The 57,671-nt window shown below is 62.1% G+C and carries 44 protein-coding genes (1 of these 44 running past the window's edge); 27 read left to right on the plus strand and 17 right to left on the minus strand.

All coding sequences use genetic code 11. The features are described from left to right. Nucleotides 1-511 precede the first annotated feature (511 nt). The gene (rhtA, locus tag LIX93_RS28015) at nt 512-1,399 is read left to right on the plus strand and encodes a threonine/homoserine exporter RhtA (protein WP_226507275.1); all 888 of its coding nucleotides are present in this window, start codon (nt 512-514) and stop codon (nt 1,397-1,399) included. A 14-nt stretch (nt 1,400-1,413) separates the two neighbouring features. Here the strand turns inward: rhtA and LIX93_RS28020 are convergent, their stop codons facing one another. Both LIX93_RS28020 and LIX93_RS28025 read right to left on the minus strand, forming a co-directional pair. Beyond that, nucleotides 1,414-3,222 (minus strand): aminopeptidase P family protein, encoded by a 1,809-nt coding sequence (locus LIX93_RS28020; protein ID WP_226507276.1) that lies wholly within the window; start codon nt 3,220-3,222, stop codon nt 1,414-1,416. Between the two features lie 283 nt (nt 3,223-3,505). Continuing rightward, complete coding sequence (locus tag LIX93_RS28025) at nt 3,506-4,072, minus strand: XRE family transcriptional regulator (protein WP_226507347.1); 567 nt, start codon at nt 4,070-4,072, stop codon at nt 3,506-3,508. A gap of 276 nt (nt 4,073-4,348) precedes the next feature. Here LIX93_RS28025 and LIX93_RS28030 point away from each other — a divergent pair, with 276 nt between their 5' ends. From LIX93_RS28030 to LIX93_RS28055, 6 genes are read left to right on the plus strand one after another with little or no spacing between them, the layout of a single operon-like run. Then, entirely contained in the window at nt 4,349-7,267 is a 2,919-nt protein-coding gene (locus LIX93_RS28030) for a monovalent cation/H+ antiporter subunit A (protein WP_226507277.1), read from the plus strand. After that, a complete protein-coding gene (locus LIX93_RS28035) occupies nt 7,267-7,611 on the plus strand; it encodes a Na+/H+ antiporter subunit C (RefSeq protein ID WP_226507278.1) in 345 nt (114 codons plus the stop codon). Before LIX93_RS28030 ends, LIX93_RS28035 begins: the two co-directional genes overlap by 1 nt. Further along, nucleotides 7,608-9,302 (plus strand): monovalent cation/H+ antiporter subunit D, encoded by a 1,695-nt coding sequence (locus tag LIX93_RS28040; protein ID WP_226507279.1) that lies wholly within the window; start codon nt 7,608-7,610, stop codon nt 9,300-9,302. The genes LIX93_RS28035 and LIX93_RS28040 overlap by 4 nt, the downstream gene beginning before the upstream one ends. Next, nucleotides 9,299-9,787, plus strand: a complete 489-nt coding sequence (locus LIX93_RS28045) for a Na+/H+ antiporter subunit E (protein WP_226507280.1) — start codon at nt 9,299-9,301, stop codon at nt 9,785-9,787. Before LIX93_RS28040 ends, LIX93_RS28045 begins: the two co-directional genes overlap by 4 nt. Next, entirely contained in the window at nt 9,784-10,062 is a 279-nt protein-coding gene (locus tag LIX93_RS28050) for a K+/H+ antiporter subunit F (protein WP_226507281.1), read from the plus strand. Before LIX93_RS28045 ends, LIX93_RS28050 begins: the two co-directional genes overlap by 4 nt. After that, complete coding sequence (locus tag LIX93_RS28055) at nt 10,059-10,427, plus strand: Na+/H+ antiporter subunit G (protein ID WP_226507282.1); 369 nt, start codon at nt 10,059-10,061, stop codon at nt 10,425-10,427. Before LIX93_RS28050 ends, LIX93_RS28055 begins: the two co-directional genes overlap by 4 nt. Nucleotides 10,428-10,430: 3 nt before the next feature. Here the strand turns inward: LIX93_RS28055 and LIX93_RS28060 are convergent, their stop codons facing one another. Both LIX93_RS28060 and LIX93_RS28065 read right to left on the minus strand, forming a co-directional pair. Next, nucleotides 10,431-11,438: an ABC transporter substrate-binding protein gene (locus tag LIX93_RS28060; RefSeq protein ID WP_226507283.1), complete on the minus strand. Its 1,008-nt coding sequence runs from the start codon at nt 11,436-11,438 to the stop codon at nt 10,431-10,433. A gap of 109 nt (nt 11,439-11,547) precedes the next feature. Further along, nucleotides 11,548-12,015 carry a hypothetical protein gene (locus tag LIX93_RS28065; RefSeq protein ID WP_226507284.1) on the minus strand — a complete coding sequence of 156 codons (468 nt, stop codon included), beginning with the start codon at nt 12,013-12,015 and terminating at the stop codon, nt 11,548-11,550. Between the two features lie 349 nt (nt 12,016-12,364). Here LIX93_RS28065 and LIX93_RS28070 point away from each other — a divergent pair, with 349 nt between their 5' ends. Beyond that, entirely contained in the window at nt 12,365-12,643 is a 279-nt protein-coding gene (locus tag LIX93_RS28070; protein ID WP_226507285.1) for a hypothetical protein, read from the plus strand. A 66-nt stretch (nt 12,644-12,709) separates the two neighbouring features. Beyond that, complete coding sequence (locus LIX93_RS28075; protein WP_226507286.1) at nt 12,710-12,952, plus strand: DUF2789 domain-containing protein; 243 nt, start codon at nt 12,710-12,712, stop codon at nt 12,950-12,952. 42 nt (nt 12,953-12,994) lie between these two features. On the opposite strand, the gene LIX93_RS28080 is transcribed toward LIX93_RS28075, so the two are convergent. Further along, nucleotides 12,995-13,252: a hypothetical protein gene (locus LIX93_RS28080; protein ID WP_226507287.1), complete on the minus strand. Its 258-nt coding sequence runs from the start codon at nt 13,250-13,252 to the stop codon at nt 12,995-12,997. 335 nt (nt 13,253-13,587) lie between these two features. Continuing rightward, nucleotides 13,588-13,992 (minus strand): TraR/DksA C4-type zinc finger protein, encoded by a 405-nt coding sequence (locus LIX93_RS28085; protein ID WP_226507288.1) that lies wholly within the window; start codon nt 13,990-13,992, stop codon nt 13,588-13,590. 287 nt (nt 13,993-14,279) lie between these two features. On the opposite strand from LIX93_RS28085, the gene efeU reads away from it, so the two are divergent. The 7 genes from efeU to LIX93_RS28120 all read left to right on the plus strand — a co-directional run bounded on the left by efeU (nt 14,280) and on the right by LIX93_RS28120 (nt 21,539). Beyond that, the gene (gene efeU / locus LIX93_RS28090; protein ID WP_226507348.1) at nt 14,280-15,128 is read left to right on the plus strand and encodes an iron uptake transporter permease EfeU; all 849 of its coding nucleotides are present in this window, start codon (nt 14,280-14,282) and stop codon (nt 15,126-15,128) included. Nucleotides 15,129-15,136: 8 nt separating this feature from the next. Continuing rightward, complete coding sequence (gene efeO, locus LIX93_RS28095; RefSeq protein WP_226507289.1) at nt 15,137-16,330, plus strand: iron uptake system protein EfeO; 1,194 nt, start codon at nt 15,137-15,139, stop codon at nt 16,328-16,330. Nucleotides 16,331-16,348: 18 nt separating this feature from the next. Then, complete coding sequence (gene efeB, locus LIX93_RS28100; RefSeq protein WP_226507290.1) at nt 16,349-17,650, plus strand: iron uptake transporter deferrochelatase/peroxidase subunit; 1,302 nt, start codon at nt 16,349-16,351, stop codon at nt 17,648-17,650. A 27-nt stretch (nt 17,651-17,677) separates the two neighbouring features. Then, the gene (gene efeO / locus LIX93_RS28105; RefSeq protein WP_226507291.1) at nt 17,678-18,505 is read left to right on the plus strand and encodes an iron uptake system protein EfeO; all 828 of its coding nucleotides are present in this window, start codon (nt 17,678-17,680) and stop codon (nt 18,503-18,505) included. A 204-nt stretch (nt 18,506-18,709) separates the two neighbouring features. Beyond that, the gene (locus tag LIX93_RS28110) at nt 18,710-19,777 is read left to right on the plus strand and encodes a phosphotransferase family protein (RefSeq protein WP_226507292.1); all 1,068 of its coding nucleotides are present in this window, start codon (nt 18,710-18,712) and stop codon (nt 19,775-19,777) included. An 86-nt stretch (nt 19,778-19,863) separates the two neighbouring features. Then, nucleotides 19,864-20,631, plus strand: a complete 768-nt coding sequence (locus tag LIX93_RS28115) for an SDR family oxidoreductase (RefSeq protein ID WP_226507293.1) — start codon at nt 19,864-19,866, stop codon at nt 20,629-20,631. A 128-nt stretch (nt 20,632-20,759) separates the two neighbouring features. Then, complete coding sequence (locus LIX93_RS28120; protein WP_226507294.1) at nt 20,760-21,539, plus strand: TSUP family transporter; 780 nt, start codon at nt 20,760-20,762, stop codon at nt 21,537-21,539. Nucleotides 21,540-21,587: 48 nt separating this feature from the next. Here LIX93_RS28120 and LIX93_RS28125 read toward each other — a convergent pair whose 3' ends face one another. Continuing rightward, complete coding sequence (locus LIX93_RS28125) at nt 21,588-22,997, minus strand: MFS transporter (RefSeq protein ID WP_226507295.1); 1,410 nt, start codon at nt 22,995-22,997, stop codon at nt 21,588-21,590. A 120-nt stretch (nt 22,998-23,117) separates the two neighbouring features. Here LIX93_RS28125 and LIX93_RS28130 point away from each other — a divergent pair, with 120 nt between their 5' ends. Further along, complete coding sequence (locus LIX93_RS28130; protein ID WP_226507296.1) at nt 23,118-23,747, plus strand: metalloregulator ArsR/SmtB family transcription factor; 630 nt, start codon at nt 23,118-23,120, stop codon at nt 23,745-23,747. Between the two features lie 65 nt (nt 23,748-23,812). Here the strand turns inward: LIX93_RS28130 and nudC are convergent, their stop codons facing one another. The 6 genes from nudC to gnd all read right to left on the minus strand — a co-directional run bounded on the left by nudC (nt 23,813) and on the right by gnd (nt 30,832). After that, nucleotides 23,813-24,643 (minus strand): NAD(+) diphosphatase, encoded by an 831-nt coding sequence (gene nudC / locus LIX93_RS28135; RefSeq protein WP_226507297.1) that lies wholly within the window; start codon nt 24,641-24,643, stop codon nt 23,813-23,815. Between the two features lie 37 nt (nt 24,644-24,680). Next, nucleotides 24,681-25,493 carry a crotonase/enoyl-CoA hydratase family protein gene (locus LIX93_RS28140; protein WP_226507298.1) on the minus strand — a complete coding sequence of 271 codons (813 nt, stop codon included), beginning with the start codon at nt 25,491-25,493 and terminating at the stop codon, nt 24,681-24,683. 183 nt (nt 25,494-25,676) lie between these two features. Next, nucleotides 25,677-27,467 (minus strand): glycoside hydrolase family 15 protein, encoded by a 1,791-nt coding sequence (locus LIX93_RS28145; protein WP_226507299.1) that lies wholly within the window; start codon nt 27,465-27,467, stop codon nt 25,677-25,679. 58 nt (nt 27,468-27,525) lie between these two features. Continuing rightward, complete coding sequence (locus LIX93_RS28150) at nt 27,526-28,314, minus strand: HAD family hydrolase (RefSeq protein ID WP_260524955.1); 789 nt, start codon at nt 28,312-28,314, stop codon at nt 27,526-27,528. Nucleotides 28,315-28,349: 35 nt separating this feature from the next. Next, nucleotides 28,350-29,855, minus strand: coding sequence for a glucose-6-phosphate dehydrogenase (zwf, locus tag LIX93_RS28155; RefSeq protein ID WP_226507301.1), 1,506 nt, complete (start codon nt 29,853-29,855; stop codon nt 28,350-28,352). Next, on the minus strand, nt 29,855-30,832 hold the full coding sequence (gene gnd, locus LIX93_RS28160) for a phosphogluconate dehydrogenase (NAD(+)-dependent, decarboxylating) (protein ID WP_226507302.1): 978 nt from the start codon (nt 30,830-30,832) through the stop codon (nt 29,855-29,857). The genes zwf and gnd overlap by 1 nt, the downstream gene beginning before the upstream one ends. A 331-nt stretch (nt 30,833-31,163) precedes the next feature. On the opposite strand from gnd, the gene LIX93_RS28165 reads away from it, so the two are divergent. Beyond that, the gene (locus tag LIX93_RS28165) at nt 31,164-31,346 is read left to right on the plus strand and encodes a DUF6026 family protein (RefSeq protein WP_226507303.1); all 183 of its coding nucleotides are present in this window, start codon (nt 31,164-31,166) and stop codon (nt 31,344-31,346) included. Between the two features lie 96 nt (nt 31,347-31,442). Here the strand turns inward: LIX93_RS28165 and LIX93_RS28170 are convergent, their stop codons facing one another. Continuing rightward, nucleotides 31,443-36,074, minus strand: a complete 4,632-nt coding sequence (locus LIX93_RS28170; RefSeq protein WP_226507304.1) for a DUF6543 domain-containing protein — start codon at nt 36,072-36,074, stop codon at nt 31,443-31,445. A 397-nt stretch (nt 36,075-36,471) separates the two neighbouring features. Between LIX93_RS28170 and glgA the strand changes: the two genes are divergently transcribed. The 7 genes from glgA (at nt 36,472) to LIX93_RS28205 (ending at nt 48,653) form a co-directional block, all read left to right on the plus strand. After that, entirely contained in the window at nt 36,472-38,040 is a 1,569-nt protein-coding gene (gene glgA / locus LIX93_RS28175) for a glycogen synthase GlgA (protein WP_226507305.1), read from the plus strand. 18 nt (nt 38,041-38,058) lie between these two features. Continuing rightward, the gene (gene treZ, locus LIX93_RS28180) at nt 38,059-39,873 is read left to right on the plus strand and encodes a malto-oligosyltrehalose trehalohydrolase (protein ID WP_275948762.1); all 1,815 of its coding nucleotides are present in this window, start codon (nt 38,059-38,061) and stop codon (nt 39,871-39,873) included. After that, complete coding sequence (gene malQ, locus LIX93_RS28185; protein WP_226507307.1) at nt 39,870-41,948, plus strand: 4-alpha-glucanotransferase; 2,079 nt, start codon at nt 39,870-39,872, stop codon at nt 41,946-41,948. Before treZ ends, malQ begins: the two co-directional genes overlap by 4 nt. Next, nucleotides 41,945-44,734 (plus strand): malto-oligosyltrehalose synthase, encoded by a 2,790-nt coding sequence (locus tag LIX93_RS28190; RefSeq protein ID WP_226507308.1) that lies wholly within the window; start codon nt 41,945-41,947, stop codon nt 44,732-44,734. Before malQ ends, LIX93_RS28190 begins: the two co-directional genes overlap by 4 nt. A 14-nt stretch (nt 44,735-44,748) precedes the next feature. Then, nucleotides 44,749-45,228, plus strand: coding sequence for a DUF2934 domain-containing protein (locus LIX93_RS28195; protein ID WP_226507309.1), 480 nt, complete (start codon nt 44,749-44,751; stop codon nt 45,226-45,228). A 296-nt stretch (nt 45,229-45,524) separates the two neighbouring features. Next, entirely contained in the window at nt 45,525-47,684 is a 2,160-nt protein-coding gene (gene glgX, locus LIX93_RS28200; protein WP_226507310.1) for a glycogen debranching protein GlgX, read from the plus strand. A gap of 228 nt (nt 47,685-47,912) precedes the next feature. Then, nucleotides 47,913-48,653 (plus strand): endonuclease/exonuclease/phosphatase family protein, encoded by a 741-nt coding sequence (locus tag LIX93_RS28205; RefSeq protein WP_226507349.1) that lies wholly within the window; start codon nt 47,913-47,915, stop codon nt 48,651-48,653. A gap of 64 nt (nt 48,654-48,717) precedes the next feature. Here the strand turns inward: LIX93_RS28205 and glgB are convergent, their stop codons facing one another. From glgB to LIX93_RS28220, 3 genes are all read right to left on the minus strand, one after another. Then, complete coding sequence (glgB, locus tag LIX93_RS28210; protein ID WP_226507311.1) at nt 48,718-50,943, minus strand: 1,4-alpha-glucan branching protein GlgB; 2,226 nt, start codon at nt 50,941-50,943, stop codon at nt 48,718-48,720. Beyond that, the gene (treS, locus tag LIX93_RS28215) at nt 50,940-54,263 is read right to left on the minus strand and encodes a maltose alpha-D-glucosyltransferase (RefSeq protein ID WP_226507312.1); all 3,324 of its coding nucleotides are present in this window, start codon (nt 54,261-54,263) and stop codon (nt 50,940-50,942) included. The genes glgB and treS overlap by 4 nt, the downstream gene beginning before the upstream one ends. 72 nt (nt 54,264-54,335) lie before the next feature. Next, nucleotides 54,336-56,360, minus strand: coding sequence for an alpha-1,4-glucan--maltose-1-phosphate maltosyltransferase (locus LIX93_RS28220; RefSeq protein WP_226507313.1), 2,025 nt, complete (start codon nt 56,358-56,360; stop codon nt 54,336-54,338). Between the two features lie 236 nt (nt 56,361-56,596). On the opposite strand from LIX93_RS28220, the gene LIX93_RS28225 reads away from it, so the two are divergent. Further along, on the plus strand, nt 56,597-56,773 hold the full coding sequence (locus LIX93_RS28225; protein WP_226507314.1) for a hypothetical protein: 177 nt from the start codon (nt 56,597-56,599) through the stop codon (nt 56,771-56,773). Nucleotides 56,774-57,165: 392 nt separating this feature from the next. Further along, nucleotides 57,166-57,671, plus strand: partial view of an MFS transporter gene (locus LIX93_RS28230; RefSeq protein WP_226507315.1) — the start only. The gene runs 880 nt beyond the window's last position; 506 of the gene's 1,386 nt are visible here — the first part of the coding sequence; the start codon lies at nt 57,166-57,168; the stop codon falls past the right edge of the window.

Consider the following 57,671-nt stretch of genomic DNA (forward strand, 5'->3'; position numbering starts at 1 on the left):
AGAGCGGTGGGTTGATTCTTTCGTCTCAACCGAGGCGCGCATTCTACGCTAGCCTCACATCCTGTCAAGCGTTTATTTTGAAGTGTTTCGCTAGAAACCTGAACAACTTCAAACACTTGACTCGCTTCGATCTCTCGTTAGCGGGAGGCGAATTCTACAGCGTTTCAAACCGCTGTCAACCACCTTTTTCACCGCTTTCGAATCGTTCATTTAAGAACTGATCGAAACCTTACCTCGCCACCCTGAACCTGTAACTCGTTGATTAAAAAGGAGTTTCAAGTTCCGACTGCGCCGGAAGTGGGGCGAATTATAGACAGATTGAAACCCCCGTCAACCACTTTCTTAAAGAGTTGAACGCAGCAAGCTTCAAGCCACAAGAAAAGCACACCGGGGCCGCCTTTAGTTGCGGCTTGCATCTCTCCAGTGCGCACTATATTGCCCATCCAGCAAAGCTTGAGCATTATAGTCGGCTCAAGCCTGCCCAATGCCTCCTATATAAGCACCAGTCCCCATGACAACAACAAGTCGTAACCTCACCTCCACGCTCTACCCCATAGGCTTGCTGCTGATCGCCATGGCCACTATTCAATCCGGTGCTTCCCTGGCCAAAGAGTTGTTCCCGGTGGTAGGCGCCCAAGGGGCCACGGCCTTGCGGCTGATCTTTTCCAGCATCATCCTGGTGGCGATCTTCAAACCATGGCGCAGTAACTGGACACCGCAAAGCCTGCGCAACATCCTGTTCTACGGAATGGCGCTCGGCTTCATGAACCTTCTTTATTACCTGGCCATCCGCACCGTACCGCTAGGAATTGCAGTGGCGCTCGAGTTTACCGGGCCGCTGGCAGTGGCATTATTCGCCTCACGCCGCGCCATCGATTTCGTCTGGATTGCCCTGGCGGTCATCGGCCTAGTCCTGCTGATGCCGGCAATGGACTCGCCCACTAGCCTCGATCCGGTGGGCATGATCTATGCTCTGGGCGCTGGCGCCTGCTGGGCGGCCTATATCATCTTCGGAAAAAAAGCCGGGGATGACCACGGCGTGCAAGGCGCCGTACTCGGCGTAGTAGTTGCAGCCGTCTTCGTGGTGCCGGTAGGCATTGCCCATGCCGGTTCCGCACTGCTCAACCTGTCGTTGCTACCCATCGCCATTGGCGTCGCGATCCTGTCGACCGCCGTTCCCTATACCCTGGAGATGATTGCCCTGACCCGAATGCCGGCTCGCACCTTCAGCATTCTTATGAGTATCGAACCGGTGGCGGGCGCGCTGGCAGGTTTCCTGTTCCTCAGTGAGGTGCTGACACTGACCCAATGGCTGGCGATCATCGCCATCATCGTGGCCTCGGCAGGCACTACCCTTACCTCGCAAAAAGAGCCGGCCGCCACGCTGGCAGCCGACTGACCAGCACCCTGCCCTTAAAAGCGCTCGGTCCGCGCCTTCATCCACTCCAGCGCTGGCCCGGACAACAAAGGCGCCAGACGCTGGCGGACTTCGGCATGATAGTCATCGAGCCACAGTCGCTCTTCCCTGGACAACTCGTCACGCAAGAGGCAACGCGTGTCGATCGGGCACAGGGTCAGGGTTTCAAACCGCAGAAAATCACCGAACTCACTTTTCCCGGCTTCCTGGGTCAACACCAGATTCTCGATACGCACGCCCCATTGGCCGGGTCGATAGGTGCCCGGCTCCACCGAGGTGATCATGCCCTGCTGCATGGCGGTCTGCGGCCCAGGCGCAGCCTGATAGGCGATAACCTGCGGCCCCTCATGAACATTGAGGAAATACCCGACGCCATGACCCGTGCCGTGGCCGTAATCGACATTGTCGGCCCATAGCGGCGCGCGAGCGATGGCATCCAGTAATGGCGAAGCGATGCCCCGCGGAAACCGCGCCCGTGATAACGCGATCATGCCTTTTAGCACGCGCGTGCAATCGCGGCGTTGTGCCTCAGTGGGTGAGCCGATCGGCACCATCCGCGTAATATCGGTAGTGCCCCCTAGATACTGGCCACCGGAATCGATCAGCAATAAACCGTCGCCTTCAAGCGTGGCATGGGATGCCGCCGTGGCGCGGTAGTGCGGCATCGCGCCATTGGCATTGAAGGCCGCAATAGTGGCGAAGCTCGCACAGACATAGTCAGGACGACGAGTACGTGCAGCTGTCAGCTGTTCATCGATGGTGACTTCAGTGATGGTCTGCTGCCCCAATGCCGATTCCAGCCAGCTGAAAAACTCGCAAAGGGCCGCGCCGTCCTGCTCCATTGCCTGGCGCACGTGGGCAGCATCCGCTTCGTTTTTGCGCGACTTGAACAGGGTGGTCGGGTTGATGCCTTCGATCAACCGCACACTGGCTTGCAAGTGGCGGGTCAGGCCCACCGTGACCTTGGCCGGATCGAGCAGGACACTGGCCTGGGCAGGGACCGCCTCCAGGTCGGCACTGATCTGGGCGTAATCGCGAACCTCCACGCCCTGCTCCAGCAATCTGGCCCGCAGCGGCTCGGCGATTTTCCCGGCAGCCACATACAACCGTGCCACCCCCTCCCCCACCAGCGCGAACGCCAGGAACACCGGGTTGTAGGAAACGTCGGCGCCACGCAGATTGAACAGCCAGGCGATGTCATCCAGGGTGGCAAGGAAGTGCCAGTCGGCACCTTTATCTCGCAGTGCCTCACGCAAGCGCGACAGACGCAGCTGACGATCTTCACTGGCGAAGGGTGGCGCGTGCTCGAAAACGTCGGCGACTGGCAATGCGGGCCGATCGATCCATACCTCGCTCAGCAGATCGAGATCGGTACGCAACGAAGCGCCACGCGCGGCCAGTTTGTCGTTGAGACTGCGTGCCGACGCCAGGGCCATGACCGCACCATCGACTGCCACCGTCGCACCTTGCGCCACGTTTTCAGGCAGCCACTCCAGTGCGCCAGGTTGACCACTCATGAGCTTCATCAAGGCGATACCGGTACCGGCGAGTTCCTTTTCGGCCTGCTCCCAGTAACGGCTGTCGACCCAGAGCCCGGCAAAATCAGCGGTGACGACCAAGGTGCCGACTGAGCCATGAAAGCCGGACAGCCAGCGTCGCCCCTGCCAGTAGCGCGGCAGGTATTCGGAAAGATGAGGGTCTGCCGATGGTACCAGCAGGGCGCTGACGCCTTGGCCCGCCATGACTTCACGGACCTGGGCCAGGCGCGCGGGCACCTGGGCGTCGTTTGCAGAGGTTGTGCTCATAAAGATCTCCTGCGACCACGGCGTGCCGCCGTTATAAAGGGCCAGGCCGTCGATCATGAAGCAGGCTCGATGCTTGAGCAACCGTTGCGCCGGTGACTAGCCGGTCAGCAAAGCGATGGTGAAGAAAATGACCAATAAGAGTGAAAGCGGCATGCGGGCCTCCCTGCGCCTGGAAGTAAGATCAGAAGTCTGACGGATTGCGCACAGGCTACCGTTACGTCGGCCACTGAAAAAATCATCTGCCGTGATAGTGGTTATCGACCGCTAGTGGCACCACGCTCGGCTAAATGACCACGTTGCGGATGAAGCGCACCGCTTGGCTGCCGACATTGCGGTAGGCATGGGCGACATTGCTCGCGAACATATGGAAGTCGCCGGCCTGCAGTGCGTGAACCCGATCTGCCAGTTCGAGCTGGAGCGCGCCCTCGAACACGAACACCTGCTCGCTCCAGCCATCGGCATTGGCCTCGCTGGCGTAGCACTCGCCCGGTTCGAGGCGCCATTCCCACAATTCCACTTCGCGCCGCGCCAGGGCGCTGGCCAACAGCACACCGCGGCTGCCAGAACGCTCGCCGATCCAGGCAAGCTCTTCGATACGGCTTGGATCACGGGCCTCGAACGCTTGGATCAAGTCACTGAAGGCAACACCCAAGGCATCGGCGAGACGATCCAGGGTAGTGAGGCTGACGTTCTTTTCGCCTGCTTCGAGCGCTACCAGCATTCGCCGACTGACCCCGGATTTTTCTGCCAGCGCAGCCTGGCTGAGCCCCGCACCGTTGCGCAAACGGCGCAGATTCTGGCTGACGTGCTGGAGCACCGAGGTGCGGGGCTGGGGATCGCTGGGCACAATGTTCTCGCTGTTGGCGGCGGCTAAGGCGCATTGTGCGGTGCGCCCCACACCCAGAGCAAGGCAGCCCATGCTCGGTTTGAGCAGCGAAATCGTCATCGAACACCGCCTCGCAATCTTCACGCGCCAGCTATGGTGGTAATGAATCGTTCTTTGTAAAACCTTGTTATACAAAACCCAAGAGATGAACCGGCTCGATGCCTCGTTTACGGCCTCGACGAGTTGGTGATCAGCCCCCTGCCACGTATGATCGCTGGCATCCCTTTGCAGATGAAATCTATGTCTTTGATAGTTCTACTGCTTTTGCCCTTCCTGGGCAGCTGCGTGGCGGCCTTGCTGCCACACAACGCACGTAATGCCGAATCCTTGCTCGCCGGGCTGATTGCCTTGATCGGCACGGTGCAGGTGGCACTGTGGTATCCGCAGATTGCCAATGGCGGGGTGATCCGCGAAGAGTTCGCCTGGCTGCCGAGCCTGGGGATCAATCTGGTGCTGCGCCTGGACGGCTTCGCCTGGCTGTTCTCGCTGCTGGTGCTGGGCATCGGTACGCTGGTGTCGATCTACGCCCGCTACTACATGTCGCCGCAGGATCCGGTGCCGCGTTTTTTTGCTTTCTTCCTGGCGTTCATGGGCGCCATGCTGGGCCTGGTGATTTCCGGCAACCTGATCCAGATCGTGTTCTTCTGGGAACTGACCAGCCTGTTCTCGTTCCTGTTGATCGGCTACTGGCACCATCGCAGCGATGCCCGGCGCGGCGCCTACATGGCCTTGACCGTCACCGGCGCCGGCGGCCTTTGCCTGCTGGTGGGCGCCTTGCTGCTAGGGCACATCGTCGGCAGCTACGACCTGGATCCGGTACTTGCTGCCGGCGAGCAGATCCGCGCCAGCCACCTCTATCCCGTGATGCTGACGCTGGTGCTGCTGGGCGCCTTGAGCAAGAGCGCGCAATTCCCCTTCCATTTCTGGCTGCCCCACGCGATGGCGGCGCCAACCCCGGTTTCGGCCTACCTGCACTCGGCGACCATGGTCAAGGCCGGGGTGTTTCTGCTCGCTCGGCTGTGGCCGGCGCTGTCGGGCAGCGAGCAGTGGTTCTGGATGGTCGGCGGGGCCGGTGCCTGCACGCTGTTGCTCGGCGCTTATTGCGCGATGTTCCAGACCGACCTCAAAGGCTTGCTCGCTTACTCCACCATCAGCCATCTCGGGCTGATCACCCTGCTGCTGGGCCTCAACAGCCCACTGGCAGCCGTGGCGGCGGTGTTTCATATCCTCAACCATGCCACCTTCAAGGCCTCGCTGTTCATGGCTGCGGGCATCATCGACCACGAAAGCGGGACGCGCGATATCCGTCGCCTTAGCGGGCTGTTCCGCCTGATGCCGTTCACCGCGACCCTGGCCATGGTCGCCAGCGCCGCCATGGCCGGGGTGCCGTTGATGAACGGTTTCCTGTCCAAAGAGATGTTCTTCGCCGAAACCGTGTTCATCAGCGCCACTGCCTGGGTCGAATACGCCCTGCCGGTGATCGCCACCCTGGCGGGTACCTTCAGCGTGGTGTACTCCCTGCGCTTTACCGTCGATGTGTTTTTCGGCCCGCCGGCCACTGACCTGCCGCACACACCCCACGAACCGCCACGCTGGATGCGTGTACCGGTAGAACTGCTGGTACTGGCCTGCCTGGTGGTCGGCGTACTGCCCGCCCTGTCGGTGGGCGCGATCTTGGCAGCCGCAGCGCAACCGGTGGTGGGTGGCAGCTTGCCCGAGTACAGCCTGGCCATCTGGCATGGGCTGAATGCGCCGATGATCATGAGCCTGATCGCCATGACGACGGGTATCCTGATCTACCTGCTGTTGCACAAACCATTCAAGCACGGTCGCCTTGAAGGCGCTCCCTTGATTGGCCGACTGAGCGGCAAACGGCTCTTCGAGCGCTTGCTGGTCAGCCTGATGCGTGGCGCGCGGCGGCTGGAGCGACGCATCAGCACCCGCCGCCTGCAAACGCAACTGTTCATGCTGGTGGCCGTGGCCCTGCTCGCCGCATTCTTGCCGATGCTCGAGAGCGGACTGAGCTGGGGCGATCGGCCGAAAATCCCGGGCTCCGGCGTTTTCGTCGCCCTCTGGCTGAGCGCGATCGCCTGCGCCCTGGGCGCTGCCTGGCAAGCCAAGTATCACCGGCTGGCGGCGTTGACCATGGTCAGTGTCTGCGGCCTGATGACCTGCGTCACCTTCGTATGGTTTTCCGCCCCTGATCTGGCGCTGACTCAACTGGTGGTCGAGGTGGTCACCACCGTGCTGATCCTACTGGGCCTGCGCTGGCTGCCGCGCCGTATCGAAACCGTCCTGCCGACTCCGGCGCAACGAGGCAAGGCGCGTGTGCGCCGAGTCCGCGACCTGCTGCTGGCAGGTCTGGCGGGTGGCGGCATGGCGCTGTTGTCGTATGCCATGCTGACCCGCCCGACGCCGAATCATATCTCGTCTTTCTATCTGCGCCGGGCCCTCCCGGAAGGCGGCGGCACCAATGTGGTGAACGTCATGCTGGTGGACTTCCGCGGCCTCGACACGCTGGGGGAAATCACCGTACTGGCGGTGGTCTCGCTGGTGGTCTTCGCCCTGCTGCGACGCTTCCGCCCGCCCAGGGAGAGCATGCAGTTGCCCGCGCAACAGCGGCTGCTGGCGCCCGACGTAGTCACCGACCTGATCAACCCGCGCAGCGCCAGCGACACCGCACTGGGTTTCATGATGGTGCCGGCGCTGCTGGTGCGCCTGCTGCTGCCCGTGGCGCTGGTGATTTCCATGTACCTGTTCATGCGCGGACACAACCAGCCCGGCGGCGGGTTCGTTGCCGGGCTGGTGATGTCGGTAGCATTCATTCTGCAATACATGGTGGCAGGAACGCAGTGGGTCGAAGCGCGCATGAGCCTGCGCCCTTTGCGCTGGCTCGGCACCGGGCTGCTCTGCGCGACGGCGACGGGTGCAGGCTCGCTGTATTTCGGCTATCCGTTCCTGACCACCCACACCGCCCACCTGCATCTACCGCTGCTGGGTGACCTGCACGTGGCCAGCGCGCTGTTCTTCGACATTGGCGTGTATACCGTGGTGGTCGGCTCGACGCTGCTGATTCTTACCGCCCTGGCGCACCAGTCGGTGCGCAGTCATCGTCCGTCGAGCCTGCCGCGTTCCGTTGCACCAAAAGGAGCCGCCTGATGGAAGAAGTCATCGCAATCGCCATTGGCGTCCTGTCCGCGTCCGGCGTTTGGCTGATCCTGCGCCCACGGACCTTCCAGGTGGTCATGGGCCTGTGCCTGCTGTCCTACGGGGTCAACCTGTTCATTTTCAGCATGGGCAGCCTGTTCATCGGCCGCGAGCCGATCGTCAAGGACGGCGTCCCGCAGGACCTGCTGCACTACACCGACCCGCTGCCGCAGGCCTTGGTGCTCACCGCCATCGTCATCAGCTTCGCCATGACCGCGCTGTTCCTCGTCGTGCTGCTGGCCTCCCGGGGCCTGACCGGCACTGACCATGTCGACGGTCGGGAGCCCCAGGAATGAGCTTGATGCCAACCCTGATCATCGTGCCTGTTCTGCTGCCGTTGCTGACGGCAGCGGTGATGTTGCTGCTCGGGGAAAAACACCGCCCCCTGAAGGCGCAGATCAACCTGCTGTCGACCGTCGCAGGCCTGCTCACCGCCGTACTGTTGATGCTGCAGGTACAACAGGGCAGCAGCTCGATCGGCGTCTATCTGCCCGGCAACTGGGAAGCGCCCTTCGGCATCGTGCTGGTCGCCGACCGGCTGGCCGCGTTGATGATGGTCCTGACCGGGATCATCGCCAGCTGCGCGCTGCTCTTCGCCATGGCACGCTGGGATCGGGCGGGCGCGAGTTTTCATGCCATGTTCCAGATCCAGTTGATGGGGTTGTATGGCGCCTTCCTGACCGGTGATCTGTTCAACCTGTTCGTGTTTTTCGAAGTGCTGCTGGCAGCATCATACGGGCTGATGCTGCATGGCTCGGGGCGCGCCAGGGTGTCGGCCGGCATGCATTACATAGCGATCAACCTGCTGGCGTCGTCGTTGTTTTTGATCGGCGCGGCGATGATCTACGGTGTCACCGGCACCCTGAACATGGCAGACCTGGCGATCAAGATCCCTCAGGTGGCTGCCGCCGATCGCGGGCTACTGCACGCGGGCGCGGCGATTCTGGCCACGGCGTTTCTCGCCAAGGCTGGCATGTGGCCGCTGAATTTCTGGCTGGTGCCCGCCTATTCAAGCGCCAGTGCGCCGGTGGCCGCCTTGTTCGCAATCATGACCAAGGTCGGCCTGTACACGGTGTTGCGACTATGGACACTGCTGTTTTCCGATGAGGCCGGCGCCTCCGCGCACTTCGGTGGCGAATGGTTGATCATCGGCGGCTTGGCCACCATTGCCTGCGCAGCGCTGTCGATCCTCGCGGCACAACGCCTGGAGCGCATGGCCAGCCTGAGCATCCTGGTCTCGGCCGGCACCCTGCTCGCCGCCATAGGCTTCGGTGAGCAGAGACTCACAGGGGCGGCGCTGTTCTATCTGGTGAGCTCGACCCTGGCCCTGTGCGCACTGTTTCTGCTGGCTGAACTGATCGAGCGCTCGCGCTCGGCCAACGATATCGCGCTTGAAGACGACAGCGACGCCCTGCCCCGTGCCCTGGAATCCCTGCACCCGCCCAAGGGTATCAATCTGGACGACGAGCAAAAAGCCGTGGTCGGTCAGGTCATCCCCTGGACCATGGCGTTTCTGGGCCTGAGTTTCATTGCGTGCGTATTGCTGATCGTCGGCATGCCGCCCTTGTCCGGGTTCATCGGCAAGCTGAACCTGATCAGCGCGTTGTTCAACCCCCATGGCCTGCAAGCACCGGGTGTGGCATTGTCCAGCGAAGGCTGGATCTTCATCGCCTTGCTGGTGATATCGGGACTGGCCTCACTGATGGGCCTGACCCGGGTCGCCATCCAGCGATTCTGGACGCCCCAGGATCGCCCCTCGCCGCTGTTGCGGCGCAACGAATGCATTCCCATCGTCATCCTGCTGGCGCTATCGATTGCGATGACGTTCAAGGCCGAGCCGCTGCTGCGCTACACCCAGGACACCGCCGCCGAGCTCGCAAATTCGTCTCGCTATGTCGAAGCCGTATTGGCGCGCAAGGCCCGACCAGGCCCACTCTCAGACCAGATCTTGGCACCCATGCCGCCCCCCCTGGGAGAAACGCCATGAAGCGCCTGTTCCCCGCGCCCCTGCTGTCCGTCGCCTTGCTGCTGTTATGGCTGCTGCTGAACCTCTCGTTCAGTGCAGGCCAGGTGTTGCTGGGGGTGTTGTTCGGTGTTCTCGCCCCCCTGCTGATGGCGCCGCTGCGTCCGTCCCATCCGCATATTCGCCGACCATTGACAGTACTACGCCTGCTGGGGCGAGTGGGAATCGACCTTGTGGCCTCCAATCTGCAGGTCGGCTGGCAAGTCTGGAGCCTCGACCAACGTGCGCCGCGCTCGGCGTTCGTCAAGGTGCCCCTGGACCTGCGCGATCCCGCCGGGCTGGCAACGCTGTCGATCGTCTGCACGGTCATTCCAGGCACCGTCTGGTCCGAGCTGGCGCTGGACCGCAGCCTGCTGCTGATACATGTCTTCGATCTGGACGACGAGGCGCGTTTCATCGCCCATTTCAAGGCTACTTACGAACGCCCGCTGATGGAGATCTTCCAATGAGCCCGCTGCTCGATAATGCCATCCTGACGAGCCTGTGCATCTTCGCCCTGGCCATGCTGCTGACGCTGATCCGGCTGTTTCGCGGGCCCTCGGCACAGGATCGGGTCCTCGCCCTCGACTACCTGTACATCCTCGCCATGTTGATGATGCTGGTATTGGGGATTCGCTATGCCAGTGACACCTACTTCGAAGCTGCCCTGCTGATCGCGCTGTTCGGCTTTGTCGGCTCGTTCGCCCTGGCCAAATTCCTGCTGCGCGGAGAAGTGATCGAATGACCGACACCCACCTGTTGCCGATGTGGATCGAAGTACTCATCTGCGTCTTGCTGGTCGCCAGCAGCCTGTTCGCGCTCAGCGGCGCGCTGGGCCTGCTGCGCCTCAAGGACTTCTTTCAACGCATGCACCCTCCGGCGCTGGCCTCGACACTGGGAGTCTGGTGCGTGGCCATTGCCTCGATCCTGTATTTTTCGGCGCTCAAGCACAGCCTCGTATTGCACGCGTTGCTGATTCCGATCCTGCTGGCGATCACCATGCCGATCACTACCCTGCTGCTGGCCAGGGCCGCGCTGTTTCGCAAGCGCATGGCCAAGGACGCCGTACCAGCGGAGATCAGCAGCCGCGATTCGTCCGGCGGCGCCTGAATGCTACTTGAGCGCCGCCGCCACTTTGTCGGCGACATCGGCGGGTAACCAGGCACGCCACAACTTGGGCTGCTCACGCATGAAGCTCTCAGCTGCCTCGCGCGGCTGGCGATGATGCTCGCTCATATCTGCCAGTGCCTGGTTCAGCGGGTCGATGGGGATCTGTACCTTGGTGAACGCCGCAGCGATCTGCGGGTACTGCTGCTCGAAAGGCACCGACACGCCGATCGACAGTTTGGATGCCAATGACCGAGTCGGCTTGGGATTGGGATTGTCGGCGTCAGTGAGGGTCTTCCAAGCCTCAGCGTCGAATGCCGGCTCTTCAAGCTGAATCAGCTTGAAGCGGCCAAGCAACGGTGTCGGCGACCAATAGTAGAACAGCACCGGCTTGCCGCGCTTGATCGATGAAGCGATCTCCGCATCCAGGGCTGCACCCGAACCGCTACGGAAATTGGTGTAGCTGTCGGTCAAGCCATAGGCCTTGAGTTTCTGCGCGTTGACCACTTCCGAGGTCCAGCCGATCGGGCTGTTGAGAAACCGTCCCTTGTCGGGCGCTTCCGGGTCCTTGAACACGTCCTTGTAGCGCGGCAGATCGCTGACACTCTTAAGGTCCGGCGCTAAAGGCTTGATGCCTCGAGAAGCGTCACCCTTGACCACATACTCCGGCACCCACCAGCCTTCGGTGGCGCCGGTGACGATATCGCCCAGGCCCTTGACCTTGCCATCGGCCTCAGCTTTGACCCACACCGGGCTGCGGCCGGCCCATTCCTCGCCGATGACCTGAATGTCGTTTTTCGCCAGGGCCGTTTCCAGGGTGATGGTGGTGCCCGGCAAGGTATCGGTCGGCAGTTCGTAGCCCTTCTCGACGATGACCCGCAGGATCTCGGTGATCAGGCTGCCGCTCTCCCAATTCAGGTCAGCGAAATGCACGGGCGTGGCTGCAGCCTGCACTGGTGCTTGAGTTGTCAGGGCGATCAGCGCAGCGGCCAACAGCGTGCGTAGTCCTTTCATGCTCGTCTTCCTCGAATCTCGGGGGGCTTCATTCAGTCAACAGACTGTAGACGAGGTTCCTTCGGGCACGCGAGCTTTGCGTTCGGTAGTCCCTGTGGCCTGCGCGCAATCACTCGCTGGGCTTGAACGTCAATTCGCCCTTGCGCCACTTGGCCGCCTTGCTCGACGCCGCCTTGAGCGTCTTGGCCAGGCCGACTTGCAGCTGCTCGTGCGCGGCGAAAACCATCACCACGGTCTGCCCTTCCTTGAACACGATGCCATGGCCCTCGGCGGTATCGACGAAGGCGTATTCGCCCAGGCCATAGACGGTCAGCTTGATCTCGCGGAACTTGATCTCGAACTTGCCGCCTTCGCGGCTTGGCAGTACGGCCGCGCGGAAGTGATCGCCTACTTTGAGTTCAAGGCGCTGTTTGTCATCAACCACCAAAGCGGTTTGCGTATCGATCTCGGCCATGTAAAGGCCTTCGGCGGTCTGCTCGGTGACATAGACAAAACGCGATTGAAACTGCTTGACCAACTTAGCGCGCAAATCGCCCAGTACGAAAAGGGCGTGCATATCCAGATTACTTACTGCCAATGAAAGGTCTCCCCAGATGAAAAACCGTTGTTTGCGGACACGGCCGGATGGCCGGTTCACACGCCACGGAGCACACAACTGACCACAAGGGCCAACCCATGAAGATTAAATGAAATGACCGTTTGATAACCGCCAGTGCAACGTCTCGACATAAAACCCAATGCCGAGGATTTTTCCTACAGCGCTTCGAAGCCTCTGTCAGAATTTTCGGCAGAATACTGCAAGTAGAAAAGAATTTTCCGACATTCAGCACCTGAAAAACATGAGATAGATAGCCCCTCGGTCGCCGCCCATGCCTGGCGGCCCTACCTATCCGATTGCCCAGCGTGAATATGGAGTGCGCACAACCATGCCAGACACCAACAAAAACCCCCGTCAAGCCTCGGCCCAGAGCTCACCCAGCGCACATTACGCCCAATATCCAGTGGTGGCCAAGAGCCCTGCGGCGGTGCTGCCAATATATCGAGTGATTCCCGCCGGCAAGGCGTTCTATCACGTCGTCGAGACCGCCACCAACCGCGTCATCGGCTACCGCCGCCACCATGCGGACGCCTGCGCACTGGCCCGACAGCTAGAGACCGGTGGAACGGACGGACAGATGCGTATTCGTTCGAACTCTGGCGCCTAGCGTCGTTCCAATCTCCCAACAGCGAAACAATCAACCATCTGCGGCACAGCCTGCCGAGGAGTCGACATGGAATTGCAAAACAACGATCTGGGTACCCTGTTCGAGCAACTTGCCTTGGACAGCGACCCGGCGAGCATCGACGATTTCATTGCCACCCATCAACTGAGCGCCGATGTGAAGCTGGTCGATGCCGATTTCTGGTCACCCGCACAGGCAGCTTTTTTGAAGGAGCAACTGCGTGAAGATGCCGACTGGGCAATGACGGTCGATGAACTCAATGTACGATTGCACGAAACCCCGCAGCAGTAACGCCCATACCGCTCGGTTCGGTGGCCCAACGTATCGAAGCGACTACCGCTTCAGCGCGGTGCCCACCCCGATGTCCTCGAGTTCACCGTCGACGGCGGCCTGTTCCTCGATGCTTTCAAGCAGGCCGAACATGGTCCGCCAGGCGCCGCGGCACTCTTCTGCCTCGGCGCGGCTGCCAAACGCAGTTCCCCGCTGCTCGCCATTGACGAGCACCACCCAGCAGACCTTGTGACCTTGATTGCGCAGGGCCTGAGGGACCCCGCTGCCGATCATCACGGCAATATCGATCTTGCACTGCATGACCTCCCTCCCGAGATTTCATAGCCAGCTAACGATACGTCCATGGTAGAGAGATATTCCCTGCGCAAACAGCAACTTGCGGCACAGCAGCATTACCGCTTACGCAACAATAGCTGTGCAAGCACGTGATGCCCGGCGCATAGCCGATGGACTTGAAAGGTTATCGGCAGGATCGGTGTTGGATTGAGCGACTTTGATCAGCGCCAAGCCATCATATGGCCATTATCTACCGTTGCCTGCATCGAGGCAACGGCATTCGCAGCGCGCCGACGAGCTGGGAGAGGACAGGGGGTGTCCACTCCGCTCGACGATCTCAGCGGTGGTCAAGCGCGGCCTCAGGCCTGACGCTGGTGCCGATCGATCTGCTCGTGACGCTCTTGAGCCTCGATGCAGTACTTGGTGGTCGGGCTGATCAGCAGGCGCTTGAGGCCGATGGCCTCGCCGCTGTCGTCGCACCAGCCAAAACTGTCATCGGCAATACGGCCCAGGGCCATTTCCAGCTGCGGCAGCATACGCTGATCGCGGTCAATCGCATTGACCAGCCAGGTACGCTCTTCTTCCACCGAAGCGGCATCGGCAGGATCGGCTGGCGTGTCCAGGCTTTCGATAGCTACACGATTCTGCTCGATACGCTCGTGGGTCTCGATCTTCATGCCCTGCAACAGCTCGACGAAGAAAGCGTGCTGCTCGGCGTTCATGTAGTCATCCGCCGGCATGGCCAGCAACTTTTCCTTTGTCATTGATTTCTCTATAAAAAATACGTGCATTCAGGCGAATCGTGGTGCATGTCGGGGGCGTGCCCTCGGCATGCGGCAATCTCCAAGCGCCAGCCGGCACTCATTTATGAGGGGCGGCAGTCTAAGGCGGCTTCACCTGCGCAGCAATAGGGTTGAAGGCCCAATTGACCAATAACCCCTTCAGGAGCAGCAAAGGCGGCCGTTCGCTGATGAAAAATGCGGGCGAGTGTTCAATAATGAGTCTCATTATGTTACAAGTTAGCATCCTTATTCCTATCTGCCGGTGTTCGATGCTCGTTCCGTTCTTAATCATGCTGCGCGAAGGTATTGAAGCTGCCTTGGTCGTTGGCATCATCGCCAGCTATCTCAAGCAGACCGGTCGCGGCCAATGGATGCCCGCCGTATGGGTCGGGGTCTTTCTTGCCGTGGCCCTGTCGCTGCTGGTAGGCGGCGGCCTGGAGCTGGTCAGTGCGGAATTCCCGCAGCGCCAGCAAGAGCTTTTCGAAAGCGTGATCGGTATTGTCGCGGTGGTGTTCCTCTGCACCATGGTCACCTGGATGCGCAAGGTGTCCCGCTCGATCAAGCATTCGCTGCACGCCTCCCTCGATCAGGCGCTGGCCGGTTCGCAGAACCAGGTCTATGCGCTGATTGGCATGGTGTTCTTCTCGGTAGCCCGTGAAGGCCTCGAAACGGTGTTTTTCCTGCTCGCCGTGTTCCAGCAGAGCACCGGCGCCTCGGCGCCTCTGGGCGCGCTGTTAGGCCTTATTTGCGCGGTGATCGTCGGCCTCGCGCTATACAACGGCAGCATGCGCCTGAACCTCGGCGCGTTCTTCCGCTGGACCAGCCTGTTCATTCTATTCGTCGCGGGCGGCATTCTCTCCAACTCGGTGCGCTCGCTGCACGAGGCCGGTGTCTGGAACTCCCTGCAGGACGTAGTCTTCGACATCAGCGCCATACTGCCGATGGATGGCCCGGTGGGCTCGGTCCTGGCCGGCATGTTCGGATATCAGGATGCACCGACCGTGAGCGTGCTCGGCGCCTACTTGATTTTCATGATCGTGGCGCTGGTGCTGTTTTTCATGCCGGTGCCCAATCGTGCCGCAGCCCCAGCCAATAAACCTTCTGTTTCGCATCAATAAGGCCTTCCATGTCCAACCCAGCATCCCCTCTGCCACCGCGCCTGATTCGCGTGGCGGTGGCCGGTTCGGTAATCCTCATGATCGCTGCCGGCGGCCTGTTCTATTACGCCTCGAAGTCTGCCTCGAGCAAACGCGCGGCCAATAGCGAAGGTGAGATCACCGTTACCATCCACCCGAAGAGCTGCGAACCGAACTCGCTGACGCTGCCGGCCGGCAAGGCCCGCTTCAAGATAGTCAACGCCTCGGACCGTGCAGTGGAATGGGAGATCCTCGACGGCGTGCTGGTGGTCGAAGAGCGTGAAAACATCGTGCCCGGCCTGAGCTCGATCATCAACGCCAACCTGCAGCCTGGCGACTACGCCATCACCTGCGGCCTGCTGAGCAACCCGCGTGGCACGCTGCACGTCACCGCGACGGCAGAATCCGATGCCCAGGCCAAGGCCAAGCCATCGCTGGTCAATTTCGTCGGCCCGCTGTCCGAGTACCGCGTGTACCTGAGCATGCAGGGCAGCGCGCTGATCCAGGCCGTGGATGCCCTCAATGCCGCCATCGCGCTGGGCGACCTGGCCCAGGCACAAGCGCTGTACGTACCCGCGCGTACCATATATCAGCACATCGCCCCTGCCGCACAGCGCATGGCCGAATTGAACAACGCCATCGAAGCCCGCGCCGACTATTACGAAAAACGCGAGCAGGACCCAGGTTTTGGCGGCTTCCACCGTCTGGAGTACGGCCTGTTCGCCAAGAACAGCGTCGATGGCCTGACGCCGGTCGCGAAAAAACTGCTGGCCGACGTTACTCGCATGAAGCAGGAACTGCTGGCCCAGCAACTGCCGCCGGAGCAGTTGATCACCATCATTTCGCGCAACATTCGCAGCCTCGCCGAGACCCGCAGCAACGGCGAAGAAGAGCGTTACAGCCACAGCGACCTCAACGGTTTTGCCGCCAACCTGGAAGGCACCCGCAAGGTTGTCGACTTGCTGCGCCCACTGCTGACCAAGTCCGGCCCGCAAGTACTGGCCAGCATCGATACCGCCGCCAACGACCTCGACGTGCAACTCAACGGCTTCAAGGACCACGACGCCTATATCTCGTACGACAAGGTCGATGCCTCGCAGCGCAAGCAGATCGCCGACCGCGCCAAGGCCCTGGCTGACGCATTGGACGGAATTTCTCCTGCCCTCGGCCTGACCGGCCAGTAACCACGTAGACGATATTCGATGAAAGACTCAGACAACGCGCCACATTCGCTGCAACGCCGCAAGGTCCTCATGGGCCTCGGCGCTGCCGGTGCTGCCTTGGCCGGCAGTGCACTGACCTGCCCGGCCATGGCCGCTGAAGCCAAGGTCACCGAAGCGCCGCACAGCGACAAGACCGCCGACGCGCACGCCTATGAAGGCGTGCATCAGTCCGGCATCGTCACCCCGCGCCCGACTGCCGGCATGATGGTGTCTTTCGACGTGCTGGCCCAGGACCGCGAGGACCTGGAGCGCCTGTTCCGCACCCTCGACGAGCGTATCCGCTTCCTGATGAAAGGCGGCCCGGTTGCCGAGATCGACCCCAAGCTGCCGCCGCCGGACTCCGGCATCCTCGGCCCGGTGGTCACTCCGGACAACCTGACCATCACCGTCTCGGTAGGCAATTCGCTGTTCGACGAGCGTTTCGGCCTGGCTGCGGTCAAGCCCAAACGCCTGAGCCAGATGGTCGGTTTCCCCAACGACGGCCTCGAGGCCGCCTGCTGCCACGGCGATATCTCTCTGCAGTTCTGCTCCAACAGCGCCGACACCAACATCCACGCCCTGCGTGACGTGATCAAGAACCTGCCTGACCTGTTGTTCGTGCGCTGGAAGCAAGAAGGCACCGTGCCGGCGCAACCGCCGCTCAAACCCGGCCAACCGCCGGAGAGCGCGCGCAATTTCCTGGGTTTCCGCGACGGCTCGGCCAACCCCGACTCCAACGACGCCAAAGCCATGAACGCCCTGGTCTGGGTGCAACCGGACAGCGACGAGCCGGCCTGGGCCGCCAACGGCAGCTACCAGGTGGTGCGGATCATTCGCAACCTGGTCGAGCGCTGGGACCGCACCCCGCTGCAGGAGCAGGAAAGCATCTTCGGGCGCAAGAAGCCCACCGGCGCGCCCATGGACGGCAAGGTCGAGACCGACGTCCCCGACTACGCCAAGGACCCGGAAGGCAAGATCACCAAGCTCGACGCGCACATCCGCCTGGCCAATCCGCGCACGCCGCAATCGCAGGCCAACCTGATCCTGCGCCGCCCGTTCAACTATTCCAACGGCGTCAACAAGAATGGCCAGCTCGACATGGGGCTGCTGTTCATCTGCTACCAGGCTGACCTGGAAAAAGGATTCATCACCGTGCAGACCCGCCTTAACGGCGAGCCCCTGGAGGAGTACCTCAAGCCGACCGGTGGCGGGTACTTCTTCACTCTGCCCGGCGTGAAAGGCGACAAGGACTTCATCGGTCAGTCGCTGCTTGCTGCTTCGCATACAAAAACCGTGGCCTGACCCTTAATATTGCGTATGAGAACTTCCATGAAAAAGACACCGCTGGCGCTGTTGATGACCCTGGGTATGCTGAGCACGCCGTTCTCGGCATTCGCCGCCGCTCCGGCGACGCTGGATCTGGTCGCACCGATCTCCGACTACAAGATTTACGTGACCGAGCAAGTCGACCAACTGGTTACCCAGACTCAGGCCTTCACCGACGCCATCAACAAGGGCGACATCGCGACCGCCAAGAAACTGTACCCCACCACTCGTGTGCACTATGAATCGATCGAGCCGATTGCCGAACTGTTCAGCGACCTGGACGGTTCGATCGACTCACGCGTAGACGACCACGAAAAAGGCGTCGACGCTGAGGACTTCACCGGCTTCCACCGCCTGGAATACCTGCTCTGGGACAAGAAGACCACCGATGGCACCAAAGAGCTGACCGCCGGCCTGCTCAAGGACGTCAAGGACCTGCAGACCCGCATCGCTGGCCTGACCTTCCCGCCTGAGAAAGTCGTTGGCGGCGCTGCTGCGCTGATGGAAGAAGTCGCGGCCACCAAAGTGTCCGGCGAAGAAGACCGTTACAGCCATACCGACCTGTATGACTTCCAGGGCAACGTCGACGGCGCGAAGAAAATCGTCGATCTGTTCCGTCCACAAGTCGAGAAGACCGACAAGGCCTTCATTGCCAAGGTCGACAAGAACTTCGCCACGGTCGACAAGATCCTGGCCAAGTACAAGACCAAGGACGGCGGCTACGAGACTTATGACAAGGTCAAGGAAGCTGATCGCAAGGCCCTCATCGGTCCGGTCAACACCTTGGCTGAAGACCTGTCGACCCTGCGCGGCAAGCTGGGCCTGAACTAAGGCTGACCAACACGGTGGGAGCGGTCTCTGCCCGCGAAGTTCTTTGCGGCCAGAGCCCGCTCCCACTGGTTCATCGATGCTCCTGGGATCAAATTCACTGATCCACCCGCAACACCCTCACTGATAACAGCCCGCCCCGCTTGCCCCCTCCCTGCCCGCGCACTAGATTAGCCTTCAGCTCGACACTGAAACGAAGGTAACGCCATGGCACTCACGGACACCGCCACCGATGTACGCCCGGGCGAAGCCCTCGACGGCACGCGTATCGACCCCTGGCTCAAGGCCCACCTGCCCGACCTGCAGGGCACCCCGAACATCCGCCAGTTTCCCGGGGGCGCCTCCAACCTCACCTACCTGCTCCAGTACCCGCAGCGCGAGCTGGTGCTCAGGCGCTCCCCCTTCGGCCACAAGGCCCGCAGTGCCCATGACATGGGCCGCGAATTCCGCATCCTCAACGCGCTGCGCCCGGCGTTTGCCTATTGCCCGCAGGCCCTGCTGCATTGCACGGATGAAGCCGTCATCGGGGCCGAGTTCTATGTGATGGAGCGGGTCGAAGGCATCATCCTGCGCACCGATCTGCCCGAAGCGCTGAACTTCGATCCGTCGAGCACTCGCCGCCTGTGCGAGAGCTTTATCGATCGGCTGGTGGAGCTGCACCACGTCGACTATGTCGCCTGTGGCCTGGGCGACCTTGGCAAGCCCGTGGGATACGTGCAGCGTCAGGTGGGCGGCTGGAGCGAGCGCTACGATCAGGCCCGCACCCCGGACGCGCCGGCATGGAACACCGTCAAGTCCTGGCTGCGCGACAAACAGCCGCCAGACAGCGGCCGCGTCAGCCTGCTGCACAACGATTACCGCTTCGACAATGTCATCCTCGACCCGGCCGACCCGCTGCGCATCATCGGCGTGTTGGACTGGGAGCTGGCCACCCTGGGTGACCCGCTCATGGACCTGGGCAACTCGCTGGCCTACTGGATCGAAGCTGACGATCCCGCGCCCCTGCAAGGGATGCGGCGCCAGCCCAGCGACGCCCCGGGCATGCTCAGCCGCGAGGCATTCGTGGCGTACTACGCACAACGCGCGGGCATCGGGGTGAGTAACATGGACTTCTATCGGGTCTATGGTCTGTTCCGTCTGGCCGGGATCATCCAGCAGATCTACTTTCGTTTCTATCACGGGCAGACCGCCGATCCGCGCTTTGCTTCGTTCATCCACATGAATGGTTTGCTCGAACAGATGGGCCTGCAGGTCATCGAGCAATCGCGGCTCTGAGCACCGCAGCCTCCAGCCCGCTCGCCGCCAAGCCGATGGCTGCAGGCACGGGCCGCCCCCCCCTTCACCTTCCAAGGACAACGCCAGTGACCAAGACCACCCTGTTCGACCTCGACGGCAAGATCGCTTTCGTTTCCGGCGCCAGCCGCGGTATTGGTGAAGCCATCGCGCGCCTGCTGGCCCGGCAAGGCGCCCATGTGATCGTCTCGAGCCGCAAGCTGGAAGGCTGCCAGGCGGTCGCGGATGCGATCGTTGCCGACGGAGGCAAGGCCACGGCCATGGCCTGTCATATCGGCGAGATGACGCAGATCGAGGCAGTGTTCGCGGCAGTGGCCGAGCAGTTCGGGCGCCTGGATATCCTGGTCAACAACGCCGCGACCAATCCGCAATTCGGCCATGTGCTCGATACTGACCTGGCGGCGTTCCAGAAGACGCTGGACGTGAATATCCGTGGCTACTTCTTCATGTCGGTGGCGGCTGGCAAGCTGATGCGCGGGCATGGCGGCGGCAGCATCATCAACGTGGCGTCGATCAACGGGGTCACGCCGGGGCATTTCCAGGGGGTGTATTCGATCACCAAGGCGGCGGTGATCAACATGACCAAGGTATTCGCCAAGGAGTGCGCGCCCCTGGGGATCCGCTGCAATGCACTGCTGCCCGGGATCACCGACACGCGTTTCGCCTCGGCGCTGGTCAATAACGAGGCGATCCTCAAGACGGCCATGGTGCAGATCCCGCTCAAGCGGGTAGCCCAGCCCGAAGAGATGGCCGGGGCGGTGTTGTACCTGGCCAGCGATGCGTCGAGCTATACCACGGGTACGGCGATCAATGTGGATGGCGGGTTTCTGGCTTGAGATCCCGCCCTGGCAACATAAAACCACCCGACCCTCACCAGCATGGATCGCCCCTGAATCCCTAGGTACAATGCCGGCTTTCGCGGTGCACCATTGGCGCCGCATCCCTGCCCAGCAAGTTGCCTTCCATGCCCTTCGAACTCAGCGTCAGCCTTACCACCCTCGGGATACTCGCGGTTGTAGCCTTCGTGGCCGGATTCATCGATGCCATCGCCGGCGGCGGCGGTCTGCTGACCACCCCGGCGTTGCTCACCGCCGGCCTGCCGCCGCACCTGGTACTGGGCACCAACAAGCTCAGTTCGACCTTCGGCTCGGCCACCGCCGGTTTCACCTTCTACCGGCGCAAGCTGTTCCATCCGCGGCAATGGACCCACGCCCTGATCTGCACCGCCATCGGCGCGCTGGTCGGCGCTGTGGTCGCCCATTACCTGCCTGCCGAATGGCTGAACAAGATGCTCCCGGTGATCGTCTTCGGGTGCGGCCTGTACCTGCTGTTCGGCGGCACGCCCAAGGCGCCGCTGGACGTCGACGTACCGATCCGCAAAAAATGGCAATCGCCGCAGGGCTTCACACTGGGTTTCTATGACGGCGTCGCCGGGCCGGGGACTGGCGCGTTCTGGACGGTGAGCACGCTCTTGCTCTATCCGATCGACCTGGTCAAGGCCAGCGGTGTGGCGCGCAGCATGAACTTCGTCAGTAACGCTGCGGCACTCATGGTGTTCGTCATCAACGGCCAGGTGGACTGGTTGATCGGCCTGTGCATGGGCACCTGCGTGATGATCGGCGCGTTCTTCGGCGCACGCACGGCCATCGGCGGCGGGGCCAAGTTCATTCGGCCGGTGTTCATCAGCGTGGTGCTGGCACTGACCGTGCGCCTGGCCTGGCAGCACTGGTTCGGCCAGGCGTGAATACCAGCTTGAACCGGGGGCATGGTGTCCCCCTCATAGCATGGGGTTTCAATCCGATGTGACCGTTCTGGCGGCACGCACCGCGGTGACGATTCCCGCCAGCGGCGCGAAGGCAAACAGCCCGAACAGCCACATCGCCGCAGCGCTGATACCTTGCGCATCGCCTGGATCGCCGAGCCCCGCCAGATTGACGATCATCCCCGCAAAGGCCGCACCCAACGCCGTCGCGAACAGTTGCACGGTGGTGATCGATGCGCCCGCGCAGTCCTGATCCCGCACCGGTGTCACCACCAGCACCTGCGTCAACAGGTGCGGCCAGCCCAGCCCGATTCCGAAGCCGACCAGCCCCAGGCCCACGCAGATCAACGTCAGTGCTTGTCCGGACTCATCGCCCGAACGCGGCATGCTCAACGCCAGCAACAGCATGCCCAGGAGCACGAGCACTGGCCCGTTGATGATCGCCAAGCGAACGCCACGCGCCTTCCAGCCCGAACTCAGGACTTCCGACACCGTCCATCCTGCCGCCATCAAGGCTGCGATGTAGCCGCTGATCAAAGGTGTTTGCCCGTGCAGCTTTTGCAGGAAATACGGCACAAAGGTCTCGCTGGTCATGCCAACCACCAAGAGCCCCATGGTGAGGTACAGGGCAAGCAAAGGCGAGCGCAAGCTCAGTGCCGAAGCCGGCAGCAGGCGTACCACCGCACGACGCTCCAAACGCACCAGCATGGACATCAGCGCCGAAGCGACGACCACACCGCTGGCATTCCAGATTGGATCGACCGAAGCACTGCCCGCACTCACCACCAGCACCGCGCCGACCAACAACAGGAGTTGCGGCATCGCGACGGGATTGGCATCGCCCTCGGCCTTGGCTTTTTCTGGCAGGAGCTTCCACACCAGCACGCCATACACCGCTGTGACCGGCACCAAAAACCCGAAAGCCCAGCGCCACGCCTGCAGTTCGGCGAACACCCCGCCGATGGCTGGCCCCAAGAGCGTCGCCAGGCCCCACATCGCCGAGACCAGGGCCATGGCTCGCGGCCAGAGCCGCTCCGGCAGGACCACATTGATCATCGAATAACTCAGCGCAAATAAAAATCCCCCGCCCAGCCCCTGGATCGCCCTGCCCGTCAGCATCACCAGCATATTCGGCGCCAGCGCACAGGTCGCGCTGCCGAGCATAAACGCCAGTGCGGCCACCGCGTAGGCGCCCTTTGAGCCATGACGCCCGAGCAGCCGAGTGGTCAAGGCCGAACCGAGGATCGAAGCGACAACGAACAGTGTGGTGTTCCATGAATAGAGATTCAGGCCACCAATATCCGCGACCACCGATGGCAACACCGTGGTCGCGATATAGATATTGATGGCGTGCAATGCCACGCCACCGGCCAAAGCAGCCGAACACGCGGCGTTCCGGCCGCGCAACAATTGCGCCCATGTTCCTTGTACCGTCGACATAGTGCCTCCCAGGCTGGCGGTGCGCGAAGTTGCCAACAGGCTGGCAATCGCTTATTTTGTTTTACAAAGAATTTACTTTTTTTATTCTTCGAGTGAGCACCTCATTTGTCAAGAGAAAGCTTGGAAAATCCCCCTGGGTCTACCGCAGACCGCCTGCTGTGGCTGTTGAAGACGCGCGGCCCACAGCAAGCGGTAGAGGCCGGCCAGGCGCTGGGCATGACCAGCGAGGCGGCACGCCAACAATTCGTCAAGCTGGGAGGCAGCGGCCTGGTCGAGGCTTATTCGCAACCCCGTGGCGTGGGGCGGCCGATACAGCTCTGGCAGCTGACCGGCAAAGGCCACAGCCGCTTTCCCGACAGCCACGGCGATTTGACCGTGCAGTTGCTCGACGCGGTGCGGGAAACGTTCGGTGAAAATGCGATAGATCGGTTGATCGAGGTGCGTGAACAGCGCAATGGCGAAAACTATGCGCTGGCCATGGCGGATGCAACGAACCTCGAGGACAAAGTCAGAAGCCTCAGCGAAGTGCGCAGCCGGGAAGGTTATATGGCGGAATATGCTGCCACGCAGGACGGTGCCTTCCTGCTGATCGAGAACCACTGCCCGATCTGCGCGGCCGCCAGTGCCTGCCAGAATTTTTGCCGCTCAGAGTTGCAGCTGTTCGAACAAGTGCTCGGCGCGCGCGTGGAGCGTGTCGAGCATCTGCTGACGGATTCGCGGCGGTGTGTGTATCGCGTCAGTGAGTTGTGACCAAGGATGTGGGTGCGCTCGAGGGCCCCTCCGCCGCCGAAGGGGCCATCAGGTGTGCGCGACAATTATCCTGGCATCGTCGGCTCTGGCAAACCGAGGCGCTGAGCAACGTACAGGTCGATCAGATACCGTGCGATCGACCGCGACATCGGCAGCGGTGGCAGCGCATCCACCCGAAACCACTGGGCATCTTCGATCTCGTCGGCCTGAGGCACGATATCGCCTGCGGCGTACTCGGCATGAAAGCCCAGCATCATCGAATGCGGGAACGGCCAGCACTGGCTGCCCACATAGCGAATATTCTTCACCTCGAGCTGCACTTCCTCGAACACCTCGCGCACCACGCACTCTTCAGCCGACTCGCCCGGCTCGGCGAAACCGGCCAAGGTGCTGTAGACCCCGGTGACGAAACGCGGTGAGCGGGCCAGGAGGATTTCGTCCCCGCGCGTGATCAGCACGATCATGCTCGGCGAGATCCGCGGATACGCCCGCAGATCACAAGCCTCGCAATGCATGGCACGCTCACGCGGCACCTGCACGTTCGCCGCGCCGCAACGGCCACAGAAGCGGTGCTCGTTGGCCCAGGTGGCAATCTGCGCGGCATAGGCGAGCACCCGGTAATGGGCGAAGTCGTCATTGAGCATGAACGCGCGCAGGCCCTGCCATTGACCGCCGGGCAGTTGCGCCGCGCCATCGAGCACCAGCAAATACACCGGTTCGCCGTCGAAATGGCCGATGCCGTGTTCGAACGCCAGTGGCAGATCGAGGCCCTTGACCCATTCACGAGAGAACAGCACGCCGTTATCGTCGAAGGCGAAGCCTTGCTTGCTGAACACCACGGCCAGGCCGCCGCGGGTTTGAGTATCCAGTACCGAAGTGATCCATCGTTGCGACATCACGGAAATTCCTTGGTTTTGGCACCGGTCCGCCGGATCAGTCGTCGAAGACTGGCGTCTGTGCGCTCATGCTGGCCGCCATGGCCACGCGCAGGTCATGGGATTGCAGCATCGCGGCGTTCCAGGTGGAGATGTATTCGAGGCCGTCATCGATACGATGATCGCGCATGTAGCTGATCATGCGTTTGGTGCCGGCCACGGCTATCGGTGATTTTGCGGCAATTTGCCCGGCGATGGCAAAGACCCCTTTGTGCAGAGCCTCGATATTTTCGTACGTACGATTGACCAAGCCTATGCGCAGTGCTTCTTCATGCTCCACCGTGCGCCCAGTGTAGGCCAGTTCGCGCAGCAGGCCGTCGCCGATGATCCGCGGCAGGCGTTGCAGGGTGCCGACGTCGGCGGCCATGCCCATGTCGATTTCCTTGATGGAAAACTGCGCGTCCTCGCTGCAATAGCGCATGTCGCAGGCGGCGATCAGATCGATGGCGCCACCGATGCAATAGCCTTGCACCGCAGCCAGCACCGGTTTGCGGCACTGGTCGACGGCATTGAACGAGCCTTGCATTTGCAGGATCTTGCGCCGCAGCAGCCGCGCATTGCGGCCCACGTCCTTGCCCAGTTCGCTGGCCACCGAGGCCAGCAGCGCCAGGTCGATGCCGGCGCTGAAGTGCTTGCCGGCACCGCTGAGCACCACCACGCGCACGGCATCGGTGTCATCGATCCACTGGAATATCTCGACGATCTCGCGCCAAAAGTCCGCGTTCATGGCGTTGGCCTTGGCCGCTCGGTTGATCTGCACATGGGCGATACCGGCATCCAGGGCGACGGTGAAGGCTTGGTAATCGGTCATGGGGGCGTCCTGACAGTTTTTGGATGGGCAGGACTATAGCAAGGGTGGGTGATGGGAGATGTGCCAAAGGATGGGGCTTTGTGGTGCCGCGGGGCTGAAAGCGCACCCTCGCTCCCACAGGCTCATACACCTGTGGGAGCAAAGCTTGCTCGCAAAGAGGCCCGCATTGACACCGCTAACCCATCAAGCACTCTGCGCGCGCGTCTGCGCCGGCGCATGGGCACGGTGCAGATTGAGCGCAGTATTGATAATGCCGATATGGCTGAACGCCTGGGGGAAGTTGCCGAGCATGCGCTTGCCCAGGTGGTCGTACTGCTCGGCCAGCAAGCCGACATCGTTGCACAATCCCGCCAGGCGCTCGAACAGCGCCTCGGCATCGTCATCCCGGCCTAGCAACACGTAGACATCCGCCAGCCAGAACGAACAGACCAGAAAGGTCCCCTCCCCCGGCGTCAACCCGTCGTCCACCTCGTGCGACTCGTAACGCAACAGCAAGCCATCGCGCAGCAAGCGCTTCTCGATGGCGGCTACCGTAGCGACGAAACGGGGATCGTCGGCCGGCAGAAAGCCGGTCAAGGCAATCTGCAACAGGCTCGCGTCGACATCCTCGGCGCCGAACGACTGCACGAAGTAGCCCAGCTCGGCGTTGAAGCCCTTCTCGCACACCTCCCGGTGAATCTGCTCGGCCACCGCCCGGTAACGGGCCTGCAACGGGGGGTCGATACCTTCGGCCACGTTGGCGGCGCGATCGAACGCCACCCAGGCCATGACCTTGGAATGGGTAAAGTGCCGCGGCTCGGAGCGAATTTCCCAGATGCCTTCATCCGGCTGCTGCCAGATCTTCTCCAGAAACGGCATGATCAAGCGCGACACCGAGGTACTGCGCGGGTGACGTGGCAGCCCGTTGCGCAACGCCTGGCTCATGGCATCCGCGACCTCGCCGTAGACATCGAGCTGGGTCTGCGTCGCAGCGGCGTTACCGATGCGCACCGGCGTCGAACCTTCATAGCCCCTGAGCCAGGGCAAGGTGCTCTCCGGCAACCGCCGCTCGCCGCCCAGGCCGTACATGATCTGCATCTGCTCGGGATTACCGGCCACCGAGCGCAGCAGCCATTCGCGCCAGGCACTGGCTTCTTCGTAATAGCCCAGATTCATGAACGCCAGCAAGGTCATGGTCGCGTCGCGCAGCCAGCAGTACCGATAGTCCCAGTTGCGCTCACCGCCCAGACGCTCCGGCAGCGAGGTGGTGATGGCCGCGACCATGCCGCCAGTAGGCTCGTAGGTCATGGCCTTGAGAGTGATCAGCGAGCGCTTGACCAGCTCGCTCCATCGTCCCACCGGCGGGCAGCGATCGGAGAACGCCAACCAGTAACGCTCGGTACTCTCCAGCGCCTGCTCGCCATCGAAGCCGGCCTGCACTGGCGTGTTCGAGCTTTGATGCGACAAGCGAAAAACCTTGCGCTCCCCGGCCTTGACCACGAAGCGACTCCCGGTGTGATGGTCACGCGCCTGCAACGCCGTGGCGCTGCGCATCACCAGCATCTCCGGGCCTGCCACAGCGGTCAGCGTCAGCGGGCTGATTTTTTCGACCCAGGGTACGCTGCTGCCGTAGTCGAAGCGCATGACCAGGTCCATTTCGAAATCCACTTCGCCGTGCAGGCCGTGAACGATGCGCAACACGCTGGCCGGCTGGTCGATGGGCATGCAGTCGATCAGCACGGCGGTGCCGGTGTCGGTCTCGAAGGTGGTTTCAAGGATCATGGTGCCGTCGCGGTAGCGCCGCGTGACCTTGGCATCCGGACTCACCGGGCCGATGCGCCAGCGGCCATTGTCGCTGTCGCCCAGCAAGGCGGCGAAACAGGCGGGGGCGTCAAAGCGGGGGAAACACAACCAGTCCAGCGAGCCGTTCTTGTCGACCAGCGCGGCAGTCCTGCAGTTGCCGAGCACAGCGTAGTCTTCGATCAAAGCAGTCATGGTGGTCCTCAGCGTGGGGGAAGCACACCCCGTCGCCGAATCCCCAGGGAGCGAGGGATCAGGCGCGTGGCAGAATGAATTCCTGAATGGCCCGCACGACCCCGTCATCGGCATTGCTGTCGGTCACGGCATCGGCCTGGCGCTGAACGTCCGGGTGGGCCTGGCCCATGGCGACGGCAAACCCGGCGCGCTTGAACATCGGTACATCGTTGGCGCCATCGCCAATTGCGGCGGTCTGCGCCAACGGGATGTGCAAGTATTCGGCGAGATTGGCCAGCGCATCGCCCTTGTTGGCCGCCAGCGCGGTGACGTCCAGATAATATTGCTGCGAGCGCGATGCCAGCGCCTGGCCTTCGATCAGCGGCAGCAGTTGCTTCTCGAGCTCGATGAGCAGCGCGAAGTCGTCTGTGGTGGCGACGATCTTGTCGATACGCTCCAGGTACGGGGCGAAATCATCGACCAAGGTCGGACCATAACCGAGCGCGTGCAGCTCGGTATCGAAATAGGCGCCACTGCGGTCACGGGCCAGCCAGTGATCGTCCGCGAACACCCAGATGGTCACCGGGTGCTCGGCAAACAATTGCAAAGCGGTATGCACGGCGGCAGGCTCGACGCAGTGGCGTTGCAGTACCGTACCATCGACGGCGCAGAGGTTGCCGCCGTTGAAGGCCATGGTCGGGACATCGATGCCCAGCTGCTCGACCTGCTTGCGCATGGCTCGCGGTGGGCGGGCACTGGCCAGGCTGAAGTGCACCCCGGCCTGTTGCAGTTGCGCGACGGCAGCGATCACGCCAGGCGAAAGGCTGTGGTCGGGCAACAGCAGGGTGCCGTCCATGTCGCTGAGCATAAGCCTTATGCCAGCCCTGCCGGCCTCCTCCGCACTCATCCCAGCGGCCGCCAGGCACGGTTATCACGCGCCAGCAAGTCATCAGCCTGCTGCGGCCCATCGGACCCTGCCGCATACATGCGCACCTTGCCGGCATCCGCCCAGGCATCCAGGAATGGCTGCACCGCACGCCAGCCGTTCTCGATGTTGTCCGCGCGCTGAAACAGCGTCTGGTCACCGATCAGGCAGTCGTAGATCAAGGTCTCGTAGCCGGTGGACGGCTGCATCTCGAAGAAGTCCTTGTAGGCGAAACCCAGCCTGACGTTCTGCATATCCAGCGTCGGCCCGGGCTTCTTGGCCTGCAAATCGAACCACATGCCTTCGTCCGGCTGGATCTGGATGTGCAGATAGTTGGACTTGAGGTCGTCGACCTCGGTGTCGCGGAACTGCGCGTACGGCGCCTGCTTGAAGCAGATGGCGATCTCGGTGTCGCGCACACTCATGCGCTTGCCGGTACGCAGATAGAACGGCACACCCATCCAACGCCAGTTGTCGATCATCACCTTGAGCGCGACATAGGTTTCGGTCTGGCTCTGCGGATCGACCTTGGGCTCCTCGACATAACCGGCCTCGCCCTTGGGGCCAGGGGCGTATTGGCCACGCACCGAATTCTTGATCGCCTCGGCCTTGTCATAAGGGCGGATCGCGCCGATGACCTTGGCCTTTTCGCCGCGTACCGCATCGGCGCCAAAGGCCGCCGGGGGTTCCATGGCGACCATTGCCAACAGCTGGAACAGGTGATTGGGCACCATGTCGCGCAGCGCGCCGGTGCTGTCGTAGAAGTTGCCACGGGTTTCGACCCCGACGGTTTCCGCCGCAGTAATCTGCACGTGGTCAATGTAATGGTTGTTCCAGAACGCCTCGAAAATCCCGTTGGAAAACCGGCTGACGAGGATGTTCTGTACGGTTTCCTTGCCCAGGTAATGGTCGATGCGATAGATCTGCTTCTCGCTCATCACACTCAGCAGGCTGGCGTTAAGAGCTTCGGCGGTGGCCAGGTCGGAGCCGAACGGCTTCTCGATGACCACGCGGCGGAAAGCCTCGGGCGTTTCTTCCAGCAGCCCGGCCTTGCCCAGGCGCGTCGCTACTTCACTGAAGAAGCGCGGCGAGGTCGCCAGATAGAACATGGCATTGCCGGTACCGTTTTCCTCGATGCGCTTGGCGATCGCGGCATAGGTATCATCAGCGACGAAATCGCCGGTGATGTAGCTGATGCGCTTGGCCAGACGCGCCCAAAGGGCAGGGTCCAGCGCCTCTTCGGCGCTGCCCCCTTTGGCCTTGGCCTGGTCGCGGATGAAGTCTTCGAGCTTTTGCGCGAAGGCTTCATCGGTGACTTCGTTGTGGTCGACGCCGACGATGTGCAAACCGTTATCCAGCAAACCATCGCGGCTGAGGTTGTACAGGGCCGGCGTCAACAGCCGTTTGACCAGGTCGCCATGGGCGCCAAAAAGGAAAATCGTGGTGGGCGGAGCTGCTTCTACCTTGGATTTTCCTTTTTTCATTACTTCTTCACCTCCACGTGGCCACCAAAGCCGAAGCGCATGGCGGAAAGCATTTTATCGCCATAAGTGGCGTCTTGGCGGGAACGGAAGCGCGCGAACAGCGCACTCGACAGCACCGGTACTGGCACCGCTTGTTCGACAGCGGCATCGATGGTCCAGCGCCCTTCGCCGCTGTCCGAGACCTTCCCGGAATATTTGACCAGCTCGGGGTCACTGGCCAGTGCATCGGCGGTCAGATCCAGCAGCCACGATGAAACCACGCTGCCGCGGCGCCAGACTTCGGCGATGTCAGCCAGGTTGAGATCGAAGCGCTGGTCTTCTGGCAACTCTTCGCTGTTCTTGGTCTTGAGGATGTCGAAGCCTTCGGCATAGGCCTGCATCAAGCCGTACTCGATGCCGTTGTGGATCATCTTCACGAAATGGCCGGAACCGACCGGGCCGGCGTGAATGTAACCGTGCTCGGCGCGGTTGGACTCGCCTTCAAGGCCCAAGGTACGGGGGATGTTGCCCACGCCCGGCGCGAGGGTGGCAAACAGGGGTTCGAGGCGCTCGAAGACGGCGGTTTCAGCGCCGATCATCATGCAGAAGCCGCGATCCAGGCCCCAGACGCCACCGGAGGTGCCGACGTCGACATAGTGCAGTTGCTTCTCGGCCAACGCCTTGGCGCGACGGATGTCATCTTTGTACATGGTGTTGCCGCCGTCGATGATCACGTCATCGGGGGACAACAGCGCGCTGAGCTCATTGATGGTGTCTTCGGTGATCTTGCCGGATGGCAGCATGACCCACACCGCACGAGGCGATTGCAGCTTGCTGACCAGATCGGCCAACCCGCTTGCCGCCGTCGCGCCCTCGCCCGCCAGGCCCTGGACCGCCTGCTCGCTACGATCGTAGACCACTGTCGAGTGGCCATCGCGCATCAGCCTTCTGGAGATATTGCCGCCCATGCGGCCCAGTCCAACGATTCCCAATTGCATGCCTGCGCTCCACAAATAAAAAGAAGGCGAACGTCACCTTTATAGCTCATGCGATCCTCTGGTTAGTCCCATCCCGGACCGCATAGTTCGCCGATTTTACCATTCATCGGCTGGTAAAACTAAATAGCGTCCTACCATCTGGCGATTTGCCTAATTATTTCGGGCACTTGCGACAAAAATGAAAAAAATCACATGGACCATAAAAAATAAAAAAGTTCCCATGAATAACGAAAGAAATCATCATCCGTGCCGATAGCGGTAGGAGCCTGACGCGAGAGTCGCCCAGGGCGCTTATCCTTAATGTCTGTGCCGGTAGTTTGCGAGGTGTGCAATGGGTACTGTAGTGACAACGAACCAACCACAAACGCTCTATGTCAGTGTTCGCCGTGATGAACTGCGTGCGCTCAAGCAAGAACGTGAAGAGCTGCAGGACAAGGTCACCTTCCTGACCAGCCTGCTGCAACAAGCCAAGCAGAACGCCATGGGCTTTGAAGCTCAAGCGCGTATCGCCTGACGTCAGCCCGAGGTGCAGGCGCTCGATCGAGCGCCTGTCCAGCGGATCATGCCATCCTGAACATGATCCGCACTCTCCTGCTACAAGCGTATAACGCTACGCCTTTCCCTCCCCCGATGTGCCCCCCACCGATAAAAATACCTTGCGCGCCATGTTCGGCTGAATTTCGGCCCGAATCAGGCCCGTCGCCCCTTTGGCCGTATCGCCCAACGCCATGAAGTGCTTATAGGTCATAAAGCGTTGCGCCACTGTCTTGAGGTGCGCCACGGTGAACCGTTCTGCCGCCGCAGTGGCGCTCGGGTAATGAAAATGCGCGTACCAAAGCACACCACTGGCGTCCTTGATCGCATATTCCTGCAGGTAATCGCCGCCTTTGAGCAATGTCCGCGGCTTCTCGAGCACCACCGTGGCCTCCCCCTCGCCGACCAGCCATTCGACCCTGGACGCCTGTGGATCACCGGCCTTGCACAGCGCGATGCGCAGGCGCCGCCCTTCGGTTTTCAGCTGCTCGGCCTTGTCGCGCAGCTGCCTGATGGCCACATCGGCCGATTGCCCCGTTGACGAAGACAGCCGATCGGTTTCATTGAGGCGCACCAGCGCTAGGTCGATGTCATCCGCTTTGTCACGCAGCCCTTGGGCCACGTCATCGAGCAAGTTTTGAGTTTCGGAAGGGATATGTGCCTTGTTGGCCTGCACGCGTGCTTTGGCTTGCAGCAGCTGACGATCGGCTTGACCGAGCAGCACCATCGCCTCGCGCATTGAGGCTTCAAGGGGCGCCACCGGCCTGGGCTCGATGACCCCCGAGGCAGATGGCACCCGCACCCAATCTTCGCCGCCCGGCACCTGCTGGAACTGCTCGACAGTGGTGTCGTCGAGTCCGCCAGCCACTTCAAAACGTTGCGCGCCGCCGTCGGCCGAGGTTTTCATGCTGCCTACCAGTACCCCGCGCTTGCGACTGGTGACAATGACCTGCTGGCGCACCGGCCGCTGCTGCTTGCGCTGCTGGCGGGCACGCAAGGTCTGCTGCCGGAACAACGGCACCAATTGCGCCTCGGCAGCGCTGTGCAATGCGCCGACATGCAACAGCATGCGCGCCACCGCTGGCGACAAGCGATTGGGCTCGACCGTGGCCAGGGTAAAATCCAGCGCGTCTTCGAGCGCTTCATAGCGTTGCAGTGCGCTGTCGAGTACCTGGATCTGCTCCTCGTCGGTGAATACACCGGGCTCCAGGATCGCGTTCTGCGACTGCGCGGCGAGCTTGGCAGAGGCGACAGCTTCATTCATGGCGCCTTCGGGACGGGGCCAGCGACGCATTTTTTGCTCGCTCAAGACGTTCAGCCAATACAACTGCACGCCGCGCCAGGTCAACGGCGTTCCGAATCCAGCCCAGGTGGGCTTGATAGCTGCAAGCTCCGGCGCCCCGAAATGTTCGACATTGCCCAGATCCTCCATGCGCCGCTGTGATTCAGCGGTCCAGTGAATGAGTTGATCGATGAGATCGCAGCCCGCGGCAAAGTCCTCGAAGCTGCTCATGGGGGCAGGATTGGGCGCTTCGTGCTCCAGGCCATCGCCAAGGATCAGTTCGCTCAGCTGCTCGCGCAGTTTGCTGACGATTTCCCATTTGATCCGCAACAAGGCGCGCAAGTGGCTGGTGCGCTCCTCGAAAAAACGTGGCGAGGGGCTGACCTTGTTGAGTTCGGCGAAGGCGTCGATGGCATCGCCGCTGGCCACCACCATCTCGCTGGCCACTTCGATGAAGCGCTGGCGATACGCCGGATAACGCCTGGAGCGCTGGGCTTGCAGCTCGCTCATGACCTGCTGGGTGACCTTGAGCTTGCGATCGATAGCCGTCTGCTGGTCACGGTAATCAGTAACCCGCTTGAGCAGCGCTGCCTCGCGCGCCTGCTGCGCCTCTTTATAGGCCTTGCGCCCCCGGCCCGGCGAGCCACCGGCCAGGCGCAAAGCGGTGTCGACTTGCCAGCGGCCTGCTTCGTCACGGCGCACATAGGGACCGCGACGCGATGCATCGTTGATGTCCATGATATGCAACTCGCCGTCTTCCAGCGCCAGCGCGAACCAGCTCGCGTCGATCAGCCCGTACCATTGCTGGTCCCGCAGATAGAGGCCTTGGGTAGGGCCGTGGGGTATCGCGCTACCGAAGTCCCCCGCCGGTACCGCGAACGTCGCCAACGTCTGTCGCTGAGCAGCCGAGAGCCGGCGGCTAGCCGCCTGAAAACCGAAGTCCAGCTCGTGCAGCGCTATCGACGTACCAGGCGCTGCGATGACGCGGCTGGCCACCGGCTCACCAGGCGCCACCACCGATTCCCCAAGCCCTTCAACCGGGTCGAGCCACTCACCGTCCTTCAGCAACGGCCGCGTCACGCGATCAATACCTTTACTGCGCGCCTCCAGGCTGTGCCCGAAAAGCACAAAAGCCGCATTGAAAAAAAACTCCATCAGCGCGTCACTGGCCGCCTGAGGACTTCCATGCAAACGCGCATCGAAACCATCGGCAAAGATTTTCAGGCTTTGCAGCATCCAGCCTGCACTGGCAAGCGGGCCACCGACCATGGGCAGCAATGCGTTGAAGACCACCCAGCCCAACTCGCGATAGCCAAGCCAGCGACTTTCATCGTTGCTGACCGACTGGCGATCGGCGATGGCCTGCAGCCCGGCGACATTGTCACGATACAACGTGGTCCACAGATCACCCTCAAGCGCTACGCCCGTCAAGGTCGCGGGGGCCGGGCGCGTTAGCTCGGCAGCATCGTCGCCAGGAAGGAAATGACGAATGTGCGGTTCATCAAAGCCGCCATTGGCATAGACCGGACGCGCGGCCGCCTCCAGCCAAAGCAACACGTCATCCTGCAGCGCGCCCGGCGCCTTGATCGCCGACAGCAGCGCGCCAACACTGGCAAACTGGCGCAAGGGCTCTGCGGACAAGGGGCGATACAGCACGCAAACGCCGTCTTCATCATCGGCCCCGATCAGGTAAGCGCACTGGATGATATCTGGAGTGGCTCCCAGGGCGCGGCGCACTGCCAACTGCCGCACCGTTGGCCCCGGCAGCGTGGACGTCGCGCGGCGAACATTGGGCGCGAGGGAATCGAGCCTCAACGCCTGCATCAGCATGGTCACGCCCGCTGCCGTGACGCCGCACGCCTGGCGGATTTTCAGTTCAAGCATCTTTAGCGGCAACTGCACCCGCAACTGGTCCAGGTAAAGCGCCTGCCGTCGTGCTGCCTGCGGGACATCCTCCAACAAGCGCTGACGCAACAGCGCGACATAGCGCCGACCGATATCGACGGTGGTCACCAGGGCGATCACCGCCTCGCGAGTCACCCAGGCCGGCAGCGTCGCGCCCGCACGGGGTTCGATCTCGAGCATGCCGGCCGGGCGTCCATGGACATTGAACAGTGCCAGCTCGACCAGACTGATGACCACATATTCAAGATGACCATCCCCGGCATGCACGATTTCGAGCAGGGCATTGGGTGCATGATAAATACGCACCTGCACATCAGCCAAGGCCACACGCTGTGTGGGGTGATCGAGGGCGATCTGCCGGTTCAACTCGGCTGCGGTGTAGTCTTCCAAGGGCAGGATGCCGTCCAGGTAGTGCTCGCCGCCGCTCAGGCGCTGCACCTCGCCCAGCTGCGCCAGCAGCGTTGCATAGCGTAATTTATCATCGCGCGGTGCCTGTTCGAGCCAGACCGGCAGTGCGTCCTTCATGCGCTGCGCGCGCGCGAGCTCCTCGGGTCGGCTCAGGTCGTAAAGACTGGTACTGCGCTCGACCAGACTCACCAGCGTGTCGATATCGCTGCCCTGCCCCCGGTAATGCTCGGCCAGCGCCGTCAGATTGCTCAGCTGGCACTCCAGAAGCATCAGCGCCTGGGTATCGAAGCTATCGGCGTCGATGTTGATCAATGCAAAATCCACGCGCTGGCCAGTCCGGCGATCACCTAGATAGCGCGCCTGGGCCTCGGCCAGCGTGGCCATGTCGGCGAACGCCTGCACCTCGGCCAAAGGACGGCACAGCAGTATCCGTTCGACTTCATCGCCCTGTGCAGTGCGGGTGATCACCAGATCGCTGGTGACATGGGGCGTGGTCACGGCAGGATTGGCGATGTGCTGAATCTGCAGCAGTGCAGTGCGGGTGCCCGCCAACGGCGTACCACTACAGAGAGCCAACAGCGTTTCGCTCTCCTCACCATCCAGCCGTCCTTGCTCGACCTGGCGCCGCGCCAACATCCGCACATGCTCGCGCAGGTGGCCGGCCAACCACTGCCAGCGACTCTGACCGGTTGCGTCGACATGATTCCAGTACTCGACCAGGCGCTGTTTATAGTGTTCAAGCAATGAAGGCCCCCATTCACCGATCAGCGTTTCCAGCTCGCCAATACCCAAGGCCAGGGGTTGCGGCGCCTGAGCGCCCTGTTGTTGGGTCACCGCATCAACGCCTGCGATCAGATTTAGCGTGCGGTCCTGCAGATACCGCTGGATCAGCAGATCCTCCAACGCGATGGGGGCCGGCGCGTCGGCCCGAACCAGCTTGAGGCTGGCGCCATCGACCTGCAGGGCCGGTTTGTGCTTGCTCAGGGCCTGGTTGATAAGGTCGCGGGCGACACTTCGCAGTGAAGGGCGGCCGTTGAATCGCCGACTGACACTGCTGGCCAATGGCGCATACTGAGCAACCAGGCTCAGGGGCGAAGAAAGGGTATCGGTCATGGGAGCTCCGAGGTGACTCCCGGCGACATTGCCGGGGCTGCCATCTCAAACCATCGTTCTACCCACCAGTCGGTACCTGGATACCACCCCGCATTGCGATGACTTACGCCCGTCAGTCGGCTGCCCTCCCGATTTTGCAGATATCTCCTACACTCAAGTCAACCTGTAAGCCGTTCGGAAACTTCACCGTAAAAAAGTCGAAACTTCTGAAACGCCCACCGGTCAGCTATCAGGTAGGCCGTAGTTATCGACTCGTTGAAAGCACGACCTGCCCACCCCTCTCTGAAATTGCGACCGACAATTCATCGTCGGGCCTGCGTAGCGCTCGCGCGGCTGACTGGGGCTGAACAAAATAAGTATCTGGCAGATGTAATCAACACTCGGGAGAGGGTTCACAATGATCAATGCCGCCGTCGAAACCCATGGGGAACGCTTCAATCAGCAGGTCAGCGAGGTTCCTTCCTTGCCTGCTATCGCTTCGACCGGCAAAGTGCTGCAAGCTGATTCGACGCCAAATCCTAATCGCAAGAAAATCCTCTTCGTCACCTCTGAAATTGCCGACCTCGTCAAAACCGGGGGCCTGGGCGATGTCTCTGCTGCGCTCCCTCGCGCCATGAGCCCCCTGCACGACGTGCGGGTGCTGATTCCGGGCTACCCGCAAGTGCTTAACAGCGGTCACCCGATTCATGTGGTCGGTGAGATGGGCGGTCACGCCGCGCTGCCACCCTGCAAGGTCGGCCGCATGGACATGCCGGACGGTCTGGTGATCTATGTACTGTTGTGCCCCGAGCTGTATGCCCGTGAAGGCACGCCTTATGGCGCCAACAATGGCCGTGACTGGCCTGACAACCACATTCGCTTCGCCCGCCTGGGCCTGGCTGCCGCCGACATCGCTGCAGGCCAAGGCATGGTGCATTGGCGCCCGGACATGGTTCACGCCCACGACTGGCCGGCCGGCCTGGCCCCAGCCTATATGCACTGGCGCGGGCTGAACGTGCCGACCCTGTTCACCATTCACAACCTCGCCTATCAAGGCGTGGTGAGCCTGGCCTGCTGCCCGGAACTCGGCATCCCCGAGCACGCGCTGCAACAGGAAGGCATGGAGTTTTACGGCAAGCTGTCGTTTCTCAAGGCCGGGATGTCCTATTCCAGCCACATCACCACGGTGAGTGCTACCTACGCCGAAGAAATCACCACCCCTGAATTCGGCTGCGGGCTCGACGGGTTTCTCAGCTACAAGGCGCAGCAGGGGCTGCTCAGCGGCATTCCCAACGGTATCGATGAAAGCTGGGAATCTGCCACCGATCCGCATCTGGTCTGCCCGTTCGGCCTCAACGACTGGGACGGCAAGGGTGTCAACGCCGACCACGTGCGCGAACTGTTCGGCCTGGAGCCTAGCGAGGGCCCGCTGTTCGCGGTGGTTTCGCGCCTGGTGTTCCAGAAAGGCCTGGACCTGACCGAGGCGGTGGCACAATTCATCGTCGAGAACGGCGGCCAGATCGCGATCATCGGCCGTGGCGAGCCTGAAGGCGAACAAGCGATGCGCGAGCTGGCCTTGCGCTTTCCTGGCCAGGTGTCGGCACGCATCGGCTTCAATGAAACCGATGCCCGGCGCATGTTCGCGGGCAGTGACTTTCTGTTGATGCCTTCGCGCTACGAGCCTTGCGGCCTGAGCCAGATGTACGCACAACGCTTCGGCTCGTTGCCGGTGGCGCGCAAAACCGGCGGCCTGGCCGACACCATCGAAGATGGCATGACCGGCTTTCTGTTCGAAGAGCCCACCGCCGAGAGCTACCGTGAAGCCTTGACTCGCGCCTTCTACGTGTTCGGCAAACCGGAGCTGCTCAACGCCATGCGCTGCCGCGCCATGACCCAACCCTTCAACTGGTCGCAGGCTGTCGAACCCTACGCCAAGCTCTACGAAAAAATGGTCGATCAAGCCAAAGGCAAATCGGCAAAATCCTAAGTTCAAGAGGTTTCATCGATGCCGTCACGGGAAACTGAAACCTGGTCTGTTGAAAGAGAGATGTCCCACGGGGCGGTAATGTTGAAATCGGGGCTTACGCGCTTTGCGCTGTGGGCCCCGGATGCACAGTCGGTCAGCCTGCTGATCGAAGGCCAGGCGCCCCTGGCCATGACCGCCGATGATGAGGGCTGGTATCAACACCAGTTGGCCTGCCCCGCAGGCACCGCTTACCGCTACGAGATCGACGGCCACCTGCAGGTGCCGGATCCCGCCTCCCGCGCCCAGCAAAGCGATGTCCACTCGCCGAGCCTGGTGGTGGATGACCACTATCCCTGGCAGCAGACAGGCTGGCACGGCCGGCCTTGGCACGAAGCGGTCATCTACGAGTTGCACGTAGGCGCCATGGGCGGCTTCGCCGGTGTCGAAACGCACCTGGCGCGCCTTGCCGCTCTGGGGATCACCGCGATCGAATTGATGCCCATCGCCCAATTCCCCGGCGACCGCAACTGGGGCTACGACGGCGTGCTGCCCTACGCCCCGCAATCCTCCTACGGGACGCCAGCGCAGCTCAAGCACTTGATCGATACGGCTCACAGCCATGGCCTGATGGTGATTCTCGACGTGGTCTACAACCACTTCGGCCCCGACGGCAATTATCTGCACGCCTACGCCAAGCGCTTCTTCAATGAAGACAAACACACCCCCTGGGGTGCGGCCATCGACTTCAGCCAGCAGGCGGTACGTGACTACTTCATCGACAACGCGTTGATGTGGCTTCACGAATACCGCTTCGACGGCCTGCGCTTCGACGCCGTCCATGCCATCGAAAGCCCGGATTTCCTGCAGGTCATGGCCAAGCGCATTCGCCAGTCGCTGGAGCCGCGCCGCCACGTCTATCTGAATCTGGAAAACGAGCACAACCAGGCGCACTTGCTCAAACAGGGCTACGACGCTCAGTGGAACGATGACGGCCATAACGCCCTGCACGTGCTGCTGACCGGCGAGACCGAAGCCTACTACGAAGACTATAAAGACCACACCACCGAGAAACTGGCGCGTTGCCTGGGCGAAGGCTTCGTCTATCAGGGCCACGTCAACCGTCATGGCGAAGCCCGCGGCGAGCCCAGCGGGCATCTGTGGCCCGGCTCCTTCGTGCTGTTCCTGCAGAACCACGACCAGATCGGCAACCGCGCCTTCGGCGAACGCCTGAATCAGCTGTGCAGCGAGCCGGCGCTGCGCGCGGCGACCACCTTGCTGCTGCTGTCACCGATGATTCCGCTGATGTTCATGGGCGATGAGTGGGCGGCCAAGGAGCCGTTCCTGTTCTTTACCAGCCACCACGGCGAGCTGGCCGATGCCGTGCGCGAGGGTCGCCGAAGCGAATTCAAAGCGTTCAGCGTGTTTGCCGACCCGCACAAGCGCGAAACCATCCCCGATCCCAATGCGCCCAAAACCTTCGAAGACTCGCGCCCCGATTTCGCCAGTTTCCCCGCTCATCAGCACGGCCACTGGGTCGAGCTGTACCGCGAACTGCTGACCTGGCGACGTCGCGAGATCTTCCCGCGGCTGACCGGCGCTCGCTCGATGGGTGCCGAGGTGCTGGCTGACAAGGCCATCACCGCGCGTTGGAAAATGGGCGATGGTGCAGAGCTGCGCATCGACCTCAACCTCGGTGATCAAACCCTCGAGGTAGAACTGCCGGATGCCAGCCTGCGCCTGTTCGACAGCCGCCTGCAGCCTGACAACAACCGCAAGCTCACCCCCTACACCACCCTGGTCAGCCTCATCCCCCCTTTAGACGCTGTAGTGCAAGGAGCAGGAGGCAAACCATGAGCGAGTCACTCCACACCTTGGCCGCCAACGCCGGCCTTGCCGTGCATTGGGTCGATGCCAACGGCAATCACCAAACCGTAGCCCCCGAGGCCTTGCGCAAAGTCCTCGCCGGCCTGGGGCATGCCGCTGATAGCGAAGACGACATCCGCCGCAGCCTGGCCGCGCTGGAAAAGGCCCACGATGCCCAACACCTGCCGCCATTGCTGACGGTGGACCAAGGCAGCGCCCTGGACTTGCAAAAATACTTCGCGCCGCACAGCCAGTGCCGGATCGAACTCGAGGATGGCGCCACCCTGGACATTCGCCTGGACGAGCATGGCGCCCTGCCCGGCATGGTCCCGGTCGGCTATCAGCTGGTGACCATCGACGGCCGCCAGTTCACCTTGGCCGTGGCCCCCAGCCGCTGCTACAGCGTTGGTGATGCCTTGGGCAGCGAAACCCCGCGGGCCTGGGGGCTGGGGGTGCAGCTGTACTCCCTGCGCCGCGCCGGTGACGGTGGTTTCGGCGATACCCAGGCGCTCGAGCAGCTAGCGCGCAGTGCCGGCGAACGCGGCGCCGATGCGCTGGCGATCAGCCCCATGCACGCCATGTTCAGCAGCGACAACCATCGCTACAGTCCCTATTCGCCATCGAGCCGCCTGTTCCTCAACAGCCTGTATGCCGCCCCTGGGACCATTCTGGGCGAGCGCGCGGTGCGCAGCGCCATCGAAGCGACGGGGCTGGGCAAGACCCTCGACGAGCTCGAGTCCCTGGCCCTGATCGATTGGCCCAGCGCCGCCGACGCCAAGCAAACCCTGCTGCGAGAGCTGTACAAGGGTTTCAGCGCGGGCGATCACCCGCTGCAGGCCGACCTGAGCAGCTTCCGCCACGCTGGCGGCGAAGCGCTCGAAAATCACTGCCGCTTCGAGGCCTTGCAGGCTGAATGCGCGCGCCAAGGCGAACCTCAGGACTGGCGCCAGTGGCCGGAGCAATGGCAAGACCCCCGCAGCCCGTCAATCGCCGAATTCGCCGAGGAACATAAAGAAGAGGTCGGCTATTACGCCTTCTGCCAGTGGCTGATCGCTCGCAGCCTGGAACGCGCTCAAACCGCCGCCCGCAGCAGCGGCATGCGCATCGGCCTGGTCGCTGACCTCGCCGTCGGCGCCGACGGTGCCGGCAGCCAGGCCTGGAGCCGCCAGGACGAATTGCTTTCGTCGCTGACCGTGGGCGCGCCGCCCGATATCCTCAACCGGGCCGGGCAAGGCTGGGGCATCTCCGCGTTCTCCCCCGAAGGGCTGCAACGCAGCGGTTTTCGTGCCTTTATCGAAATGCTGCGGGCCAATTTCGCCCATGCCGGTGGCCTGCGTATCGATCATATCCTCGGCCTGCAACGGCTGTGGGTGATTCCTCAGGGCGAGTCGCCACCCAATGGCGCCTACCTGCACTACCCGCTCGACGACATGCTGCGTCTGCTGTCGCTGGAATCGCACCGCCACCAGGCCATCGTCCTCGGTGAGGACCTGGGCACCGTGCCTGACGGGCTGCGGGAAAAACTCGCGGCGCGGCAGATCCTCGGCATGCGCGTGCTGTTGTTCGAACAGCACCACACCGGTCACTTCAAATCCTTGATGGAATGGCCCGACAACGCCCTGGCCACCACTAGCACCCACGACCTCTCGCCCCTCAACGGCTGGTGGCGAGCCAATGATATCGACTGGAACCACCGCCTGAATCTGATCGACGCCGCTGCCGAACAGCAATGGCGTGAGTCGCGCGAGCATGAGCGCCGCGGCTTGCGTCACCTGCTTGAGCAGGACCCGGTCAACTTCCAGGGCGAAGGTGAAGAATCCGATCTCTTGATCGACGCCAGTGTGCGTTTTATCGGCCATACCCGCGCGCCGTTGGTGCTGCTGCCGTTGGAAGATGCCCTGGGTACCCTTGAGGCCCCTAACCTGCCCGGCACCACCGACAGCCATCCCAACTGGCGGCGGCGCTTCAGTGCCCCTGCGCAGGCGCTGCTGGACGATACGGACGCCGCTCGGCGCCTCGAACTGTTAGCCACTGCCCGACAACAATCCAATGAGCGTGACCGATGACTCCCCTGACTGGCAGCCTGCGTTTACAGTTTCACAAGGACTTCACCCTCGACGACGCGGTGCCGCTGGTGCCCTACTTCGCCGAGCTGGGCATTACCCACGTCTATGCTTCGCCCCTGCTCAAGGCCCGCCCTGGTTCGATGCACGGTTACGATGTGGTCGACCCTACCACGGTCAATCCTGAACTCGGTGGCGAAGCCGCGCTGCGCCGCCTGGTCGCGGCCCTGCGCGAAAAGAACATGGGGTTGATCCTCGATATCGTCTCCAACCATATGGCCGTCGGCGGCCCGCACAACCCGTGGTGGCTCGACCTGCTGGAGTGGGGCCGACGCAGCCCTTACGCGGAGTTTTTCGATATCCAGTGGCACTCCCCCGACCCGCTGCTGGACGGCCAGCTGCTGCTGCCGTTTTTGGGCAGCGACTACGGCGTGGCGCTGCGCGACGGCACTCTGGCGTTGCACTTCGACGCCGAGCACGGCAGCTTTTTCGTCGAGCATTACGAGCACATCTTCCCTATCTGCCCGCCGGATTACGCCGGGCTGTTGATCGCCACTGGCAACAGCGAGCTGGCGGAGCTCGGCGCACGCTTCGCCGCGTTGGCGCAACATCCCCAAGGCTACGCCCAGGCCAAGGTGCTGCGTCAGGAACTGGCGCGCCAAGCCGCCGCTGCCGAGGTTGGCGAAAGCATTGCCAGCACCTTGAAGCAGTACGACTCGACTACCGAAGAAGGCTTCCAGCGCCTGCATCGGCTGCTCGAAAAACAGCACTATCGCCTGGCCAGCTGGCGCACCGCGGCCGACGATATCAACTGGCGGCGGTTCTTCGACATCAACGAACTGGGCGGCTTGCGGGTCGAGCGCGCGGCAGTGTTCGAAGCCACCCACAGCAAGATTTTCGAACTGGTTGCGCAGGGCCTGGTGGACGGCCTGCGCATCGACCATATCGACGGCCTGGCCGACCCGCGCGGCTATAGTCGCAAGCTGCGCCGTCGGGTTGCCGGCTTGCTGTCACAGCGCCCCGCAGAGGCCGCCGTCGAACACTTCCCGATCTACGTCGAGAAGATACTCGGCGCGGGCGAGCAACTGCACAGCGACTGGACGGTCGACGGCACCACCGGCTACGAATTCATGAACCAGGTGTCGCTTCTGCAGCATGATCCGCGCGGCAAGGATGCGCTGGTCGAGGTCTGGGAAAAGGTCAGCGGGCGCACCGGTGATTTCGCCGAAGAGGCGCGCGCCGGTCGTCATCTGGTGCTCAACGGCACCCTGGCCGGTGACTTCGAGGCCGTGTCCCAGGCGCTGCTGAAGGTCGCGCGCAACGACGTGATGAGCCGCGACCTGACCCTTGGCGCGATCCGTCGAGCGCTGCAGGAACTCATCGTGCACTTTCAGGTGTACCGCACCTATATCAGTGCCTGCGGGCGCCCCGCCGAAGACGAAGGGTTTTTCCAGCATGCCGTGGAGCAGGCCCGCGCCCAACTCAACGAAGGCGACTGGCCGGTGCTCGACTACCTGCAGCGCTGGTTCGGTGGCGAGCCCATGCGGCACATGCCGCCGGGTCGCGCGCGCAAGGCACTCAAACATGCCAACGTGCGTTTCCAGCAGTTGACCTCGCCCGCAGCCGCCAAGGCTGTCGAAGATACTGCGTTCTATCGCAGCGCGGTATTGCTGTCGCGCAACGACGTAGGCTTCGATCCCGAAGAATTCAGCGCCCCTGTGGAAGATTTCCACAGCGCCTGCCAGCAGCGGCTCGAACGCTTCCCGAGCAACCTGCTGGCCACCGCCACCCACGACCACAAGCGCGGCGAAGATACCCGCACTCGCCTGGCCGTGCTCAGTGAACGCGGTGCCTGGTACGCTGCCCATGTCACCCACTGGATGGCGCTGGCGCAGCCATGGCGCGGCGAGTTTGCCGACGCCCCGGCGCCCACTGGCGGCGATGAGGCCATGCTCTATCAAGCCTTGATCGGCGCCTGGCCACTGGGCCTTGAAGCCGACGATCACGACGGCTTGCAGGCGTTGTTCGAGCGCGTCGCGCAGTGGCAGCAAAAAGCCCTGCGCGAGGCCAAGTTGCTGAGCAGCTGGAGCGCGCCCAACGAGCCCTACGAGCAGCAATGCCGAGACTTTCTGGAGAAGCTGCTGCTCAGCGAAGACGCCTTGCCGTTGCGCCAGTCACTGGCTTCCCTGGTCCGCCAGATCGCACCGGCCGGCGCGCTTAACAGTTTGGCGCAAAGCTTGCTGCGCATGACCGTACCCGGCGTGCCGGATCTGTATCAGGGCGCAGAGTATTGGGACTTCAGCCTGGTCGACCCGGACAACCGGCGTCCGGTGGACTACGCTGCACGAGAGCGGTCGCTGCACGATGCCAGCGCTCTGGGACAGCTGTTGGAGCACTGGCAGGACGGTCGCATCAAGCAGGCACTGGTTGCCCGCACCTTGCAAACGAGGGTTGCACATGCCGAGTTGTTTCTGCACGGAGATTACCAACCACTCGAAGTGGTGGGCGAGCACGCCAGCAAGGTGCTGGCCTTCGCCCGCACCACGGCGACGCAGTTGGCGGTGGTGATCGTGCCGCGCCTGTGCAGCGACCTGCTGGGGGATGCCGGCAGCCCGTTGATTGATAGCCAAAAATGGGGAGACACCCATGTCAAGCTGCCTAACCACTCTTGCCGGCCTAATTTGAAGGGACTTTTTTCCGAGAACGCAGTCACACCACAGGAAGCTATATGGTTGAGCACTGCGTTGAAGGATTTCCCCGTCAATCTTTATGTACAAAGTGACCAGTGATCAGGAGCGTTTAAATGAGTGTCGACGACAAGCGTATTAAAGAATTTGCTTATCAGATCTGGGAGTCCGAGGGTCAACCCCACGGTCATGAGGACCGTCACTGGGAGATGGCGCGCAAGCTCGCTGAAGCCGAAGCACTGGCGCCCAGCAAGCCCTCGAATCGCAAGTCTGCCGCGGCCAAGACAGCCAAGGCCGACAAGCCGGTAGCGGCCCCCAAGGCAGCGGAAAAACCCGCGGCGCCGCCTAAACCTGTCGCCAGCAAGCCTGCAAAACCGGCGGCTAAATCGGCACCCAAGCCAGCGGTCAAATCGGCCCCGGAGCCGGCCGCCGACAAGACACCGCCCAAGCCCGCCGCAAAATCCGCGCCCAAGCCGGTCGCCAGCAAGCCGACCGCGGTCAAGGCTTCGAAGCCGCCGACGCCCAAGCCTGCGACTGCGCCCAAGCCCGCCGCCGCGAAAAAACCCAGCGCAGCGAAAAAGCCGCCAGCCAGCTGATTGCCTGGCACACGCTCCGCTCACCCCAAGGCTGGCCGCCCGTTCGGCCAGCCCGATACCCGGACTCCCGTCGTGCGAGCTCGGCACCTCTGTGTTGCCTGCACTGGCCCCTTCGCCAGCAAGCTGCGCTCCCACAGTTCATGCCGCTCCCTGTTCATGCCGCTGCCTGTGGAAACAAGGCGCGCGCTTGCACGGCCCCACAAATATCTACGCCCTGCCACTGCCCCATGCCTCCCTGTAGCGCCGTTCTGCACCTCGCGCATTCGGTACGAACTCAGCCCCACTAAGGATCAATCATGAGCCGGCAAAAGAAGCCTCAGCCCACCTCTCAAGCCGAACCCTCGCGCATCCGTGAAGGCCTGCCCTTCCCCCTGGGCGCCACCTGGGATGGTCTGGGTGTCAACTTCGCGCTGTTCTCGGCCAATGCTACGAAGGTCGAGCTGTGTCTGTTCGACCCCGCCACCGAGGAGGAGATCGAGCGCATCGAATTGCCGGAGTACACCGACGAGATCTACCACGGCTACCTGCCCGACGCCCATCCAGGGTTGATCTACGGCTATCGCGTGTACGGGCCGTACGATCCAGAGAACGGCCATCGCTTCAACCCCAACAAGTTGCTGATCGATCCTTATGCCAAGCAGCTGGTGGGCCAGTTGAAATGGTCCGAAGCCCTGTTCGGCTACACCATCGGTCACCCGGATGGCGACCTCAGTTTCGATGATCGCGACAGCGCGCCCTTCGTGCCCAAGAGCAAGGTCATCGACCCTGCCTACACCTGGGGCCGCGACCAGCGGGTAAGCGTGCCATGGGACAAGACCATCATCTACGAAGCCCACGCCAAGGGCCTGAGCATGCGTCATCCGGCGGTTCCGGAGGCGGTGCGCGGTACCTTCGCCGGCATGATGGTGCCAGAGGTGGTCGATCACATCCGCCAGCTCGGCGTGTCCTCCGTGGAGCTGCTGCCCATTCACGCCTTCGTCAACGATCAGCACCTGCTGCAAAAAGGCCTCAACAACTATTGGGGCTACAACAGTATCGCTTTCTTCGCACCGCACCCGCGCTACCTGGCCAGCGGCAAGGTCGCCGAGTTCAAGGAGATGGTCGCCCACTACCATGATGCCGGGCTGGAGATCATCCTCGACGTGGTCTACAACCACACCGCCGAGGGCAACGAACAGGGGCCGACGCTGTCGATGCGCGGTATCGACAACGCCTCCTACTACCGCTTGCAGCCCGACAACAAGCGCTTCTACATCAACGACTCCGGCACCGGCAACACCCTCGACCTGAGCCACCCGTGCGTGCTGCAGATGGTCACCGACTCGCTGCGCTACTGGGCCACGGAAATGCACGTGGACGGCTTTCGCTTCGACCTGGCGACCATCCTGGGCCGCTACCACGAAGGCTTCGACGAGCGTCACAGCTTCCTGGTGGCCTGCCGTCAGGACCCGGTCTTGCGTTCGGTCAAGCTCATCGCCGAGCCGTGGGACTGCGGGCCTGGCGGCTACCAGGTCGGTGGCTTCGCGCCCGGCTGGGCGGAGTGGAACGATCGCTTTCGCGACACCGTGCGCGCGTTCTGGAAAGGCGACGACGGGCAACTGGCCGACTTCGCCGGGCGAATGACCGGCTCCGGCGAGCTGTTCAACCAGCGTGGCCGGCGCCCCTATACCTCGGTCAACTTCATCACCGCCCACGACGGCTTCACGATGAAAGACCTGGTGTCCTATAACGAGAAGCACAACGAAGAGAACGACGAGAACAATCAGGACGGCACCAATAACAACGTGTCGTGGAACCATGGGGTCGAGGGGCCGACCGGCGATCGCGCCATCATCGATCTGCGTCTGCGCCAGATGCGCAACTTCTTTGCCACCCTGCTGTTCTCTCAAGGTACGCCGATGATCGTCGCCGGCGACGAATTTGCCCGCACCCAGAACGGCAACAACAATGCCTACTGCCAGGACAGCGAAACCGGCTGGATCAACTGGGCGCTGGATCAGGACGGCGCCGACCTGCTGCGCTTCGTGCGCCGGCTCATCAAGTTGCGGCTCAAGTACCCGATCCTGCGCCGCAACCGGTTTCTGGTGGGTACCTACAACGAGGACATCGGCGTCAAGGATGTCACCTGGCTCGACCCCCATGGCAACGAGATGACCACCGAGCAATGGGAAGAAGGCCACGGCCGCTCGGTGGGCATGCTGCTCGACGGCCGCGCCCAGGCCAGCGGTATCCGCAAGCCCGGCGCAGACATCACCTTGCTGGTGATCGTCAATGCCCACCACGATGTGGTCAATTACACCCTGCCGCAGGTCCCGGAGGGCGAGTACTGGAACTGCGTGGTCGACACCAACCGCCCGGAACTGCGCGAGCACGAACGCCTGGATTTCGGCAGTCAGTTCATGGTCACCGGCCGTTCGACGCTGTTGTTCGAGTTGCACCGGGATCAGGAGGATTAGGGTTCACACCTGTAGCAAGGGGGCTTGCCCCCGAAAAATGTGTCACTGCGCGCGAATGTTTCGCCTAGGCGATCATTCGGGAGCTCCCCCTCGCTACAGACACACGGAACTGCGCCATGGATAATCAGGTCGCAATAGAGACAGGCAGTACCTTACCGAGGAGCAACCGTGTCGACCGACCCCGCAGGCAGTGCCCTCAGTGACCTTGACGCTCTACCCGAGCGCGAGGTGCACCGATTACGGGTGTTGACCGTCAATACCCACAAGGGATTCACCGCTTTCAACCGCCGCTTCATCCTTCCGGAGCTGCGCGAAGCCGTGCGCAGTACCGGCGCCGATATCGTTTTCTTGCAGGAAGTTCTGGGCGGCCACGATCGCCATGCATCAAAAGTCTCCAATTGGCCGGAAATGTCTCAGTACGAGTTCCTCGCCGACAGCATGTGGAGCGATTACGCCTACGGCCGCAATGCGGTCTACCCGGACGGCCACCACGGCAACGCGTTGCTGTCCAAATACCCGATCCTGCACTACCGCAACCTCGACGTGTCGATTACCGGCCCCGAGCGCCGCGGCCTGCTGCACTGCGTGTTACAGGTGCCGGGGCACGACGAAGTGCACGCGATCTGCGTGCACCTGTCGTTATTGGAAAGCCATCGACAAAAACAGCTGATGTTGCTGCGCCAATTGCTCGATTCGCTGCCGGAACATGCACCAGTGATCATTGCTGGCGACTTCAACGACTGGCAGCTACGCGGCAACAGCACGCTGTGCAAGCACGATGGCCTGCACGAGGTGTTCGAGCGTCACCACGGCCTGTTGGCCAAGACCTACCCGGCCCGCTTCCCGCTGCTGCGCCTGGACCGCATCTACCTGCGCAACGCCACCAGCCACGAACCCGTGATCCTTGGCAACAAGCCCTGGAGTCATCTGTCCGACCATCTGCCGCTATCAGTGGAAGTGCATCTCTAGTCACAGCGCCAATGACCCATATGGGGGCGGCCGCTCGGGCTCGCCCCCACAGGATTCAGAAGCATCAGCTTCGCGGTTTGAGCACCAGGACCCCCAGTGGCGGCAGGTTCAGGGACACCGAACGATCCTGACCATGCGCAGCGATCTCCTCACTGTCCACCCCGCCGCCGTTGCCGAAGTTGGACCCGGCATACAGCTCGGCATCACTGTTAAGCACCTCATCCCAATGCTCGCCGAATGGCACGCCGATGCGATACCCCTCACGCGGTACGGGGGTGAAGTTGGCGACCACCAGTAACGGCTGCCCCTCCTTGCTCCAGCGCAACCAGGCGTAGACGCTGTTGGTTGAATCATCGCCGATCAACCATTGAAAGCCCTGAGGCTTGCAATCCTGTTCGTACAACGCCGGCTCCGAGCGATACAGCCGATTGAGGTCGGCCACCAGCGTCTGCACGCCCTTGTGCTCGGAATACTCGGTCAGGTACCAGTCGAGCTGGTGATCGTGGTTCCACTCGCGCCACTGCCCGAACTCGCAGCCCATGAACAGCAGCTTTTTGCCCGGATGCGCCCACATGAAGGTCAGGTAGGCACGCAGGTTGGCGAATTTCTGCCAGCGGTCGCCGGGCATCTTGTCGATCAGCGAATGCTTGCCGTGCACCACTTCGTCGTGAGAGATCGGCAGGATGAAGTGCTCTGAATACGCATACATCAGGCCGAAGCTCAGTTCGTTGTGGTGGTGATTGCGGTGGATCGGGTCGTTCTGGATGTAATGCAGGGTGTCGTGCATCCAGCCCATGTTCCACTTGTACGAAAAGCCCAGGCCGCCCGACTGCGTCGACTGGCTGACACCTGGCCATGCAGTGGACTCCTCGGCGATGACCAGCGCGCCAGGTGCCTCGATAGCCACCACGTCATTGAGGTGACGCAGGAAATCGATGGCCTCGAGGTTCTCGCGACCACCGTAGCGGTTGGGCACCCACTCGCCAGCCTTGCGTGAATAATCGCGGTACAGCATCGAGGCCACCGCATCGACGCGCAGGCCGTCGATGTGGAAATGCTTGATCCAGTGCAGCGCCGACGCCAGCATGAAGCCGTGCACCTCGGTGCGCCCCAGGTTGTAGATCAGGGTGTCCCAATCCTGGTGGAAGCCTTCGAGCGGGTTGTCGTATTCATACAGCGCGGTGCCGTCGAAACGCGCCAGGCCGTGGGTATCGGTGGGAAAGTGCGCCGGCACCCAATCGAGAATCACGCCGAAACCGGCCTGGTGGCAGCGGTCGACGAATTCGGCGAATTGCTGCGGCGTGCCGTAACGGGCGGTGGGTGCGAACTGCGCGAGCAATTGATAACCCCACGACCCACCGAACGGATGCTCCATGATCGGCATCAGCTCGATATGGGTGAAGCCCATCTTCTCGATATAGGGAATAAGGCGGTCGGCCAGCTCGTGCCAAGTGTAATTGCGCACTACCTCGCCAGCATCGTCGGTCTCGACCATCCACGAGCCCGCGTGCAGCTCGTAGATCGACAGCGGCGCACTGCTGCTGTGGCGCTGTTCACGGCCCTCGAGCCAGGCCTGGTCACCCCAGGCGTGATCGAGCGGCCTGCCGACCCGCGACCCCGTGGCGGGCGGCAGCTCAGTGGCCAGAGCAACCGGATCGGCCTTGAGCGGCAAGATGCCGTGAGCGCCGAGAATTTCGTATTTATAGCCATCGCCCGGCTGCACGCCAGGAATGAAGATTTCCCACACACCCGAGGGGTAGCGCACGCGCATCGGATGCCGACGGCCATCCCAGCCGTTGAAGTCACCCACCACCGAAACGCGCTTGGCATTCGGCGCCCACACGGCGAAACGCACGCCGTCGACGCCATCGATATTCATCACCTGAGCGCCAAAGACACCGCTCAGATCACGGTGATTACCCTCGGCGAACAGGTACAGGTCCATCTCGCCCAGCAGCTCGCCGAAGCTGTAAGGATCGGCGTTGGTGTATTCGCCACCGGCCCATTGCACCTTGAGCCGATAGGGCTGACGCGAATGCATGTGGCCGGTGAAGAGCCCCGGTACGTCGTAATGCTGTTCAAGCTTGACCAGGGACTCGTCGTGATCCTTGGCCAACACCTCGACCGACAAGGCATTGGGCAGGTAGGCACGAATGTATTGCCCGTCACCGCCATCGCTGTGGGGGCCAAGGATCGAAAACGGATCACGGTGATCGGCGCGGATCAGCGCTTCAATATCGGCCTTGGGCGGTATGGCACCGCGCTGGCTCTGTTGCTGTTGCGCACTCATGACTCTTCTCCCCTTGTACTCAAGAGCCCGAACAGACCATGCAAAGGCACGGCCAGCCAGCCCGGACGATTCTCCGCTTCATAAGCGATTTCATAGGCAGCCTTTTCCAGGCTGAACAATTCCAGTGCCGCACGCTCGCCTTCGGGGTTTTCCCAGGCATGGGCCAAGTCGGCCGTGGCCGCTCGATAGGCCTCGATGAACGCGTGCCGCGATTCATGCAGGTAACGCTTGGCCACGCGCTGGCGGGCCTGCGCGGCTTCTGGCGAGGCATCCACGCTCTGCGCATTGCGCACCGCCATGGCCGCCGCGTAATCAAACGAACGCAGCACACCGCTGACGTCCTTGAACGGGCTGTACTTGCCGCGACGTTCTTCCAATGGCCGTGCCGGTTCGCCTTCGAAGTCGATCAGGTAGGCGTCGCCCTGCACCACCAGCACCTGGCCCAAGTGCAAGTCGCCGTGCACACGCATGATCAAGCCACCGGTAGCCTGCTGGCTGAGTGTATCGACGTGGCTGAGCAGCGATTTGCGCTGGCTCAACAGGTCGGCCACCAGCGTGCGGTTTTCGTCATCCAGGTTGCCTTTATGTTGTTCGAGCAATTGCAGTGCACGTTCGACCTGCGCCTTGATGCTTTTGCTCCATGCCTGAGCGTCCTTCTTTTTGCTCGGGCTGGCACGAAAATCGGCATTGTCGGTAGGCGCGGCCAGCACCTTGTGCATTTCGCCCAGGCGCTTGCCGAGCATGGCGGCGAAATCGGCCAGCTCCACCAGGGCGTTGTAGTGTTGATCCTGCTCGGAGCGGACACTGGCCATCTCGTCGCGCACCGCACGCTCCAGATTGTTCTGAGTCCACTCCCACGCGTCGCCTTGGTTGGCCAAAAAGCCCTGAGCGATCATCAACAGGTGCGGCAGACCCTGGGCATCGACGCGCTGGACGGAGCCCAGCAGCGGCGAAATATTCTGGTAGCCGGCGCTGGTGAGGTAGGCGCCCATTTCCAGCTCGGGGTGGATGCCGCCGCTGACCTTGCGGATCATCTTGAGCACCATCGCGCCGCCGATCACTACCGAGCTATTGGATTGCTCGGCGGACAGGTAGCGAATCTGCGCATCGCTGCCCAAATTGAGCCGGGTCAACTCGGCGGTCGGTTCGAAACGCAGTTCACCCTCACTGCATGGCAGCGTCTGATTGGCCTGCACCGCGGCGAGCACCGAATGAATGAAGGTCTCGAGCGCGAACGCATCGGTGATCAAGCCCACCTGACGGCCGCGGCGTACCCGCGACAGCGCCAGTTGCTGAGGGAGCGCGCTGGCGATCTGATCGTCGCCAAGCAATCCGAACGGGAACTGATAGCGGCTGACCACGCCAGCGCTGGTGACTTCGATCTCGCTGAGCAGCACCGGCGCCTGCGCGGTACCGAAGCGCACGCCGTAGGCGATGTTCACCTTGTCGATAGCGCTGTCCTTGCCGGCGAACCAGCGGCGCTTGGGCAGGTACTGGGTGAGCGCGGTGTTTTCCAGCGATTCGCGCGAGGGCGACTCAAGCAGTTCCTCCATGCGCTTTTTCAGCACCAGAGTGAGAAAGTCCGGCAGGCTTTGGGCCGGTTCAACGTGCCAGCTGGGCATTTGATTCTCCGAGGCCAATAGAAACCAGTAGAACCCGTAAGGGGCCAGAGTGAGCAGGAAATTGAGCTGACCGATCGGCGGGAACGCCGCACCGCCAAGCATCTCCACCGGGACCATGCCGGCATAGGCCGACAGATCCAACTCGGCCGCTTGCGCCGCCCGCGAAACGTTGGCCACACAGAGGATGATCTCGACCTTGCCGTCGGCGTTGGTGTACTCACGCAGATAGGCTAGGATGCGCCGGTTGCTCGGCGACAGCATCTTCAACGTACCGCGGCCAAAGGCCTTCTGCTGCTTGCGCACGGCGAGCATGCGCCGCGTCCAGTTGAGCAGCGAGTGTGGATCGCTGGCCTGGGTTTCGACGTTGACCGACTGGTAGCCGTAGAGCGAATCCATGATCGGCGGCAGCACCAGGCTGGCCGGGTCGGCGCGCGAAAAACCACCGTTGCGGTCGATCGACCACTGCATGGGCGTGCGCACACCGTCGCGGTCGCCCAGGTAGATGTTGTCGCCCATGCCGATTTCGTCGCCGTAATACAGCGTCGGCGTGCCAGGCATCGACAGCAGCAGGCTGTTGAGCAGTTCGACGCGACGCCGGTCACGCTCGAGCAACGGCGCCAGCCGTCGGCGAATACCGAGGTTGATGCGCGCGCGGCTGTCGGCGGCGTAGTAGTTCCACAGGTAATCGCGCTCCTTGTCGGTAACCATTTCCAGGGTCAGCTCGTCATGGTTGCGCAGGAAGATCGCCCACTGGCAATTGGCGGGGATCTCCGGGGTCTGACGCAAGATGTCGGTGATCGGAAACCGGTCTTCCTGGGCCACGGCCATGTACATGCGCGGCATCAACGGGAAGTGGAAGGCCATATGGCATTCGTCGCCATTGGGGCCCTTGGCGTCGCCGAAATACAGCTGGGTGTCCTCGGGCCATTGGTTGGCCTCGGCCAACAGCATGCGATCGGGGTAATTGGCGTCAATTTCGGCGCGGATCTGCTTGAGCACCGCGTGGGTCTCGGGCAGGTTCTCGTTGTTGGTGCCGTCGCGCTCGATCAAGTACGGGATGGCGTCCAGACGCAGGCCATCGATGCCCAGGTCGAGCCAATAACGCATCACGCCGATCACCGCCTTCATCACCTGCGGGTTGTCGAAGTTGAGGTCCGGCTGGTGCGAGTAGAAACGATGCCAGAAGTACTGGCCGGCGACCGGGTCCCAGGTCCAGTTGGATTTTTCGGTGTCGAGGAAGATGATCCGCGTGCCGTCGTATTTGGCATCGCTGTCGGACCACACGTAAAAGTCCCGCGCCTTGGATCCGGCCTTGGCACGGCGCGCACGCTGGAACCAGGGGTGCTGGTCCGAAGTGTGGTTGATGACCAGTTCGGTGATCACGCGCAAGCCACGCTGGTGCGCCTCGGCGATGAAACGCTTGGCGTCGTGCATGGTGCCGTAGTCGGGGTGCACGGCCTTGTATTCGGCGATATCGTAGCCGTCGTCACGCCGTGGCGACGGATAGAACGGCAACAGCCAGATGGTATTGACCCCCAGCTCGGCGATGTAATCGAGCTTGGCGATGAGGCCGGGAAAGTCACCGATGCCGTCGTTGTTGGAGTCGAAAAAAGACTTTACATGCACTTGGTAAATGACCGCGTCCTTGTACCAGAGCGGGTCTTCGATGAACTTGGCTGCCTTAGGTTTTCTGGCCATGCAGCTGATTCCTTGTTGAGGAGCTCTTGTTATGAGGCGGCTGCGTCTTCGTACGCAGCCGCGCCGAGAGGGTTACTGCTCGCGAGCGATACGCCAGATACCAAAGGACTGATAGGCGGGGTCGAGGCGCATGAACTGAGTCTTGCCGTACCAGGTCCAGGTATGGCCGGTCATCAGATCGGTGCCCGAGGTCGCGGCATTGTCGTCCAGGCCCAACTCCCACAGCGGCAGTTCGAAGTTGGCTTCCTGAGCGTTGTAAGGGTCCAAGTTGATCGCCACCAGAATGTAGTTCTGCCGATCGGGCGTACGTTTGGCGAAATACAGGATGTTGTCGTTGTAGCAATTGAAGAACGCCACGCCCAGGTGGGTCTGCAGCGCCGGGTTGAGACGGCGGATGCGGTTGAGCTGGGCGATCTCGGCAATGATATTGCCGGGTGCGGTGTAGTCCCGCGGGCGGATCTCGTACTTCTCCGAGTCGAGGTATTCTTCCTTGCCGGGGATCGGCGCCGATTCGCACAGCTCGAAGCCCGAGTACATGCCCCACAGCCCTGAGCCCATGGTCGCCAGCGCCGCGCGGATCAAGAAGCCCGGGCGCCCTGACTCGTGCAGAAAAAACGGGTTGATGTCCGGCGTGTTGACGAAGAAGTTGGGCCGGTAGCAATGCGACCACGGCGGCTGGTTGAGCTCGCTGAAGTACGCCTGCAATTCAGCCTTGGTGTTGCGCCAGGTGAAGTACGTGTAACTCTGGCTGTAACCGACCTTGCCCAGACGCGCCATCATCGCCGGCTTGGTGAAGGCCTCGGCGAGAAACATGACGTCTGGGTCCTTGCTGCGAATATCCTCGATCAACCATTGCCAGAACGGCAGCGGCTTGGTGTGCGGGTTGTCGACGCGAAAAATCTTCACGCCCTCCTCGACCCAGCTCCACACCACATCGCGCAGCGCCAGCCACAGGCTCGGCACCGCATCGGCGGCATAGAAATCGACGTTGACGATGTCCTGGTATTTTTTCGGCGGGTTCTCGGCATAGCGAATGGTGCCGTCCGGGCGCCACGAGAACCAGCCCGGATGCTCCTTGAGCCAGAGGTGATCCTGGGAGCACTGGATGGCGAAATCGAGGGCGATTTCCAAGCCATGCTCGGCGGCGGCCTTGACCAGATTGCGAAAGTCCTCGCGGCTGCCCAGTTGCGGGTGAATAGCGTCATGGCCGCCATCCGCGCTACCAATCGCATAAGGACTGCCGACATCATCCGGCCCAGCAGTCAGCGAGTTGTTGGGCCCCTTGCGATGCGCGCGGCCGATGGGGTGAATCGGCGGGAAATACAGCACGTCGAAGCCCATGTCGCGGATCATCGGCAAGCGATTGTGCACGTCGTTAAACGTGCCGTGGCGGGCCTTGTCATCGGTGATCGAGCGCGGGAACAGCTCGTACCAACTGGCGAACTCGGCCAGTTGCCGCTCCACTTCCACCGGGTATTCGGGGCTGCGAGTGAGAAACGCGCGGTGATCGGCGCGGGCCATCAGAGCGCTAGTGTCGGCTTGCAACAGCAGCGATACACGCTGGTCTTCGTTGAGCTCATGGAGGCTGTCGTGCAGATTTTGCAGCGCGTGCTTGAGATCGCCCTCGCTACGCTCGGCGGCATGCTGCAAATGCACGCGGCCTTCTTCCAGCTCCAGGCCGATGGCAACGCCCGCAGCGTATTTTTTCTCCAGCTCATAGCGGTAACTGGCGAACTGATCGATCCACGCCTCGACGCAATAGACGTAGCGGCCGATGGCGTCAACGCTGAACTCACCGGCAAAGCTGTCGTTGCCCAGCTCCGTCAGGGCCGAGGTCTGCCATTCTTCGCTATCCACTCGCCGCACGCGCAGGCGTACCGCCAACTTGTCATGGCCATCGGCGTAAACCTTGGTGGTCACCGCCACCTGGCGTCCGACTAGCGTCTTGACGGCGAATACGCCGTCATCGATCACCGGTTGGGTATTCTCGATCACGAGGCGCGGTAGCAGCAGGGCCTGGGACAGGCTCAAGACGTGCTCCGCGTTATCGTGGACTTGGCCTTCGCGGCCGGATTCGAAAGGTTCATCAGACGTCATCGAGCCTAGCTCCTTATTACGCCCCGTGGACGTTGCGGATGATGCTGCTGGAAGAGAGATGCAGTGCGACTGTTTGTCGCCTAAGGTTGGGAGCCGACGCGCCGGGCAAAAGTTCAGACGCAATCAACCGCCGCAGGGCGGGATCGAAAAAAAGAATCAATCCCGGTGGCTGCGGTCCAGATACTTGAATACGTTGTTTTCGACGCCAGCTGTTACACACGAGCGAGGTCAGGACCATGAACATTCCCATTCCCGCCGAAACCCCGGATCCGAATATCGACGATCCCAATCTGCCGCCTACCGCGCCTGAGGGTGATCCTGGCGACAATCCCGATGGTGTGCCCGTTCAGCCGACCGTGCCACCTACCCCGGTCGGCGATCCGCCGAATGAGGAGCCGCCGGCGACGTTGTGAGCATAGATAGGGAATCGGGCCCCGTTTGCTTTTAATCAGGCTGCGGGGCCTTTTTTGCTTTTGCGCGCCTGTGATGCCGCCTGGGTATGTGAGACTGGACGGCGCCTTGGCATGCAGCGATGCGGTGCCTGAATCGCGACCTTTGCCAGCAGCGCGCACTCACCATGAATAAAAAATCTCGGGCCACTGCGCAACGCGCTCAAAGAAGTGTTCGATGATCGCGCAGAATCCCTCCAGCGCCCGTTGACTGGGCCCTTCGCCGCTGTTAAAAATGTACCACCCAGTTAGTTTTTGCGCGAAACGGGAGCCAGTAGGAAAAGCCTTTTTCTGCTAGCTTTACAAGACGCAACAGCAACGGCCAAGGCTTGATAATAAAAACAACGGAGACCAACATGGCTAGCCATGACACTCATTCGCATGACAGTAAGCAGACGAAAAAGGCAACCGCCAGCGGTTGGGTAGGCTCGGCCCTCGAGTACTATGACTTTTTCATCTATGCGCAGGCCGCTGCGCTGATCTTCCCGCAAATCTTTTTCCCCAACTCCGATCCCAAGATTGCCATCGTCGCATCGCTGGCGACCTACGGCGTGGGTTACGTTGCGCGTCCTATCGGTGCCTTCTTCCTGGGGCATTGGGGCGACACCAAAGGCCGCAAGAACGTCCTGCTGCTGTGCATGTTCCTGATGGGGTTCGCCACCATGGCCGTCGGCCTGTTGCCGACCTACAGCCAGGTCGGCGTGTGGGCACCGATTATGCTGGTGGTCCTGCGCCTGATCCAGGGCTTCGCGGTGGCCGGTGAGATATCCGGGGCGAGTTCGATGATCATGGAGCATGCGCCCTTCGGCAGACGCGGCTACTACGCCAGCTACACCCTGCAGGGCGTACAGGCCGGGCAGAT

The sequence above is a fragment of the Pseudomonas sp. MWU16-30317 genome (assembly GCF_020515695.1).
In the GTDB taxonomy this organism is placed as follows: Bacteria; Pseudomonadota; Gammaproteobacteria; order Pseudomonadales; family Pseudomonadaceae; genus Aquipseudomonas.

What these genes read in the sequence shown, in the direction of transcription:
- LIX93_RS28225 (WP_226507314.1), top strand. Translation starts at nt 56,597, where the DNA reads ATGAACATTCCCATTCCCGCCGAAACCCCGGATCCGAATATCGACGAT.
- LIX93_RS28055 (WP_226507282.1), top strand. Translation starts at nt 10,059, where the DNA reads ATGACCGACACCCACCTGTTGCCGATGTGGATCGAAGTACTCATCTGC.
- efeO (WP_226507291.1), top strand. Translation starts at nt 17,678, where the DNA reads ATGAAAAAGACACCGCTGGCGCTGTTGATGACCCTGGGTATGCTGAGC.
- LIX93_RS28125 (WP_226507295.1), bottom strand. Translation starts at nt 22,997, where the DNA reads ATGTCGACGGTACAAGGAACATGGGCGCAATTGTTGCGCGGCCGGAAC.
- LIX93_RS28145 (WP_226507299.1), bottom strand. Translation starts at nt 27,467, where the DNA reads ATGACTGCTTTGATCGAAGACTACGCTGTGCTCGGCAACTGCAGGACT.
- malQ (WP_226507307.1), top strand. Translation starts at nt 39,870, where the DNA reads ATGAGCGAGTCACTCCACACCTTGGCCGCCAACGCCGGCCTTGCCGTG.
- LIX93_RS28085 (WP_226507288.1), bottom strand. Translation starts at nt 13,992, where the DNA reads ATGACAAAGGAAAAGTTGCTGGCCATGCCGGCGGATGACTACATGAAC.
- LIX93_RS28075 (WP_226507286.1), top strand. Translation starts at nt 12,710, where the DNA reads ATGGAATTGCAAAACAACGATCTGGGTACCCTGTTCGAGCAACTTGCC.
- LIX93_RS28140 (WP_226507298.1), bottom strand. Translation starts at nt 25,493, where the DNA reads ATGACCGATTACCAAGCCTTCACCGTCGCCCTGGATGCCGGTATCGCC.
- gnd (WP_226507302.1), bottom strand. Translation starts at nt 30,832, where the DNA reads ATGCAATTGGGAATCGTTGGACTGGGCCGCATGGGCGGCAATATCTCC.
- LIX93_RS28165 (WP_226507303.1), top strand. Translation starts at nt 31,164, where the DNA reads ATGGGTACTGTAGTGACAACGAACCAACCACAAACGCTCTATGTCAGT.
- treS (WP_226507312.1), bottom strand. Translation starts at nt 54,263, where the DNA reads ATGGCCAGAAAACCTAAGGCAGCCAAGTTCATCGAAGACCCGCTCTGG.
- rhtA (WP_226507275.1), top strand. Translation starts at nt 512, where the DNA reads ATGACAACAACAAGTCGTAACCTCACCTCCACGCTCTACCCCATAGGC.
- efeU (WP_226507348.1), top strand. Translation starts at nt 14,280, where the DNA reads ATGCTCGTTCCGTTCTTAATCATGCTGCGCGAAGGTATTGAAGCTGCC.
- LIX93_RS28060 (WP_226507283.1), bottom strand. Translation starts at nt 11,438, where the DNA reads ATGAAAGGACTACGCACGCTGTTGGCCGCTGCGCTGATCGCCCTGACA.
- nudC (WP_226507297.1), bottom strand. Translation starts at nt 24,643, where the DNA reads ATGTCGCAACGATGGATCACTTCGGTACTGGATACTCAAACCCGCGGC.
- LIX93_RS28050 (WP_226507281.1), top strand. Translation starts at nt 9,784, where the DNA reads ATGAGCCCGCTGCTCGATAATGCCATCCTGACGAGCCTGTGCATCTTC.
- LIX93_RS28035 (WP_226507278.1), top strand. Translation starts at nt 7,267, where the DNA reads ATGGAAGAAGTCATCGCAATCGCCATTGGCGTCCTGTCCGCGTCCGGC.
- LIX93_RS28020 (WP_226507276.1), bottom strand. Translation starts at nt 3,222, where the DNA reads ATGAGCACAACCTCTGCAAACGACGCCCAGGTGCCCGCGCGCCTGGCC.
- LIX93_RS28070 (WP_226507285.1), top strand. Translation starts at nt 12,365, where the DNA reads ATGCCAGACACCAACAAAAACCCCCGTCAAGCCTCGGCCCAGAGCTCA.
- LIX93_RS28170 (WP_226507304.1), bottom strand. Translation starts at nt 36,074, where the DNA reads ATGACCGATACCCTTTCTTCGCCCCTGAGCCTGGTTGCTCAGTATGCG.
- zwf (WP_226507301.1), bottom strand. Translation starts at nt 29,855, where the DNA reads ATGAAAAAAGGAAAATCCAAGGTAGAAGCAGCTCCGCCCACCACGATT.
- LIX93_RS28190 (WP_226507308.1), top strand. Translation starts at nt 41,945, where the DNA reads ATGACTCCCCTGACTGGCAGCCTGCGTTTACAGTTTCACAAGGACTTC.
- efeB (WP_226507290.1), top strand. Translation starts at nt 16,349, where the DNA reads ATGAAAGACTCAGACAACGCGCCACATTCGCTGCAACGCCGCAAGGTC.
- LIX93_RS28110 (WP_226507292.1), top strand. Translation starts at nt 18,710, where the DNA reads ATGGCACTCACGGACACCGCCACCGATGTACGCCCGGGCGAAGCCCTC.
- LIX93_RS28030 (WP_226507277.1), top strand. Translation starts at nt 4,349, where the DNA reads ATGTCTTTGATAGTTCTACTGCTTTTGCCCTTCCTGGGCAGCTGCGTG.
- LIX93_RS28195 (WP_226507309.1), top strand. Translation starts at nt 44,749, where the DNA reads ATGAGTGTCGACGACAAGCGTATTAAAGAATTTGCTTATCAGATCTGG.
- efeO (WP_226507289.1), top strand. Translation starts at nt 15,137, where the DNA reads ATGTCCAACCCAGCATCCCCTCTGCCACCGCGCCTGATTCGCGTGGCG.
- LIX93_RS28120 (WP_226507294.1), top strand. Translation starts at nt 20,760, where the DNA reads ATGCCCTTCGAACTCAGCGTCAGCCTTACCACCCTCGGGATACTCGCG.
- glgB (WP_226507311.1), bottom strand. Translation starts at nt 50,943, where the DNA reads ATGAGTGCGCAACAGCAACAGAGCCAGCGCGGTGCCATACCGCCCAAG.
- LIX93_RS28080 (WP_226507287.1), bottom strand. Translation starts at nt 13,252, where the DNA reads ATGCAGTGCAAGATCGATATTGCCGTGATGATCGGCAGCGGGGTCCCT.
- LIX93_RS28045 (WP_226507280.1), top strand. Translation starts at nt 9,299, where the DNA reads ATGAAGCGCCTGTTCCCCGCGCCCCTGCTGTCCGTCGCCTTGCTGCTG.
- LIX93_RS28220 (WP_226507313.1), bottom strand. Translation starts at nt 56,360, where the DNA reads ATGACGTCTGATGAACCTTTCGAATCCGGCCGCGAAGGCCAAGTCCAC.
- treZ (WP_275948762.1), top strand. Translation starts at nt 38,059, where the DNA reads ATGCCGTCACGGGAAACTGAAACCTGGTCTGTTGAAAGAGAGATGTCC.
- glgA (WP_226507305.1), top strand. Translation starts at nt 36,472, where the DNA reads ATGATCAATGCCGCCGTCGAAACCCATGGGGAACGCTTCAATCAGCAG.
- LIX93_RS28150 (WP_260524955.1), bottom strand. Translation starts at nt 28,314, where the DNA reads ATGCTCAGCGACATGGACGGCACCCTGCTGTTGCCCGACCACAGCCTT.
- glgX (WP_226507310.1), top strand. Translation starts at nt 45,525, where the DNA reads ATGAGCCGGCAAAAGAAGCCTCAGCCCACCTCTCAAGCCGAACCCTCG.
- LIX93_RS28040 (WP_226507279.1), top strand. Translation starts at nt 7,608, where the DNA reads ATGAGCTTGATGCCAACCCTGATCATCGTGCCTGTTCTGCTGCCGTTG.